General features: G+C 49.7%; 56 protein-coding genes and 3 tRNA genes (1 of these 59 only partly in view). 38 read left to right on the plus strand and 21 right to left on the minus strand.

The genetic code is table 11. The features are described 5' to 3' along the window. From NYE74_RS14565 to NYE74_RS14595, 7 genes are all read left to right on the plus strand, one after another. A protein-coding gene (locus tag NYE74_RS14565) for a cell division protein SepF (RefSeq protein ID WP_036621418.1) crosses the window boundary here: on the plus strand, window positions 1–87 show its 3' portion. It extends 360 nt beyond the left edge of the window; only the last 87 of its 447 coding nucleotides appear in the window; the start codon falls outside the window, past its left edge; its stop codon occupies window positions 85–87. Window positions 88–109: 22 nt separating this feature from the next. Next, window positions 110–364: a YggT family protein gene (locus NYE74_RS14570; protein ID WP_306308152.1), complete on the plus strand. Its 255-nt coding sequence runs from the start codon at window positions 110–112 to the stop codon at window positions 362–364. 7 nt (window positions 365–371) lie between these two features. Then, window positions 372–1,154: a YlmH family RNA-binding protein gene (locus tag NYE74_RS14575; protein ID WP_340928237.1), complete on the plus strand. Its 783-nt coding sequence runs from the start codon at window positions 372–374 to the stop codon at window positions 1,152–1,154. A 165-nt stretch (window positions 1,155–1,319) separates the two neighbouring features. After that, complete coding sequence (locus NYE74_RS14580) at window positions 1,320–1,826, plus strand: DivIVA domain-containing protein (protein ID WP_036621423.1); 507 nt, start codon at window positions 1,320–1,322, stop codon at window positions 1,824–1,826. A gap of 607 nt (window positions 1,827–2,433) precedes the next feature. Next, window positions 2,434–2,760: a hypothetical protein gene (locus NYE74_RS14585; protein ID WP_340928234.1), complete on the plus strand. Its 327-nt coding sequence runs from the start codon at window positions 2,434–2,436 to the stop codon at window positions 2,758–2,760. Window positions 2,761–2,777: 17 nt separating this feature from the next. Continuing rightward, window positions 2,778–5,873 (plus strand): isoleucine--tRNA ligase, encoded by a 3,096-nt coding sequence (ileS, locus tag NYE74_RS14590; protein ID WP_340928233.1) that lies wholly within the window; start codon window positions 2,778–2,780, stop codon window positions 5,871–5,873. A gap of 151 nt (window positions 5,874–6,024) precedes the next feature. After that, on the plus strand, window positions 6,025–6,375 hold the full coding sequence (locus NYE74_RS14595; RefSeq protein WP_213510294.1) for a DUF5665 domain-containing protein: 351 nt from the start codon (window positions 6,025–6,027) through the stop codon (window positions 6,373–6,375). On the opposite strand, the gene NYE74_RS14600 is transcribed toward NYE74_RS14595, so the two are convergent. Further along, a complete protein-coding gene (locus NYE74_RS14600; protein ID WP_328272702.1) occupies window positions 6,362–7,099 on the minus strand; it encodes a TraR/DksA C4-type zinc finger protein in 738 nt (245 codons plus the stop codon). The genes NYE74_RS14595 and NYE74_RS14600 overlap by 14 nt on opposite strands. 234 nt (window positions 7,100–7,333) lie before the next feature. Between NYE74_RS14600 and lspA the strand changes: the two genes are divergently transcribed. The 3 genes from lspA to NYE74_RS14615 all read left to right on the plus strand — a co-directional run bounded on the left by lspA (window position 7,334) and on the right by NYE74_RS14615 (window position 10,175). After that, the gene (gene lspA / locus NYE74_RS14605; RefSeq protein WP_340928229.1) at window positions 7,334–7,831 is read left to right on the plus strand and encodes a signal peptidase II; all 498 of its coding nucleotides are present in this window, start codon (window positions 7,334–7,336) and stop codon (window positions 7,829–7,831) included. Continuing rightward, complete coding sequence (locus NYE74_RS14610) at window positions 7,828–8,775, plus strand: RluA family pseudouridine synthase (RefSeq protein WP_340928227.1); 948 nt, start codon at window positions 7,828–7,830, stop codon at window positions 8,773–8,775. Before lspA ends, NYE74_RS14610 begins: the two co-directional genes overlap by 4 nt. A gap of 146 nt (window positions 8,776–8,921) precedes the next feature. Continuing rightward, complete coding sequence (locus tag NYE74_RS14615) at window positions 8,922–10,175, plus strand: LL-diaminopimelate aminotransferase (protein WP_340928226.1); 1,254 nt, start codon at window positions 8,922–8,924, stop codon at window positions 10,173–10,175. A gap of 442 nt (window positions 10,176–10,617) precedes the next feature. Here NYE74_RS14615 and NYE74_RS14620 read toward each other — a convergent pair whose 3' ends face one another. Then, window positions 10,618–11,532 (minus strand): transposase, encoded by a 915-nt coding sequence (locus NYE74_RS14620; protein WP_115311165.1) that lies wholly within the window; start codon window positions 11,530–11,532, stop codon window positions 10,618–10,620. A gap of 937 nt (window positions 11,533–12,469) precedes the next feature. On the opposite strand from NYE74_RS14620, the gene pyrR reads away from it, so the two are divergent. From pyrR to pyrE, 7 genes are all read left to right on the plus strand, one after another. After that, on the plus strand, window positions 12,470–13,015 hold the full coding sequence (pyrR, locus tag NYE74_RS14625) for a bifunctional pyr operon transcriptional regulator/uracil phosphoribosyltransferase PyrR (protein ID WP_036621436.1): 546 nt from the start codon (window positions 12,470–12,472) through the stop codon (window positions 13,013–13,015). A 1-nt stretch (window position 13,016) separates the two neighbouring features. Next, window positions 13,017–13,928, plus strand: coding sequence for an aspartate carbamoyltransferase catalytic subunit (locus tag NYE74_RS14630; protein ID WP_036621438.1), 912 nt, complete (start codon window positions 13,017–13,019; stop codon window positions 13,926–13,928). 78 nt (window positions 13,929–14,006) lie between these two features. After that, the gene (locus tag NYE74_RS14635) at window positions 14,007–15,299 is read left to right on the plus strand and encodes a dihydroorotase (protein ID WP_036621441.1); all 1,293 of its coding nucleotides are present in this window, start codon (window positions 14,007–14,009) and stop codon (window positions 15,297–15,299) included. 101 nt (window positions 15,300–15,400) lie between these two features. Continuing rightward, entirely contained in the window at window positions 15,401–16,537 is a 1,137-nt protein-coding gene (carA, locus tag NYE74_RS14640) for a glutamine-hydrolyzing carbamoyl-phosphate synthase small subunit (protein WP_036621443.1), read from the plus strand. A gap of 3 nt (window positions 16,538–16,540) precedes the next feature. Further along, on the plus strand, window positions 16,541–19,753 hold the full coding sequence (gene carB, locus NYE74_RS14645) for a carbamoyl-phosphate synthase large subunit (protein ID WP_340928223.1): 3,213 nt from the start codon (window positions 16,541–16,543) through the stop codon (window positions 19,751–19,753). Window positions 19,754–20,038: 285 nt separating this feature from the next. Beyond that, window positions 20,039–20,767, plus strand: coding sequence for an orotidine-5'-phosphate decarboxylase (gene pyrF, locus NYE74_RS14650; RefSeq protein WP_340928221.1), 729 nt, complete (start codon window positions 20,039–20,041; stop codon window positions 20,765–20,767). A gap of 2 nt (window positions 20,768–20,769) precedes the next feature. Beyond that, window positions 20,770–21,411, plus strand: a complete 642-nt coding sequence (gene pyrE / locus NYE74_RS14655) for an orotate phosphoribosyltransferase (protein WP_340928219.1) — start codon at window positions 20,770–20,772, stop codon at window positions 21,409–21,411. A 111-nt stretch (window positions 21,412–21,522) separates the two neighbouring features. Here pyrE and NYE74_RS14660 read toward each other — a convergent pair whose 3' ends face one another. Then, window positions 21,523–23,121 (minus strand): S-layer homology domain-containing protein, encoded by a 1,599-nt coding sequence (locus NYE74_RS14660; RefSeq protein WP_340928217.1) that lies wholly within the window; start codon window positions 23,119–23,121, stop codon window positions 21,523–21,525. 241 nt (window positions 23,122–23,362) lie between these two features. Here NYE74_RS14660 and NYE74_RS14665 point away from each other — a divergent pair, with 241 nt between their 5' ends. From NYE74_RS14665 to NYE74_RS14705, 9 genes are all read left to right on the plus strand, one after another. Beyond that, window positions 23,363–24,211 carry an ABC transporter ATP-binding protein gene (locus NYE74_RS14665; protein WP_340928213.1) on the plus strand — a complete coding sequence of 283 codons (849 nt, stop codon included), beginning with the start codon at window positions 23,363–23,365 and terminating at the stop codon, window positions 24,209–24,211. Continuing rightward, entirely contained in the window at window positions 24,174–25,262 is a 1,089-nt protein-coding gene (locus tag NYE74_RS14670; RefSeq protein WP_340928212.1) for an efflux RND transporter periplasmic adaptor subunit, read from the plus strand. The genes NYE74_RS14665 and NYE74_RS14670 overlap by 38 nt, the downstream gene beginning before the upstream one ends. Continuing rightward, window positions 25,262–28,159: an ABC transporter permease gene (locus tag NYE74_RS14675; protein WP_340928210.1), complete on the plus strand. Its 2,898-nt coding sequence runs from the start codon at window positions 25,262–25,264 to the stop codon at window positions 28,157–28,159. The genes NYE74_RS14670 and NYE74_RS14675 overlap by 1 nt, the downstream gene beginning before the upstream one ends. A gap of 3 nt (window positions 28,160–28,162) precedes the next feature. Beyond that, on the plus strand, window positions 28,163–29,053 hold the full coding sequence (locus NYE74_RS14680; protein WP_340928208.1) for an ABC transporter ATP-binding protein: 891 nt from the start codon (window positions 28,163–28,165) through the stop codon (window positions 29,051–29,053). Continuing rightward, window positions 29,050–30,564 (plus strand): ABC transporter substrate-binding protein, encoded by a 1,515-nt coding sequence (locus tag NYE74_RS14685; RefSeq protein WP_340928206.1) that lies wholly within the window; start codon window positions 29,050–29,052, stop codon window positions 30,562–30,564. Before NYE74_RS14680 ends, NYE74_RS14685 begins: the two co-directional genes overlap by 4 nt. Window positions 30,565–30,701: 137 nt before the next feature. Beyond that, on the plus strand, window positions 30,702–30,866 hold the full coding sequence (locus tag NYE74_RS14690; RefSeq protein WP_170180026.1) for a hypothetical protein: 165 nt from the start codon (window positions 30,702–30,704) through the stop codon (window positions 30,864–30,866). Window positions 30,867–30,962: 96 nt separating this feature from the next. Then, a complete protein-coding gene (locus NYE74_RS14695) occupies window positions 30,963–32,399 on the plus strand; it encodes an ABC transporter substrate-binding protein (protein WP_340928204.1) in 1,437 nt (478 codons plus the stop codon). Between the two features lie 99 nt (window positions 32,400–32,498). Then, window positions 32,499–32,572 (plus strand) — tRNA-Met (locus NYE74_RS14700). A gap of 12 nt (window positions 32,573–32,584) precedes the next feature. Beyond that, a tRNA-Ile gene (locus NYE74_RS14705) sits at window positions 32,585–32,658 on the plus strand. 48 nt (window positions 32,659–32,706) lie between these two features. On the opposite strand, the gene NYE74_RS14710 is transcribed toward NYE74_RS14705, so the two are convergent. Beyond that, window positions 32,707–33,090, minus strand: coding sequence for a DUF1259 domain-containing protein (locus tag NYE74_RS14710; RefSeq protein WP_328270185.1), 384 nt, complete (start codon window positions 33,088–33,090; stop codon window positions 32,707–32,709). Between the two features lie 196 nt (window positions 33,091–33,286). On the opposite strand from NYE74_RS14710, the gene NYE74_RS14715 reads away from it, so the two are divergent. Next, a complete protein-coding gene (locus NYE74_RS14715; protein WP_270618716.1) occupies window positions 33,287–33,742 on the plus strand; it encodes a GNAT family N-acetyltransferase in 456 nt (151 codons plus the stop codon). 120 nt (window positions 33,743–33,862) lie between these two features. On the opposite strand, the gene NYE74_RS14720 is transcribed toward NYE74_RS14715, so the two are convergent. Then, complete coding sequence (locus tag NYE74_RS14720) at window positions 33,863–34,021, minus strand: aspartyl-phosphate phosphatase Spo0E family protein (RefSeq protein ID WP_036621459.1); 159 nt, start codon at window positions 34,019–34,021, stop codon at window positions 33,863–33,865. A gap of 241 nt (window positions 34,022–34,262) precedes the next feature. Continuing rightward, on the minus strand, window positions 34,263–34,457 hold the full coding sequence (locus tag NYE74_RS14725; RefSeq protein ID WP_036621460.1) for a hypothetical protein: 195 nt from the start codon (window positions 34,455–34,457) through the stop codon (window positions 34,263–34,265). Between the two features lie 178 nt (window positions 34,458–34,635). Here NYE74_RS14725 and NYE74_RS14730 point away from each other — a divergent pair. The 5 genes from NYE74_RS14730 to NYE74_RS14750 all read left to right on the plus strand — a co-directional run bounded on the left by NYE74_RS14730 (window position 34,636) and on the right by NYE74_RS14750 (window position 39,215). Further along, window positions 34,636–34,721: transfer RNA gene (locus NYE74_RS14730), tRNA-Leu, on the plus strand. 309 nt (window positions 34,722–35,030) lie between these two features. Then, window positions 35,031–37,310, plus strand: coding sequence for an Ig-like domain-containing protein (locus NYE74_RS14735; RefSeq protein WP_340928203.1), 2,280 nt, complete (start codon window positions 35,031–35,033; stop codon window positions 37,308–37,310). A gap of 178 nt (window positions 37,311–37,488) precedes the next feature. Continuing rightward, window positions 37,489–38,448: a ComEC/Rec2 family competence protein gene (locus NYE74_RS14740; RefSeq protein WP_340928202.1), complete on the plus strand. Its 960-nt coding sequence runs from the start codon at window positions 37,489–37,491 to the stop codon at window positions 38,446–38,448. Between the two features lie 6 nt (window positions 38,449–38,454). Next, the gene (locus NYE74_RS14745; RefSeq protein WP_036621462.1) at window positions 38,455–38,667 is read left to right on the plus strand and encodes a DUF3006 domain-containing protein; all 213 of its coding nucleotides are present in this window, start codon (window positions 38,455–38,457) and stop codon (window positions 38,665–38,667) included. 29 nt (window positions 38,668–38,696) lie between these two features. Further along, window positions 38,697–39,215, plus strand: coding sequence for a DinB family protein (locus tag NYE74_RS14750; protein ID WP_340928201.1), 519 nt, complete (start codon window positions 38,697–38,699; stop codon window positions 39,213–39,215). 76 nt (window positions 39,216–39,291) lie between these two features. On the opposite strand, the gene manA is transcribed toward NYE74_RS14750, so the two are convergent. Beyond that, complete coding sequence (gene manA, locus NYE74_RS14755) at window positions 39,292–40,236, minus strand: mannose-6-phosphate isomerase, class I (RefSeq protein ID WP_340928199.1); 945 nt, start codon at window positions 40,234–40,236, stop codon at window positions 39,292–39,294. Window positions 40,237–40,351: 115 nt separating this feature from the next. Between manA and NYE74_RS14760 the strand changes: the two genes are divergently transcribed. Then, a complete protein-coding gene (locus NYE74_RS14760) occupies window positions 40,352–41,386 on the plus strand; it encodes a substrate-binding domain-containing protein (RefSeq protein WP_316561262.1) in 1,035 nt (344 codons plus the stop codon). A 63-nt stretch (window positions 41,387–41,449) separates the two neighbouring features. Here NYE74_RS14760 and NYE74_RS14765 read toward each other — a convergent pair whose 3' ends face one another. Then, window positions 41,450–42,067: a superoxide dismutase gene (locus tag NYE74_RS14765; RefSeq protein ID WP_036621469.1), complete on the minus strand. Its 618-nt coding sequence runs from the start codon at window positions 42,065–42,067 to the stop codon at window positions 41,450–41,452. Window positions 42,068–42,257: 190 nt separating this feature from the next. Here NYE74_RS14765 and NYE74_RS14770 point away from each other — a divergent pair, with 190 nt between their 5' ends. Further along, window positions 42,258–42,509, plus strand: coding sequence for a DUF1450 domain-containing protein (locus tag NYE74_RS14770; protein ID WP_036621471.1), 252 nt, complete (start codon window positions 42,258–42,260; stop codon window positions 42,507–42,509). Between the two features lie 186 nt (window positions 42,510–42,695). Here the strand turns inward: NYE74_RS14770 and NYE74_RS14775 are convergent, their stop codons facing one another. The 10 genes from NYE74_RS14775 to NYE74_RS14820 all read right to left on the minus strand — a co-directional run bounded on the left by NYE74_RS14775 (window position 42,696) and on the right by NYE74_RS14820 (window position 53,091). After that, window positions 42,696–43,346: a helix-turn-helix transcriptional regulator gene (locus NYE74_RS14775; RefSeq protein ID WP_316561263.1), complete on the minus strand. Its 651-nt coding sequence runs from the start codon at window positions 43,344–43,346 to the stop codon at window positions 42,696–42,698. Window positions 43,347–43,372: 26 nt separating this feature from the next. Continuing rightward, window positions 43,373–44,266, minus strand: a complete 894-nt coding sequence (gene trhO, locus NYE74_RS14780; RefSeq protein ID WP_316561264.1) for an oxygen-dependent tRNA uridine(34) hydroxylase TrhO — start codon at window positions 44,264–44,266, stop codon at window positions 43,373–43,375. A gap of 254 nt (window positions 44,267–44,520) precedes the next feature. After that, window positions 44,521–44,688, minus strand: coding sequence for a hypothetical protein (locus tag NYE74_RS14785; protein ID WP_316561265.1), 168 nt, complete (start codon window positions 44,686–44,688; stop codon window positions 44,521–44,523). Window positions 44,689–44,725: 37 nt separating this feature from the next. Then, window positions 44,726–45,490: a polysaccharide deacetylase family protein gene (locus tag NYE74_RS14790; RefSeq protein WP_316561267.1), complete on the minus strand. Its 765-nt coding sequence runs from the start codon at window positions 45,488–45,490 to the stop codon at window positions 44,726–44,728. A 307-nt stretch (window positions 45,491–45,797) separates the two neighbouring features. Continuing rightward, window positions 45,798–46,094: a hypothetical protein gene (locus NYE74_RS14795; protein WP_036621479.1), complete on the minus strand. Its 297-nt coding sequence runs from the start codon at window positions 46,092–46,094 to the stop codon at window positions 45,798–45,800. 484 nt (window positions 46,095–46,578) lie between these two features. Beyond that, the gene (locus tag NYE74_RS14800; protein ID WP_036621480.1) at window positions 46,579–47,610 is read right to left on the minus strand and encodes a hypothetical protein; all 1,032 of its coding nucleotides are present in this window, start codon (window positions 47,608–47,610) and stop codon (window positions 46,579–46,581) included. Continuing rightward, window positions 47,607–49,466 carry an AAA family ATPase gene (locus NYE74_RS14805; RefSeq protein WP_036621481.1) on the minus strand — a complete coding sequence of 620 codons (1,860 nt, stop codon included), beginning with the start codon at window positions 49,464–49,466 and terminating at the stop codon, window positions 47,607–47,609. Before NYE74_RS14805 ends, NYE74_RS14800 begins: the two co-directional genes overlap by 4 nt. 39 nt (window positions 49,467–49,505) lie before the next feature. Next, window positions 49,506–51,494, minus strand: coding sequence for a DUF3732 domain-containing protein (locus NYE74_RS14810; RefSeq protein ID WP_036621483.1), 1,989 nt, complete (start codon window positions 51,492–51,494; stop codon window positions 49,506–49,508). Window positions 51,495–51,496: 2 nt separating this feature from the next. Next, complete coding sequence (locus NYE74_RS14815) at window positions 51,497–51,979, minus strand: three component ABC system middle component (RefSeq protein ID WP_036621485.1); 483 nt, start codon at window positions 51,977–51,979, stop codon at window positions 51,497–51,499. 2 nt (window positions 51,980–51,981) lie between these two features. Continuing rightward, window positions 51,982–53,091: an ABC-three component system protein gene (locus tag NYE74_RS14820; RefSeq protein ID WP_036621488.1), complete on the minus strand. Its 1,110-nt coding sequence runs from the start codon at window positions 53,089–53,091 to the stop codon at window positions 51,982–51,984. A 311-nt stretch (window positions 53,092–53,402) separates the two neighbouring features. Between NYE74_RS14820 and radC the strand changes: the two genes are divergently transcribed. The 4 genes from radC (at window position 53,403) to NYE74_RS14840 (ending at window position 55,738) form a co-directional block, all read left to right on the plus strand. Next, complete coding sequence (radC, locus tag NYE74_RS14825) at window positions 53,403–54,011, plus strand: RadC family protein (RefSeq protein ID WP_036621491.1); 609 nt, start codon at window positions 53,403–53,405, stop codon at window positions 54,009–54,011. A gap of 160 nt (window positions 54,012–54,171) precedes the next feature. Next, window positions 54,172–54,531, plus strand: a complete 360-nt coding sequence (locus NYE74_RS14830) for a helix-turn-helix domain-containing protein (protein ID WP_051985372.1) — start codon at window positions 54,172–54,174, stop codon at window positions 54,529–54,531. Between the two features lie 208 nt (window positions 54,532–54,739). After that, the gene (locus tag NYE74_RS14835) at window positions 54,740–54,877 is read left to right on the plus strand and encodes a hypothetical protein (RefSeq protein ID WP_164815252.1); all 138 of its coding nucleotides are present in this window, start codon (window positions 54,740–54,742) and stop codon (window positions 54,875–54,877) included. 39 nt (window positions 54,878–54,916) lie between these two features. Then, entirely contained in the window at window positions 54,917–55,738 is an 822-nt protein-coding gene (locus NYE74_RS14840; protein ID WP_051985373.1) for a copper amine oxidase N-terminal domain-containing protein, read from the plus strand. 43 nt (window positions 55,739–55,781) lie between these two features. On the opposite strand, the gene NYE74_RS14845 is transcribed toward NYE74_RS14840, so the two are convergent. From NYE74_RS14845 to NYE74_RS14855, 3 genes are all read right to left on the minus strand, one after another. Then, window positions 55,782–56,447, minus strand: a complete 666-nt coding sequence (locus tag NYE74_RS14845; RefSeq protein WP_036621493.1) for a hypothetical protein — start codon at window positions 56,445–56,447, stop codon at window positions 55,782–55,784. 198 nt (window positions 56,448–56,645) lie between these two features. Then, window positions 56,646–56,912 (minus strand): hypothetical protein, encoded by a 267-nt coding sequence (locus NYE74_RS14850; protein WP_036621494.1) that lies wholly within the window; start codon window positions 56,910–56,912, stop codon window positions 56,646–56,648. A 162-nt stretch (window positions 56,913–57,074) separates the two neighbouring features. Then, window positions 57,075–57,479, minus strand: a complete 405-nt coding sequence (locus tag NYE74_RS14855; RefSeq protein WP_127463441.1) for a hypothetical protein — start codon at window positions 57,477–57,479, stop codon at window positions 57,075–57,077. Window positions 57,480–57,671: the final 192 nt, after the last annotated feature.

The raw sequence follows: 57,671 nt of genomic DNA on the forward strand, positions 1-57,671 counted from the left end.
TTCCTGTGCACGCCGGATACGGTCGAGATTCAAGGATCCATTACGGAAATGCTGGCCGAGGATTCCGATTACAACAGAATGAGGTGATGACAGCTTGGTAGGAACTTTGTTGGACGTAGTTGACATAATATATAGAATTTATTATTGGATGATAATAATCTATATATTTATGTCGTGGGTTCCGAATGTGCGTGAAAGCTTTATTGGCGAGTTTCTCGGGAAAATGGTCGAGCCTTATTTGGCCCCGTTTCGCCGGATCGTACCGCCTCTCGGGATGATTGATTTTTCCCCGATTGTTGCCTTATTGGCACTTTGGCTAGCTTCTTTCGGATTAAAAAGTCTTTTGATTTTTGTCTTCGGGTAATTTAGATATGCAGGCGGACATATACGAACATTTCAGGCCGGAGGAGCGCCCTTTTGCGGACCGGGCCTCAGAATGGGTAACGAATGCCGGGGAATACCACGAGGTCAAGCGAAGCGACTTCCTGGATCCGCGGCAGTGTTATATTTTGGAAACCTTGGCGAACCGCCACCCTGATGTGCAAATCCGCTTTGACGGCGGGTACGAAGATGCGGAGCGCCGGCGGGCGCTCATTGCACCGGATTACCGGGATCTGGGCCAGGAGCCGATGGGACTGAAAGTGCTCAGCATTGCCTCGGGGGACCAAAAATTCATTTCGCTCCAGCATGGGGACTATTTAGGCGCTATCTTGGGACTTGGACTCAAGCGGGATAAAATCGGCGACATTCATGTGCGTGAAGACGGCTGCCATGTCGTTGTCGCCGAAGAGATCGCCCCATTCCTCAATTTAAATCTTCATCAGGTGCATCGGGTTGGCGTGATCACGGATATTTTGGAGCCAAGCGAGTTGAAAACGGCGGAAAAAGAGCTCGCACCGATGGATTTGACGGTGGCTTCGTTAAGGCTGGACGGAATTGTGAGCGATGTATTCCATTTAAGCCGCAGCAAAGTGCTGATTCCGATCAAGGCGGGCCGCTGCCGGGTCAACTGGCGGACGGAGGAGGACCCTTCCAAGCCGCTGAAGGCAGGCGACATTGTGGCGCTGCAGGGGTTCGGCCGTTTTAAAGTGCTTGAAACGGAAGGGCTTACGAAAAAAGGCCGGCATCGTGTCAAAATCGGCAAATTTGTGTGAAGCTTTTGCAGGAGATGGCGGATTCTTGTCGAATTAGTAGTCTCGTACTGTTCCGTAAAGTGTGAGTTCAAGAGGTCGGATTTTTTTGCACAACCTCTAAATATCGTGAATATCTAACGCCTTCCCGTCCGTCGGGAAGTTTTGAAATTTGAGGAGGTGGGGATCATGCCATTAACGCCGCTGGATATACATAACAAGGAGTTCTCCAGACGTATTCGCGGTTATGACGAGGATGAAGTCAACGAATTTCTTGACCAGGTGATCAAGGATTACGAAATCGTGATCCGGGAGAATAAGGAGCTTCACAACCAGTTGTTGGCTATGCAGGAGAAGTTGGATCACTTTGCCACGATTGAAGAAACGCTGAGCAAAACGATCATCGTCGCCCAGGAGGCGGCGGATGAAGTAAAGAACAACGCGAAAAAAGAAGCGCAGCTGATCGTGAAGGAAGCGGAGAAAAACGCCGACCGGATCGTCAACGAGTCGCTGGCCAAATCGCGTAAAATCGCCATGGAGGTCGAGGAGCTGAAAAAGCAGGCTTCCATCTACCGGGCCAGATTCCGTACGCTTGTGGAGGCGCAGCTTGATCTGCTGAGCAGCGACAGCTGGGATGCGCTGGAAACGCGCGAGCGCCCCGCGGATAAAGCGCAGGAAGTTCAGGAATTGTATTAATGCATGTCGCAACGTCTATAGAATATTGACATGCGGCTGGCGAATGCGTTATAACTATGACATATTGAATTTGCAAATGAATCGATTGGATTCGATGAAGGGAACCAGTACGCTGCGAGTTTGTTCCCCAGAGAGTTGGCGGCCTGCTGAAAGCCAACGTTCAAAGCGCAGTCGGAATATCCTCCCGGAGAAGCAAAGCTGAATTTCCAAATAAGGAAAGAGCTAAAGCCGATATTTTGACTTTTTTGTAAGATGGGTGTTCAAAATCGCGGCTTTTCAGGACCGAGAAGGTTGGATGAAGCTGAGGACCGAGGAGCGGAGCGTACGTTTTGGGTACGTGAGCACCGGAAGGCCCGGCTGAGTTCAAGATTCGACGTCGAATCGGCGTCTCGATCAGCTTCGTGATCAAAAGCCGATATTTTGACTTCCTTAGCAATGGAAAGAGTAAGTTTTGCCGGTTGTCGGCCGTTATACCGGCCCCATATGAAGCATATGGGATCAAGGTGTCATGCTTTTTTCGGGCGGCGTAACGTCCGGCGGAAAATGCATGAAACAAGGGTGGTAACGCGAGCCAGGTCTCGTCCCTTAGGGACGGGGCTTTTTTTGTTTGGCTTTAGGCAAAAATCGGCTTGACGAAAAGGTGCCGCAAGGTGAGTTGATCCGGCGGCAGTTTAATGGGTGCCATGGAGCTTATTTGGCTGAAAAGACGGGGCTCCGGTTTTTAACGGTTGTCAGCGCGCTTATTTGTGCGAAAGCGTCTATTTTCCCAAGAAAAAACGGGAATAAGCTCTCTGGCAACCGTTACAGCCGACGACTCTCCGTTTTTGCGGAAATAGCGGCCCTCGCAACCGTTAAAATTCCGCCCCTCCTTGCCGCCACCATTCAAGCTCCGGCTTTGGCTTTGAGCTTTGAGCCTGTTGGTTTCCATGAATGAATGAAAGGAAGAGAAGTATGAAAAAAGTGGATGTCAAGGAAAACGCCCGTGCGCGCGATCTGCGCATTCTGGACAAATGGAAACGGGAGAATACGTTCAAGCGCAGCATCGAAAACCGCGCGGGACGCCCCAACTATGTATTTTTTGAAGGACCGCCGACCGCCAACGGCATGCCCCATATCGGGCACGTACTCGGGCGCGTAATCAAGGATTTCGTCGGCCGCTACCAGACGATGAAAGGCTACCGCGTCGTCCGCAAGGCGGGCTGGGATACGCACGGCCTGCCGGTCGAACTCGGCGTGGAGAAGGAGCTGGGCATTTCCGGCAAACAGGAAATCGAAAAATACGGTATCGAAGCATTCATCAAAAAATGTAAGGACAGCGTATTCGGCTATGAAAAGCAGTGGCGCGAGTTTACCGAAGCGATCGCCTACTGGGTCGACCTCGACGATCCGTACGTCACCCTGAACAACAGCTACATCGAAAGCGTCTGGAACATCCTCGCGACGATCCACGACAAAGGGCTGCTGTACAAGGGGCACCGCGTCAGCCCGTATTGCCCTTGCTGCCAGACGTCGCTGAGTTCGCACGAAGTGGCCCAAGGCTACGAGGACGTCAAGGACCTGAGCGCCACGGCTAAATTCAAGCTGGACGACACCGGCGAATATGTGCTGGCCTGGACGACTACGCCTTGGACGCTGCCGGCCCACGTCGCCCTGTCGATGAACCCGGATATGGAATACGCCCGGGTGCAGCAGGAAGACGGCGTTTATATCGTGGCCAAAAACCTCGTGGAAAAAGTAATGAAAGGCGACTTCACCGTACTGTCGACGCACAAAGGCGCGGAATTCATCGGCAAAACGTACACGCCGCCGTTCAGCTACATCAAAGCCGATAAAATCAACGTGATCGTCGGCGCTTCGTTCGTAACCGATGCCAGCGGTACGGGGATCGTGCACATGGCTCCGGCGCACGGCGAAGACGACTACCGCACATGCCGCGAGAACGGCATCAGCTTCGTCAGCGTCGTTAACGGTCAAGGCCGCTACACGGACGCCGTCAGCGATTTTGCCGGCCGTTTCGTAAAGGATTGCGACCTTGATATCGTCAAAACGCTGTCGGAAAAAGGGCTCCTGTACAGCAAAGAAAAATACGAGCACAGCTATCCGTTCTGCTGGCGCTGCAAATCGCCGCTGCTCTATTACGCGATGGAGAGCTGGTTTATCGAAACGACGGCCGTGAAAGACCAGCTGATCGCCAACAACAATTCGGTCGAGTGGTTTCCGGGCCATGTACGCGAAGGCCGGTTCGGGAAATTTCTCGAGGACCTCGTCGATTGGAACATCAGCCGCAACCGGTATTGGGGCACTCCGCTTAACGTTTGGGTTTGCCCGGACTGCGGCGGGCAGTTTGCGCCGCACAGCCTGGCCGAGCTGCGCGAACATGCAGTGGGACACGTCAGCGAAGACCTGGAGCTGCACAAGCCGTACGTGGACGAAGTCAAGGTACGCTGCCCGCACTGCGAGGGCGGAGTCATGGAGCGGACGAGCGAAGTGATCGACGTCTGGTTCGACAGCGGCTCGATGCCGTTTGCCCAGCACCATTACCCGTTCGAAAACGAACAAACCTTTGCCGAGCAGTTCCCGGCGGACATGATTTGCGAAGGGATCGACCAGACGCGCGGCTGGTTTTACAGCCTGCTGGCCGTGTCTACGCTGTTTACGGGCAAAGCGCCGTATAAAGCGGTGATCGCCACCGGCCACGTGCTGGACGAAAACGGGCAAAAGATGTCCAAGTCGAAAGGCAATGTCATCGACCCGTGGGACATCATTAATGAATTCGGCACCGACGCGTTCCGCTGGGCGCTGCTGTCCGACAGCGCGCCTTGGAACAGCAAACGCTTCTCCAAAGGCATCGTCGCCGAAGCGAAATCGAAGGTGGTCGATACGCTCGTCAACACCCATGCCTTCCTGACGCTATACGCGGGCATCGACGGCTACAAGCCGGAGGAGCATCCGCTGCGGCCATCGACGAACAAGCTGGACCGCTGGATTTTATCGCGGCTGAACAGTCTGATCCTCGTCGTCGACAAAGCCCTTCCGGTGAACGATTTCGTGAACGCCGCGCAGGCGATTGAAGGGTTTATCGACGAGCTGAGCAACTGGTATATCCGCCGTTCGCGCGACCGTTTCTGGGGTAGCGGCCTCAGCGAAGACAAACTGTCGGCTTACCAAACGCTTACCGGTGTGCTCCTGACGTTGTCTAAGCTGATCGCGCCGTTTGCCCCGATGCTGGCCGAAGACATTTTCACGAACCTCGGGGGCGGGGACAGCGTTCATCTGGCCGACTTCCCAGAGGCGGATGAAAACCTGATCAACCTCGCGCTGGAGAAGGACATGGAAAGCGCGCGGCAAATCGTCGAACTGGCCCGCAACGTGCGCAACGAGACGGGCATCAAAACGCGCCAGCCGTTGTCCGGTCTGATTGTGTCCATGGACCGCGACTTTGCCGTGGCGGACTACGAAGAAATCATCAAGGACGAGATCAACGTCAAGGCGATCGAAATCGAAACGAGCGACAGCGGGTTCGTCGATTTCACGCTGAAGCTGAACCTGAAGGTAGCCGGCAAGAAGTACGGCAAAAACGTTGGCTTCCTCCAGGGCTGCCTGAAAGGATTGTCTGCGGACGAGACGCGGGCGATCGTGGACAGCGGCCGGTTTACCGTGACTTCGCCGGAGGGCGAGGAATTGACCGTTACCGCGGACGAACTGCTGATCGAAAAGCAGGCCAAGCCGGGTTTTGCGTCCGCTTCCGGTTACGGGATCACCGTGGCGCTGAATACGGACATCACGCCGGAGCTTGAGCAGGAAGGCTGGGTTCGCGAGGTGGTGCGCGCGGTTCAGGATACGCGCAAGAAGCTGGATCTTCCGATCGAAAAAAGAGTGCATCTTTCGCTTGACGTCGATGACGAACTGAAAGCGGCGATTACGGCGTTTGAGAACGTGCTGCGCGAAAACGTGCTGATCACGGACGTCGCCTTCGCCAAGCTGGACGAATCGGCGGAGAAGGCCGACCTCGGAACCAAGACGATTCTAATCTCCATTCAAGCGTAATCTACGAAAACGAAAACTGCATGGACCGCGCCAAGGACGGTCATAATAGAAGCAACCTAAAACAAACGAGCCCAGATAGTCTTTCCTTTTGCAGCGAAAGGGAGACGGGCTCGTTTGTAATTTAAATGCGAGTTCAAAGGATGGGGTAACGATGATGCGTCGCAAAACGGCAGCCGAGCCGCCGGCCGAAGAGTTTCCCAAGACCCCGGAAGAGCGGATAAATGCTGTATACCGCCTGACCCAGAACTGGACCAGAGAGCTGGAAAAATCGCGGATCACCGAATATACCCAGCTTTTAAACCGTCCCTGGCGCCTGATTTGGCTGAATCTGTTGTCCGGTACGGCGAGGGGCGTCGGCATTGCGATCGGTTTTACTTTCTTCGCCGCAACGATTATTTACGTGCTTCAAGTTCTGGGCAAGCTGAATCTGCCGATCATCGGCGATTATATCGCGGACATTGTGCGGATCGTGCAAAGGCAGCTTGAGCTTAATACGTATTAGGTCCGGTTCCCAGCGAATCTTCGCTTTCCAGATGTTTGGTGGCACTCATATGTTTACGGTATACGCCGTTGCGGTAAAAACAAACGTTTTTTCCGTAAATGTCGGTGGCGACAAAAGATTCGTAAGGCTCCACGAACCCGTCAAGCTCGTTCGAGGCTTCAATTTCCATGTCATTGTAATCGTCGACTTCCGATTCATCGGCGAACGCTGGGGTGTTGGAGGTGCCGAAGCTCTCCACGATCTGCCAGGCGTCTTCTCCGTCAAAACCGTTTTGATCGTCCCGTTCATCCAGACTGGTTCGTCCGAAAGGCGGAGACAAGAAAATCTCTTCAATCGGGCGCTTGGCCGAAACGAAGGTTTGCGGGCTATGCTCCTTGCAGTACGCCGTTTCCGGAATCGCGCTGAGACGATCGTAGCCGATCGGCTTCCCGCAGGTGGCGCAATAGCCGTAGCTTTCGTCTTCGATGCGCCGAAGCGCATCTTCGACCCGGGCGAGCTGCAGTTCATGGTGTTCGGCCAGGGCGAGGTCCTTGCCCCGTTCGAACACTTCAGAGCCCAGGTCTCCGGGATGGTTGTCGATCGGGCTAAGTTCATTGGTATTGTACCGCATTGATTCATTCATTCCGTAATGGTCGTTTTCTTGAAGCCTTTCGCTGAGCGAGGCTTGCGCTTCTTTCAGTTTGGCGGAAAGTTCGGACAGTTGGGTTTTCGTTAGATACGACATGGGCGTTGCTCCTTTCTTTCCTGATCCTGGAACCGTTTTTTGAACGGTCTCATTTAGTGCGAGAACAACCTCTTATAGCGGTATTTTGCGCAGAAGTAAGGCGAATTACCTAAGGAAAATCCTTTCGCGCATGGACGGGCCAATTCCGGCTGTGCTACAATATACAAGGCTTACATGTGGATAATCCTGCCGGTGTAGAACCGCTGGAAATGAAAAAACGAGGTGACTTACCGCGTGGTATACTTTCTGATTGCATTGATTGTTTTTCTGATTGACCAGGGCACCAAATATTTGATTGCAACCGGTCTAACGATAGGAGAGCAAATCCCCGTCATCGGCAACTTTTTTCTGATTACCTCACACCGCAACCGCGGCGCGGCTTTTAGCATATTGCAGGATCAGCGCTGGTTTTTTGTCACGGTGACGGCCGTCGTCGTGGTCGGGATCATTTGGTATTTATTGAAAATAAAAAAACAGCGGAACAAGCTGTTGCCCACGGCGCTGTCTCTGGTGCTTGGCGGAGCGGTCGGGAACTTTCTGGACCGGGTTGTCAGCGGCGAGGTCGTCGACTTTTTGCAGTTTAATTTCGGCTCCTACACGTTTCCGATCTTTAATGTTGCGGATTCCTGTATCGTGATCGGCGTTGCGCTGATCATTTTGGATTCGCTGCTGGAGATGCGCCGGGAAAAACAGACGTCCAGGGCCAACCATGAGCAAGAGGAGAAGGTATGAGTTTAGACAAGCTTTATGAAGAATCCGAGGACGGCACGCTCGAGTGGACGATCGATTCCGCGGCCGCCAAGGAACGGATTGACAAATACGTTAAAGGACAGCTCGACGAGGAGGTTTCGCGAAGTCAAATTCAGCTGTGGATCGAAGCGGGGAATCTGGTCGTCAACGGAACCCCGGTCAAAACGAACCATAAGCTGGCGGAGGGCGACCGCGTCGTGCTGACGATCCCCGAGCCGGAAGCGGTGGAAATCGCTCCCGAGGACATTCCGCTCGATATTTACTACGAAGACAGCGATGTGATCGTCGTCAACAAAGCGCGCGGCATGGTCGTGCATCCGGCGCCGGGTCATGCTTCCGGGACGCTCGTCAATGCGCTGCTTTTTCACTGCAAGGATTTGTCCGGCATCAACGGGGAACTGCGTCCCGGGATCGTGCACCGCATTGACAAAGACACATCGGGGCTCATGATGGCGGCAAAAAACGATAAAGCCCACGCCTCTTTGGCGGCGCAGCTCAAAGCCCACTCGGTCACCCGTAAGTATTACGCCCTCGTACACGGCAATGTCAGCCATGACCAGGGGACGGTGGACGCGCCGATCGGCCGCGACCCGCACGACCGCAAAATGTATACGGTGATCGACCGGAACAGCAAATCGGCAGTCACGCATTTTCAGGTGGTGGAGCGTTTTGGCGATTACACTCTGCTGGAACTTAAGCTGGAAACCGGACGCACCCATCAAATCCGCGTGCACATGAAGTTCATCGGGCATCCGCTAGTGGGAGACCCGCTGTACGGACGCAGCAAAGGCGTCAAAATGAACGGACAAGCGCTGCATGCAGCCGTTTTGGGCTTTGACCACCCGGCCGACGGCCGGTATTTGGAGTTCAGCGCGCCGATTCCGGCCGACATGGAGGATGTGCTTTTGTCGCTGCGAAACCGTTGATTAATTCCCGGGAAATGTTCGTCTCCAGGAGACAGCTTGATCAAAAAGTACAAACGATCGGGTAATTAATCCATTCTCTATTCCGCCGTCTTCCCTCATATTTAAAAGGTAGATTTTTTAACGAATATGAAGGGGATGGACGGTAAATGAGTACGGCGAATGGACAAGAAACCTACATTCAGCAGATATTTGCGGACCGGATCGGCGGAGCGAATTACGGTAAAGATACCGCTATTTATAAATTCGAGAAAATTAAACGCGCCAAAGCGGCGGCCAAAAAAGATTTTCCCGACATTGAGCTAATCGACATGGGCGTCGGCGAACCCGACGATATGGCCGATCCCGGCATCGTGGCCAAGCTTGCGGAAGAAGCGGCCAAACGGGAAAACCGCGGCTATGCGGACAACGGGATTGCGGAATTCAAGGAAGCTGCGGCGAAATATTTAGGCGATGTGTTCGGCGTGGAAAGCATCGATCCAGTTACGGAGGTTGTGCATTCGATCGGCTCCAAGCCGGCGATCGCGATGCTGCCTTCCTGCTTTATCAACCCGGGGGATATTACGATTATGACGGTCCCGGGCTATCCGATCATCGGTACGCATACCAAATATTTGGGCGGCGAAGTGTATACGGTGCCTTTGACCGAAGAAAACCACTTCCTGCCGGACCTGGATGCGATTCCGGAAGGGGTCGCCCGCAAGGCGAAGCTGTTGTATTTGAACTACCCGAACAACCCGACCGGAGCGAGCGCAACGCCGGAATTTTTCGCCAAAGTGGTGGAATGGGCGAAGAAATATCATGTGGTCGTCGTGCATGACGCTCCGTACGCAGCCTTGACTTATGACGGACTTAAGCCGCTCAGCTTCCTGTCCGTGCCTGGCGCTAAGGACGTAGGTGTGGAACTGCACTCCTTGTCCAAGTCGTACAACATGACGGGTTGGAGAATCGGGTTTGTCGCCGGCAATCCGCTGGTCGTCAAAGCGTTCAGCGACGTGAAGGACAACAACGATTCCGGGCAGTTTATCGCCATTCAAAAAGCGGCAGCCTACGGTTTGGCGCATCCGGAAATCACCGAGAAAATCGCCGCGAAGTATTCGCGCCGCCACGAGCTGTTGGTGAACGCGCTGAATGAGCTGGGCTTCAATGCGAAGAAGCCGCAGGGATCCTTTTTCCTATACGTACAGGCGCCGAAGGGTGTGGAAGGCGGTCCGACGTTTGCGACGGCGGAAGACTTCTCGCAATTTTTGATCCGCGAGAAATTGATTTCGACCGTGCCTTGGGACGACGCCGGTCACTACATCCGTTTCTCCGTGACGTTTATTGCCGACGGCGAGGAGGAAGAGCGGCGTGTGATTTCGGAAATCAAACGCCGCTTGGGCGATTTGAAGTTTATTTTTTAATTGCATGTGTTGCATGGGCTGGCCAAGAAATGTTCTTGGCCGGCCTTTTTTAATATCTAGAATTTGTAAAGTTTCAAACGCTTATTTGCCAATTTCATGCTGGGAAAGTTGAGTTATAACTCAACTTTCGCGGGAACAGTCAAGTCGAAGACCGATCGTAAGCAAGGGACACGGAAGGGGGTGAAAGCTTGAGGATAGGGAAGTAGGGGAGAGGGGCGGCAGATCAACACTTGCTACCGGAGACTTTGCACGATTATCCCGCTTGATCAGGTAGCAAAGAGAAAGACAAGCTCGGGATAAAAAAATATTTGGTGGTGCAGCAGATAGGTTCGAAATAATTTAGACGCGCTTAGGAGACGGACAAGAGATCAAGACAGGAGATCAAGGACCCATTAAGTTGATCTGCATCAAACTCCCTCCTCCACCGTTCCCAGCGTCACAATCAGGCCGCAGCCGCAAGGGGCTGATTCGGTTGGCGCGCGATTAGCCGGCGGTAAGGGATCGCCGGAATCGCCACACACATCTGCAGCAACTTCTGCCGCATCGTTTCTTCCGCTCCGGGCAGTCCTCCGGACAGGTGCAGCCGGCGGCGTCCGGTGTACTCGTTCAGGTACGCCTGCAGATGTTTCAGTCCCAAGGCTCCATACGTACTCTTCAGCGATTCCCACGCCTCTCTCACCACTCTCCGCAAGGGCGCATATAGCCGAAAGGCCTGAGGGAACAATTGTACCGCCGATGTATGGACATCCACATGCCCATTGATGAACGCGGTTAGATCGTGACGGTCTGCCCTTTTTTCGCCTCCCCGCTTATCCGGCACCAGGCGGATTTTGACCTGTTCCGGCTCGCCCGACTCCGTGACCGCGCATCCCGCTACGACCGCCGAGGCGTACGGATGCGAAAGCTGACACCGGGACGGATTACGCCCGTACTGATCGCTGTTCACCTTCACGTCTCCGGAAAGCAGCTCCCGGGCATCAAACTCCCCCACGGCATGGCGTATTTTGTGCAGCATCGACCAGGCGGTCTTGTAGGCGACCCGGATCACCTGGCGCAGCCGCAGCGCCGAGATGCCGCCCTCAAGCAGGAACATATCCAGCGCCTTGAACCATTTGAGCAGGGGGAGATGCGTTCCTTCAAAAATCGTGCCGACCAAAGGCGATGTTTGATGCTTGCACTTTCCGCACTCGAACAAGGGGATATGCCGGGAGGTCAGACGGCTGCACCGGGTGTGAGCGCAGCGCGGGCAGACGAAGCCGTTTGGCCACTTCATCGCGATCAGCGCTTCCATGCAGTCCTGCTCGCTGTTAAAACGGCTGCTGAATGATTGAAGTTCCGTTCCCGCATTGATCTCCATGTTTACTCGCCCCCAAATTAACAATATATGAACTTTAGTTCCATTTATTTCATTATACCAAACACACGTTCTCTAATCAAGCCGAAAATCTCACCTGAACAGCCTCATTTTTTCCTCGTCTTTTTTGTTTTTTCTCTCTTTTTTGGAACCCTCGTTCTAGCCCCCCTGCTCCCTGCTCCTGAACAATGGGGATAATCGTGCAAAGGCAGGCAGCAGGCAGGGACACCAAGACACGACGCTTTAGATGGTCCCTTTAGAAAGCCCCTCACCTGGCATCGATTTGTGACACGGCTCGAAACGGCTATAGTACAAAAGGTAGGTACACCGACCCTGCCGGATCGTGACGTCTCTATATCGTTAAGGCTTCCTCAACGAAGCAGCCAAAATACCGGGAAGATATTGTCCGCCTCTGATTCAGCGCCAACTTCGGCAATGGATTGCTGTTTTGCCCAGCTTCATCAAAGCTTGTCTGCCGATATTTTGCTGCGAAAGTTGAGTTATAAGGTCTCAGCCAAGCTGCCAGCGAAATGCCGCTCCAAAAATTCGGTTGAATAAATATAAATATAAATGTATAATTATTAACAATGATATGCAGCCGCGCTTCCGCTAAACGGAGGATTCGGGTGGTTCCGTCGTGAGCAAGGTGTGAACGGTTTTAAGGCAGAGCGTCTTGACAGGCTGGCATCGTTCTGTCATAATGCATGTAAACCAATAGCACCTTTAATTCAGTCCCGTGAGGCTGGCAAGGTAACGTGAATGGGGAAGCAGGCCGAACTGCGCTTAATTTTCATGAGCTCTGGCATGCCCAATCCCCCGTGACAGTCATAGTTTAACTGTGGCTGGAGACTCCTTGCCTGGATCAGGCAAGGAGTTTTTTTATGCGCTGATCACGGAACGAACACGGGTGACCATCAATTGTCCCAAGGAGGTCAAGGCTGTGAGCATCGAAAGTCATATCATTATGGATGAGCAGGCGATTCGGAGGGCGCTTACCAGAATTGCGCATGAGATTTTGGAGCGAAACAAAGGGATCGAAGGTTTGGTGCTGGCCGGCATCAAAACGCGCGGAGTGTATCTCGCCAAACGGCTGGCCGAGCGGCTGGAAAGCATCGAAGGATCGGCGATTCCGTGGGGAGAGCTTGACGTAACGTCCTACCGGGACGACAACACCGAAACGGTGCGAGGAGCCAAGCAAGCCACGTTCCCAGTATCGATTCAAGGCAAAAAAGTCATTTTGTTCGACGATGTTCTGTATACGGGCCGCACGATCCGGGCCGCGATGGACGCGATCATGGACTGCGGACGGCCGGAATCGATCCAACTGGCGGTTCTCGCCGATCGGGGCCATCGGGAACTGCCGATTCGGGCCGATTATATCGGGAAAAACGTGCCGACCTCGCGCACGGAAGAAATCGAAGTGCTGCTTCAAGAACATGACGGAAGCGATCTTGTCCGTATCCTCCACAACCGGGAGGGGAACTGACATGGCGCTGACGATGGCGGCAGTGAAGGAACGCAGCTTGCTGGGACTCAAAAACCTGAGCGCGTCGGAGATTTCCTCCATTTTGGACCGGGCGGCCCACTGGGACGCTAAAGCAGATAAAGTGATCCCGGTCCTGCAGGACCGTTTCGTAGCCAATATGTTTTTTGAAAACAGCACGCGGACCCGCTTTTCCTTCGAAATGGCGGAGAAAAGGCTGGGCGCGCAGGTGCTTAACTTCGCGGCGGCGGTCTCGAGCGTAGAAAAAGGCGAGTCGATTTACGACACCGTCCGCACGCTGGAATCGATGGGCATCGACGCCGGCGTCATCCGGCTTAAGCCGATCGGCATGCTTGAAGGAATTGCGGAAAAAATCGGCGTTCCGCTCGTCAATGCCGGCGACGGCAACAACGAGCACCCGACGCAAGCGCTGCTCGATCTTTATACGATGAAGGCCCATTTCGGGGAATTGAAGGGGCTCAAGGTGTCGATCATCGGCGACATCAAACATAGCCGGGTTGCCCGCTCCAACCTGTGGGCCCTGCAAAAATTCGGCGCGGAAGTGAAGCTGTGCGCGCCGGAAAACATGCAGGCCCGGGAGCTTGAAGCTTACGCTTCTTACGTATCGATGGAAGAAGCGCTTGGCGCCGACGTCGTGATGATGCTCCGGGTTCAGCTGGAGCGCCATACGGACGGCATCTTGAAATCGGCGGCCGAGTATCGTCTCCATTATGGTTTAACGGAAGAGAGAGCGGCCAAACTGCCGCCGCACGCGCTGATCATGCACCCGGCTCCGGTAAACCGGGGCGTGGAAATCGACGACGCGCTTGTGGAGCACCCGCAGTCGCGCATCTTTAAGCAGATGCAAAACGGCGTGCCGATCCGCATGGCCGTCCTGGAACGGGCCCTACGCTAGGGCCGTGCAGGGAAATAAAGCGCCGTAACCCGCCGTCCTATTCCAAAATCGTACGAAAGAGCGGAGGATGAACATTCCATGCGACTTATTATTATAAATGCCAATATCCTAAATAGCGACGGGGAACTGCAATTATCTCGAATCACCGTCCATAACGGAATCGTCGAAAGTATTTCGGTTAACGGGGCCGGGGAGGCCGCAGCGGCCGATCCGGATACGCGGATAATCGACGCCGGCGGCAAGCTGGTAACCCCGGGTTTTATCGACATGCACGTGCATTTGCGCGAACCGGGCTTTGAGCATAAAGAAACGATCGAAACGGGCTCGCGCTCGGCGGCCAAAGGCGGCTTCACCACGATCGCCTGCATGCCGAACACGAGACCGGTGACCGATAATCCCGACACGGTAAAATACGTAAAACAAAAAGCGGACGAAGCGGGGCTCGTCAATGTGCTGCCGTACGCGGCGATCACGAAAGGCGAGCTTGGCCGCGAGTTGACCGACTTTGCCGCGCTGAAGGAAGCCGGCGCAATCGGCTTCACCGACGACGGCGTAGGCGTGCAGAGCGCGCAGATGATGAAGGACGCGATGAAACTGGCGGCGTCGCTGGCTATGCCGGTCATCGCCCACTGCGAGGACAACTCGCTGGTGGAAGGAGCGCCGGTCGCCGAGGGGGAATTCGCCAGACGGCACGGCTTGAAAGGCATCCCGAACGAGTCGGAGGCGATCCATGTCGGGCGCGATATTTTGCTTGCGGAAGCGACGGGCGTTCACTACCACGTCTGCCACGTCAGCACGGAGCAGTCGATCCGCTTGATCCGGCAGGCCAAAGAGATCGGCATCAACGTGACCGCCGAGGTATGCCCGCACCATCTGATCCTGGCGGACGAAGATATCCCTGGGCTGGACGCCAACTGGAAAATGAATCCGCCGCTGCGCTCCCGCCGGGACGTGGAGGCTTGTATCGCGGCATTGGAGGACGGAACGATCGACATCATCGTCACCGATCACGCGCCGCACAGCGAGGAAGAAAAGGCCAAGGGCATGCAGCTTGCGCCGTTTGGCATCGTCGGTTTCGAAACGGCGTTCCCGCTGCTGTACACCAAATTTGTGGCCGAAGGCCGCTGGACTTTGGGGATGCTGGTGCAGCGCATGACTGCAGATCCGGCGAAAGTGTTCGGGCTAAAGGCCGGACGCCTCGCTCCCGGCGCTCCCGCCGATCTGACGATCGTCGATTTGCAGGAGGAGCGGCCCGTCGATCCGGCGGCCTTTGCCTCGAAAGGGCGCAACACGCCGTTTGCCGGGTGGAAGCTGAAGGGCTGGCCGGTGGCGACGATCGTGGGCGGAAACCTGGTTTGGTCTGAGGCATAGGCTTGAGGCATAGGGCCAAGGCAGGTCCGAGGTATAGGTCTGAGGCATAAGCCCAATCATGGGCTTTGATGAATATAGAACTTCTAAAGGAGTGCTGCAGGATGCAAGCAAGATTGTTGTTGGAAGACGGCACGTTGTTTACCGGAACCTCATTCGGGGCGGAAGGCGAAAAAACGGGCGAGGTCGTTTTTAATACGGGAATAACGGGATATCAGGAGGTTTTGTCCGACCCGTCCTACTGCGGACAAATCGTCACCATGACCTATCCGCTGATCGGAAACTACGGCATCTCGCGGGATGATTTCGAATCGATCGTACCGTCGATCCACGGGTTCGTGGTGCGCCGGTACGAGCCGACGCCCAGCAACTGGCGGGCGCAGTACAACCTGGGCGATTTGCTTAAGGAATACGGGATTCCCGGCATTGCCGATATCGATACCCGCATGCTGACGCGCATCATCCGCCATCAGGGGACGATGCGGGGGATCCTGACCACCTCCTCGAAATCGGTTGAAGAGCTGAAGGAAATGATGCTCGCCACCAGCATCGAGGAACTGCGCAATCAGGTGGCCCAAACCTCGACGAAGCACGTTTACAGCAGCCCGGGCTCGAAGGAGCGCATCGTGCTTGTGGACTTCGGCGCCAAAAGCGGTATTTTACGCGAACTCAACAGACGGGATTGCGATGTGGTCATCGTGCCGCATAACACGACCGCGGAGGAAATCCGCCGCCTGCATCCCGACGGGATTCAGCTGTCCAACGGCCCCGGGGACCCGAAAGACGTGCCTTACGCGGCGGAAATGATCTCCGAACTGCTCGGCGAATATCCGATTTTCGGCATCTGCTTGGGCCACCAACTGTTCGCTTTGGCATGCGGAGCCGATACGGAGAAACTGAAATTCGGCCACCGCGGCGGCAACCATCCGGTCAAAGAGCTGGAATCGGGACGCTGCTACATTACGTCCCAGAACCACGGGTACACGGTAACGGAATCGTCCCTGAACGGAACGGACCTGGAAGTAACGCATATCAACAATAACGACAAAACGATCGAAGGCTTGAAGCATAAAAAATATCCGGCTTTTTCGGTGCAGTACCATCCGGAGGCCGCTCCCGGACCTTACGACAACAGCTACCTGTTCGACCGCTTCATCGAAATGATCCGGGAGCATAAGCGCCTGCATCCGCAAAAGCCCCGTCAGGCCGAACTCATGGCCGCTGCGAAAGGAGAACTGTAATTCATGCCGATCAACAAAGACCTCAAGAAGATACTCGTCATCGGTTCCGGCCCGATCGTCATCGGCCAGGCTGCGGAGTTTGACTATGCCGGAACGCAGGCCTGCCAGGCGCTGAAGGAAGAAGGCGTCGAGGTGGTGCTGATCAACAGCAACCCGGCGACGATCATGACGGACACCAACATGGCCGACAAAGTATACATCGAACCGATCACGCTTGAGTTCGTGACGCAAATCATCCGCCAGGAGCGCCCGGACGGCCTGCTGCCGACGCTGGGCGGCCAAACCGGCCTGAACATGGCCGTCGAATTGGCCCGCGCCGGCGTGCTGGAGCGCGAAAACGTCAAGCTGCTCGGCACGCAGCTGACCTCGATCGAAAAGGCGGAGGACCGCGACCTGTTCCGCGAGCTGATGCGCGAGCTGGAGCAGCCGGTGCCGGAAAGCACGATCATCACCTCGGTCGATGAGGCGCTGTCCTTTGCCGCGGAGATCGGCTATCCGGTCATCGTGCGTCCGGCCTATACGCTGGGCGGCACCGGCGGCGGCATCTGCGCCACGGAGGAGGAGCTTAAGGAAACGGTCGCTTCGGGGATCCGCTACAGCCCGATCGGCCAATGCCTGATCGAAAAATCGATCGCCGGCATGAAGGAAATCGAATACGAAGTCATGCGGGACGCAAATGACAACTGCATCGTCGTCTGCAACATGGAGAACTTTGACCCGGTGGGCGTACATACCGGGGACAGCATCGTCGTAGCTCCGAGCCAGACGCTTTCCGACCGCGAGTATCAAATGCTGCGTTCGGCGTCGCTGAAAATCATCCGCGCGTTGAACATCGAAGGCGGCTGCAACGTCCAGTTCGCGCTCGATCCGCAAAGCTTCCAGTACTACGTTATCGAAGTAAACCCGCGGGTGAGCCGTTCTTCGGCGCTCGCCTCCAAAGCGACGGGCTACCCGATCGCCAAAATGGCGGCGAAAATCGCCCTCGGCTATACGCTCGACGAAATCGTCAACCCGGTTACGGGCCAGACGTACGCTTGTTTTGAACCGACGCTCGACTACATCGTCAGCAAAATCCCGCGCTGGCCGTTCGACAAATTCGTCAGCGCCAACCGCAAGCTGGGCACGCAGATGAAAGCGACCGGCGAAGTGATGGCGATCGGACGGACGTTTGAAGAGTCGATTCACAAAGCGGTCCGCTCGCTGGAGATCGGCACACACCGCCTGTACTTGAAAGGGGCGGAAAAGATCGACAACGGGACATTGGACGCCCGCTTGATCAAAGCCGACGACGAGCGCCTGTTCCTGATCGCCGAAGCGTTCCGCCGCGGCTACAAGCTCCAGCAGATCCACGACCTGACGGGCATCGACTGGTGGTTCCTGGACAAAATCGAACGTTTGGTCGAGTTCGAGAAGCGGATCGCCGGCGAAGAAATTTTGTCCTATGAAACCTTGTACGAAGCCAAGCGGCTCGGCTTTACCGACCGGGCGATCGCCGAGCTGCGCGCGGCGGGGCAGCCGCTGGGCACGCATTTGACCGAAGCCGAGGTCAGAAGCTTCCGCAAGGAGCGTGGCCTGCGGCCGGTATATAAAATGGTCGATACGTGCGCGGCGGAGTTTGAAGCTTCCACGCCATACTATTACTCGACCTATGAAACGGAAAATGAAGTCGTCCAATCCGGGAAGGAAAAAATCGTCGTGCTCGGCTCCGGCCCGATCCGGATCGGTCAGGGCATCGAGTTCGACTACTCCACGGTGCACGCGGTTTGGGCGATTCAAAGGGCCGGTTATGAAGCGGTCATCATCAACAACAATCCGGAGACGGTGTCCACCGATTTCAACACCTCGGACCGGCTTTATTTCGAGCCCCTGTTCTTCGAGGACGTGATGAACGTCATCGAGCAGGAAAATCCGGTTGGCGTCATCGTCCAGTTCGGCGGCCAAACGGCGATCAACCTGGCGGCGCCGCTGGAGGCGGCCGGCGTGCGCATCCTCGGCACCTCCCTGGCATCGATCGACGGGGCGGAGGATCGCAAAAAGTTCGAAGCGCTGCTCTCCAGGCTGCATATCGCCCAACCTAAAGGCAGCACGGTCACCTCGGTCGAGGAGGCGGTGGGAACCGCGCAAGCGCTCGGTTATCCGGTGCTGGTGCGTCCGTCGTACGTCCTGGGCGGCCGGGCGATGGAAATCGTCTACTCCGATAGCGAGCTGCTGAGATACATGGAGGAAGCGGTCAACATCAACCCGCAGCATCCGGTGCTGATCGACCGCTACATGCTGGGCAAAGAGGTGGAGGTCGACGCGATCTGCGACGGGGAAACCGTGCTGATTCCGGGGATCATGGAGCATATCGAACGCGCCGGCGTGCACTCCGGAGACTCGATTGCGGTGTACCCGCCGCAGCATTTGTCCGCCGAACTGAAGGAGAAAATCGTCGAAATCACGATCAAAATCGCCAGAGAGCTGAAAACCATCGGTCTCGTCAACATCCAATTCGTTATCTACAAGGATGAAGTGTACGTCATCGAGGTTAACCCGCGCTCTTCGCGGACGGTGCCGTTCCTGAGCAAGGTGACGAACATCCCGATGGCGGGCGTGGCGACGCAGTGCATTCTCGGCACGAAGCTGAGCGATCTTGGCTATAAGGACGGCCTGTGGCCGGAAAGCGAGCAGGTTGCCGTCAAAGTGCCGGTGTTCTCCTTTGCCAAGCTGCGCCGGGTCGAGCCGACGCTCGGTCCGGAAATGAAATCGACCGGAGAAGTCATGGGCCGCGATCCGCAGTATGCCAAGGCGCTGTATAAAGGCCTTATCGGGGCCGGAATGAAAATTCCTGCGACCGGCGCGATCATCGCGACCGTGGCGGATAAAGATAAGCAGGAAGCGGTCGAGCTGCTGCGCGGCTTCTATCGCCTGGGCTACAAAATCATCGCCACGGACGGGACGGCTTCCGCGTTGATCGACGCGGGCATCCATGTGACAACCGTCTACAAGCTGTCGGAAGGCGTGCCGAACATCCTGGATTTGATCCGGAACGGGGAAGCGCACTTCGTCATCAACACGCTGACAAAAGGCAAGGAACCGGAACGCGACGGGTTCCGCATCCGCCGGGAAGCGGTGGAGAACGGCGTCGTCTGCATGACCTCGCTCGATACGGTGCGCGCGCTGCTCGAGATGCTGGAGGCGATCAACTTCTCCTCCCAAGCGATGCCTTCTTTATAAGAGGTAAGTTCAAAAAGTCCGCTTTTGATCACGAAGTGAATCAAGAAGTAACCAAGGCATCGAATCTTGAATTCAGCCGGGCCTTCCGTTGCTCACGTACCCAAAACGTACGCTCCGCCACTCAGTCCCTGGCTTCATCCAACCTTCTCGGTGCTGAAAACCGACCTTTTTGAACACTAACTATTAAGAGGGGTCATTTGGACGGATAATTCGATTACAAAAAAATGCTGCGGCTCGGAAGCAACTTGCTTCGGAGCCGCAGGCATGACAGGAGGGTAAGCGGTAATGCGTTCATTTGAACAGGCGGCGGGCCGGCTGATTGTCGCCCTCGATTTTCCCGATGCGGAGCGGGCGAGAAAGCTGCTGAAGACGTTGGAAGGCATTCCTTGCTACATGAAGGTAGGGCTGCAGCTTTTTTATGCGGCCGGTCCGGATTTTATCCGGGAATTGAAGCAAGCGGGCTATTTGGTGTTTCTGGATGTAAAAATGCACGATATCCCGAACACCGTTAAAGGCGGTGCAAACAGCGTCACCAAGCTCGGTGTGGATATGTTTAACGTTCATGCCGCTGGCGGCGTAAATATGATGAAAGCGGCCAAGGAAGGAGCGCTTGCCGCTTTGGAAAGCGGCATAACTCTGTCCATGCCGCAAATCATTGCGGTGACGCAGCTGACGAGCACAAACCGGAATATGCTCAACCGTGAAATCGGCATTCCCGGAAGTGTGGAAGCGTCCGTGGTGAATTATGCGGCGCTGGCCCGGGAAGCCGGCCTGGACGGCGTCGTCGCTTCGCCGCTGGAAGTGCCGGCGGTGAAAGAGCGGTGCGGACAAGCGTTTCTGACCGTAACGCCGGGCATCCGGCCGGCCGGCAGCCAGGCGGACGATCAATCCCGCACCCTAACGCCGGGCGAAGCGATGTCCCAAGGGACGGATTACATCGTCGTCGGGCGTCCGATCAGCGCGGCAGCCAGTCCCCGCGAAGCGGCGGAGAAAATTATCGAGGAGATGATGTAATCATGGCAAACTCAACTGACACAGCGGCCCAAATCGCCGAAAATTTGCTGGAAATCGGAGCGGTGGCGCTTCGGCCGCACCAGCCGTTTACGTGGACCTCGGGCATCAAATCGCCGATATACTGCGACAACCGCTTGACGATGTCTTATCCGGCGATCCGCGACCTGATCGCGGAGTCGTTTGCGGCTTTGATCCGCGAAGCTTATCCCGAAGCCGAGGTCATTGCCGGAACGGCGACGGCGGGCATTCCCCACGCCGCGTTTGCGGCGCAGAAGCTGGGCCTGCCGATGGCCTATATCCGCGACAAAGCCAAGGGCCACGGCAAAGAAAATCAAATCGAAGGTTTGATCAAACCCGGTCAAAAGGTCGTCGTCATCGAAGATTTGATTTCTACCGGGGGCAGTTCGCTTAAGGCAGCCTTGGCCGTCCGGGAGGCGGGGGCCGAACCGCTCGCCGTGCTGGCGATTTTCAGCTACCAGCTGGACAAAGCGGTCAGCGCGTTTGCCGAGGCGGGCATCCCGCTTCAGACGTTATCCAACTATTCGGCGCTGATCGACGTTGCCGTGAAGCGCGGCGACATCAAAGCCGAAGACTTGGAGCTGCTGCAGTCGTGGCGTAAGGATCCGGCTTCCTTCGGGGCTTAGAAGGATGCAAAAAGCGAAACTTTTGCATTTTGGCAAAAGTTTCGCTTTTTTAAAGGCTCAAACCAGATACTCGTATTAAAGCCTATTATTGAAGGGAATAGGCCGAACGGCTTATTCGAACCTATACCCTTCGTACTTCTCCGTATTTTTCAAGCTCGTCCAAACTTCCGGAGATTCGCCGCCGATATGCCAGTAGGCGAAGCCGGCGATCCCCGTACTTAAGCCCATCCGGAATTTTTCCGCCAGCGAGCGGGAATCTTCCAGCCAGATTCGGTGCAGCAGACCGGATTTCCGGTATTCGGCCGTATACTGGCCGGCCGTTGCATTCCATTGGATTTTTGCCCCGTATTGCTTAATCCGGCTGTTTTGCTCAGGAATGCTCAAATCCTCCGACGATACGGTTGCCCCGTTGCCATTGACGGTCCAATCCCGGGTATAGAGCGGCATCCCCAAAATTATTTGGTCTGCCGGCACTTTGGCCAGCAGTTCGCCGACCCGTTTTTGCACCCAATTCAAAGAAGCGACCGAACCGGCCGTATAGCCGCTCCAATGTTCGTCATAAGCCATCAGCACAATGTAATCCGCGCTTTTGGCGAGCTTTGCGTAATCGTAAGCGTCCGACCAATCGTTGCCCAAATCGGGCGGCAAATCCACGGACAAAACGGCGGAGACGCTGTCCAGCTCCTTGGCCAGTTTGGCGACGAACTCGGTAAAAAGCGCCTTATCGGCCGCCTGCACGTTTTCAAAGTCAAGATTGATGCCTTGCAGCCCGTATTTGCTTACATACGATTTCAAGTCCTGGATCGCGGCAGAAGACAAGGAAGATGAGGAGAGCAGCTTATGCGTCGTTTCCTGATCAAAACGGTTGCCCACCATGGCCCAAACCTGTTTTCCGCTTTTTTTGGCCCATGTCACAAGGGCAGGGTCCGTGGAATCGGATATTTTTCCGGTGTTCTCCAAAAAGTACCATCTCGGCGCAAGCACGTTGACGCTGGACTGTTGTACGGACCTCCGGTAGTCTTCGGTTGATTGGCCGAATTGCCAGCCGATTTGTATCGCCTGCTCTCCGGTTGCGGCTATCGCTTTTGGAAACATGTCGCCCTGCAGCAATCGATCAAGAATGACGGCGGTTTCCTGGCGGGTCATCGCCCGGTTCGGATAAAACTTCCCGTCGCTGCCTTCCATCAGACCAAGTAGAGAAACGGAGCTTATGTAAGGGCGGGCCCAAAGTGCGATGCTAGCGCCATCCTTATAGCCGGAAACCGGCGCCGCCCCCGTCTTTTGCTTCAGCGCTCTGACGAGCCAGGCCGCGGCTTCCTGCCGGGTAATTGGTTGGTTTGGCTTGAAGATGCCGCCCCCCAGCCCTTCCGTAAGCCCGAGTTCGGTCGCGGCCTGAATCGTTCCGTAGTACCATGCAGAAGCAGCAACGTCGGTATAAGCCGGGAGGGCCGAGGACACGGGTTCCAGATGCAGGATGCGGGTCAGCGTGGTCATAAATTCGGCGCGGGTAATCGCCCGTGCAGGAGAAAATTCGGTTGGGGATGTACCTTTCATGGTATTATTTTCATATAATCGCACGATCGCCTCTTTGGCGTAGCTGCCGTTTATATCGTCATAGGGCAGTTTCTCGGCGGACACCGGCAGCTGATCGACGCCGGGAGCGGTCAACATCAGGGATGCCAACAGGAGCATGGATAATACTTTTTTCATGAAGTAGGACTCCTTGCCTAAATTAGTAGAAATCCCCTTTATTTTAACAGACTAATAGAATATGATCAGTGTAAAAAATATGGAAATCAAAGCCTCTAAAAAATATCAAATCGTAAAAAAAGTTGTAACTTTTTGGCATAATATTTCGTTTATAATGCTAGACGTAAAGCATTCTTAGACAAAGATATTTCGCGAGTCAGAGGGGGAGCAGCAAATTGAAAAAACGGGAGAACGATACAAGATGAAGCTTTGGCTTCGCAAGAGAGGAAAAATAGGAGTTAAGCCGGAAGCGGAGACGCCTATTCCGGAGGTTAACTGGGACTTGCCGGAGCTTCCCGAGGGGACGTCCGAACCGGAGAAGCTTGAGGCTGCGGCCGTTTCAGGGATAAACGATGCACCTACGCAAGAAATGGAGAAGGGGCCGCTGCTGATGGTTAAAGACGTCCGCAGGTCTTTTCCGGTCGGCGGTGGAGAAATTCAGGTATTGAAAGGGATCAACATGGAGGTCCATCCCGGCCAGCTTGTCATGCTCAAAGGGAGGTCCGGCTCGGGGAAAACGACGCTGCTCAACATGTTGGGCGGGCTTGATCAGCCGACGTCGGGGGAGATTTTTTTCCGCGATCAGCCTCTACACCGGTTAAGTGACGACAAACGTACGGTGCTGCGGCGAGATCAAATCGGCTTTATCTTTCAGGCTTATGCGCTGCTGCCGCTGCTTTCCGCGTGGGAGAACGTGGAGCTGTCTTTGCGCATGGCCGGGGTGCCGACGCAGGAATGGAAACCGCGCGTTACACACTGCCTGGAACTGGTCGGACTCGGCAAACGGATGTTTCACCGGCCGTTCGAAATGTCGGGCGGGGAGCAGCAGCGGGTGGCCATCGCCAAAGCGATCGCCCATAGGCCCAAGTTGCTGCTGGCGGACGAGCCGACGGCGAATTTGGATTCGCAAATGGGCGCGCAAGTCATGACCGTTTTCAAAAACATCATACATACGGAACGAGTGACGATTTGCATGACGACACACGATCCTACAATCTTGGAGGTAGCCGACCATGTTTACGAAATGGTGGATGGAAGATTTATCAACTAAAGGAAGAAAGCTTTCGCGGACGCTGGGCTTGCTGGCGATTTGCGCATCGCTCGTTGCCGCATCCGGCTGCGCCTTGCTTCCGAACGAAGACGAGGAAGAGGATATTCCCGTCATTACGCCGCCGACCATTTCGAAAAAACCGGAGTACGAAGTGAGGAAGGGACCGATCGTGATTGACGTGAGCGCGGTCGGGAAAATCATGAGCCAGCGAGAAGAGCCGCTGTTCTTTACGAAGGGCGATCTGCATATCAAAAATGTGCTGGTCAAAGCCGGGGATAAGGTGAAGCAGGGAGATCCGCTGATCGAGCTGGACGTGGAGGAACTGCAGAAGGACCTGCGCAAGAAGAAACTGGAATTCCGCAAGCAGGAAATACAAATGAAGGAACTTCTCCGCACGAAAGACGAGAAGGATCCGGTTGAATTCGAGGAGGCTTCGATTGTTTTTGAAGAAGCGCGGCAGGACCTTGCGGATTTGGAGAAGACGATCGCGGACGGGACGCTCCGAGCGCCGTTTTCCGGCACGATCGTGTCCGTCTCGGCCGAAAAAGGCAAGACCATTGAAGCTTACAAAACATTGGCGGTGATTTCGGATACTTCATCACTGGTCGTGGCCGCTTCTTTTGCCAAGGAGGATCTGGAAAAAATCGCGGTCGGTATGGACGCCAAAGTCGATATTAACGCTGCCGGTGTATACAACGGCAAGGTCAAGGTGATGCCGGTCAACGCCAATTCTTCGGATAGCGATAACAACAATGGCAACCAGCCGGAAAAAGACTCGATCGACAAATACGTGATCGTACAGCTGGACAAATGGCCTAAAGGCATCGAGCGGGGCAGACCGCTCAGCGTTTCCATCGTCACCGAGCGCAAGGAAAACGCCGTGCTTATTCCGATTTCCGCCCTGCGCACGATTGGTTCGCGTACCTATGTGCAGGTCGTCGAAAAGGACGGCAGCAAACGCGAAGCCGACGTTGAAGTTGGCCTGCAGACTTCGACCGATATTGAAATCGTTAAAGGTCTTACGCCGGGGCAGAAAGTAGTGGGTCGTTAATGGGTGTACCTTTATTGCGCTTACTGTTCCGCAAAATGTGGAACACGAAATGGCTGACGTTCAGTACGCTGCTTGGTCTTATCGTTGCTGTTTCGTTTACCGTCAGCATACCGATGTATTCGGACGGTTCGCTGAAGCGGGTCGTTTCGAGTACGTTAAAAAGCGAAAGCGAAGGACTTCCCGCAGGTTCCCTGATCATGGGCTACCAGGCGCCGGGGGGAACGAAGACGGACATCGGCGGCTTAAAGGCCGTGGATGAATATATTGTCAACGAGGTGCCGAAGGAAATCGGTTTTCCTCATGAAACCTATGTCAATACACGTTCGATCCGGAGCACGGAGGTATACCCGGTCGACCCGACCAAGGTCGATGCGAGCCGGACGCGAACGATGACGCTCTCCTCGATGAGCGGACTCCAGGATCATATCGAGCTGTCCGGAGGCAAAATGTTTTCAGAAAAGGCCAGCGGAGATACGATCGAGGCGCTGATGCTGGAGGAGGCGATGTACCGCCAGGACCTGCACGTCGGCGACGTGATGGAGTATCCTGTAAGCGGCGGTTCGGGCATTACGCTTAAAGTAAAAATCGTCGGCGCGTTTCAGCCCAAAAACGAGAGCGATCCGTATTGGTACCAGGGTTTTGAGGGGATGATGAACAGCTTCTACCTCCCTGACAAAGTGTTTAATGAAGATCTGCTTCAGCGCATGTCGATACCGCTTCACAATTCGAGCTGGTATTATGCCTTTGATCTTCGGGAGATTAAAACGAGCCAGCTATCGCCGCTGGCAGGTACGCTGGATCGTTTGAACATCGAACTGTACCAGAAGCTAAAGGATGCAAAAGTCGATGTCTCTTTTGGAAGCCTGCTGAACGATTTCCGCAAGCAGAGCCTGCAGATGCAGACGCTGCTGTTTACGCTGGCGGCGCCGATGATCGCCATGGTGTTCTACTATATCGTGATGAATGCCCGCCAAGCTCTCGACAAGCAGCAAAGCGACATCGCCGTTCTGCGCAGCCGGGGAGCGTCGACTAACCAAATCGTTTTCATTTATTTGCTGGAGAGCTTGATTCTAGGTGTCGTGGCGCTGATCCTGGGACCGCTGCTCGGCTGGTTCATGTCCAAATCGATAGGAGCGGCCGACGGGTTTTTGACGTTCGTCAACCGCAAATCGATTCCGGTCGGCTTTAATTTTGATGCGCTTGTGTTGGGGGCTTTGGCGGTTGTCATCGCGATTCTGGCGACCCTGCTGCCAGCGGTATCCTATGCCCGCGCCTCGATCGTCAAAGCGAAGCAAAAGCAGGCGCGCTCCGACCGGGCGCCCTTCTGGCAGCGTTGGTTCCTGGACATCGTGCTGATGGGGATTTCCGCCTACGGCTACTATATGTTCCAGGAACGCCAAATGCTGACGTTCCAAACCGGGTTGACCACGGATGAGCTGCAGGTTCAGCCGTTCCTGTTTTTCGTCCCGGCGCTGGCCATCTTTTCGATCGGTTTGTTCTTCTTGCGCGTGTTTCCGTGGCTGCTCAAGCTGATCGGCTGGCTCGGCAAAAAATGGCTGCCCGTGCCTTATTATTTAAGTTTGACCCAACTGTCGCGGTCATCATTGTCCTATTATCCGCTGATGATTTTGCTGGTATTGACGCTCGGGCTCGGCGTTTACAATGCATCCGCCGCCCGGACGATCGATTTGAACTCGACGGAGCGGACGCTCTACAAATACGGGGCGGATGTAATCATGAAGACGGTATGGGATGGAACGCCGGAAATTAAGCGTCCATCGCAGGGATCGGGCCAAGGCGGCCAAGGGCAGGGCGGCGGTTCCGGCCAACCGGGGAATCCGGGAGCGCCGGGCGGAGGCGGCCCGGGCGGCGGACAAAACCAGAGACCGACCAAGGTGATCTATGCGTCGGAGCCGCCGTTTGAAATTTTCCGCCAGCTGGATGGCGTGGAAAATGCGGCGCGTGTCCTGCAAACGAAAGGCAATATTATCATTTCCGGCCGCTCGGCCGGGCAGGGCAACGTGATGGGGATCGACAATGTCGATTTTGCCAAGGTTGCCTGGTTCCGGGACGATTTGTTCCCGACGCATCCGTACAATTATTTGAATTTTCTGGGCATGAACGAAAGCGCGGCTTTGGTTCCGTCCAATCTGGCCGAGAAATACAAGCTGAAGCTGGGGGATGTATTCACGGTTTCGCTTAATGATCAGCCGGTGGAATTCGCCGTGTACGGCATCATTCCGTATTGGCCCAGCCAATATCCGGACCAGACACCATTTGTTATCGCCAACCTCGATTATATCTATGATCAGGTTCCGCTTATTCCTTACGAGGTTTGGCTGAAGATGAAGCCGGGCGCCAAGGTGGCGCCGCTCATTCCAAAGCTGGCCGAAAAGAACATCGAATTGTATGAGGTGAGCGATGTGCGCAGCGAATTGGCGGCGCAGAGCAAGCACCCGACCCGCGGCGGGGTGTTCGGCATTTTGAGCCTTGGTTTCCTCGTTTCGGTCATCGTGTCGCTGATCGGATACGTGCTTTACTGGTTCTTTAATTTATCCGGGCGGGTCGTTCAGTTCGGGATTTTGCGGGCGATGGGCTTGTCGCGCAAGCAGCTGACCTTTATGCTGCTGACCGAGCAAATATTGACGGCGGGCTTATCGATCGTGCTCGGCATCGTCATCGGCAAAATCGCCGGCAGGCTGTACCTGCCGTTCCTGCAAACCGCCGATAACGTGACCACGCAGGTTCCGCCGTTTCGGATCGTGTTCGACTCGCAGGATACGCTGCAGCTCTACGTGGTCGTGTTGGTGATGCTGCTGCTCGGAGCCGGCCTGCTGCTGTGGCAAATCCGGCGGCTGCGCGTGCATCAAGCCGTGAAAATGGGAGAGGAGCGGTAGCCGATGATACACTGCGAAGGATTGGTCAAAATTTTCAAGTCCGAGGACATCGAAGTCGTAGCGCTTCAGGGTCTTAATCTAACCGTGGAGCAAGGCGAAATGATGGCCATAATCGGGAACAGCGGCAGCGGCAAATCAACCCTGCTGAACATTCTGGGCGGCCTTGACCGGCCTTCGGCCGGTCAGGTGTCCGTCGGCGGCTGGGATCTGCTGAAGATTCGCGACGATCAACTGGTGGAATATAAGCGCAGCACGGTAGGTTTCGTATGGCAAAACAACGCGCGCAACCTATTGCCTTATTTAACGGCGCTGGAGAACGTCGAGATGCCGATGCTGCTGACCGGCAAGCTGGACAGCAATTATGCCAAGGAACTGCTGGAGCGGGTTGGACTCAAGCACCGGATGCACAACAAGCTCCACCAGCTATCCGGCGGGGAGCAGCAGCGGGTGGCGATCGCCATCTCGCTTTCGAACCGTCCGAAACTGCTGCTTGCCGACGAACCGACCGGATCGGTCGATACGGCGACATCCGATCAAATCATGCAGATTTTTCGCCAGGTCAACCGGGATATCGGCATCACGGTCGTCATCGTTACGCATGATTTGACGCTGGCGGGCAAAGTGGACCGCGTCGTGGCGATCCGCGACGGTTTAACGAGCACCGAGTTTGTGAAGCGGAATCCTAACCTTGATCTGGCCGCAGCGGAGGGCTTGGGCGGAGGACTGCAGGAGGTGCACGAAGCGTTTGTGGTGGTCGACCGCGTCGGTCGTCTTCAGGTGCCGAAAGAATATCTGGAAGCCGTCGGTATCGGCGGACGGGCCAGCATGGAGTTTGACGGAGAAAAAATCATTATTACGGCGCCAAAAGCCTTAGAGGGGGATGGGGTAAAATGAGCATGAGGAGAGGGAGTTTTCGTAAAATTACGACGGCGCTGCTGACCGCAACGCTTGCGCTGGGATTGCTTGCGGGCTGCAGCGGAGGCAAAGCCGTCGACAAAGAGCAGGAGAAGGTACTGCGGATCGGTGTGCTGTACGGGGGGTACGATGATTCGTATTTCCGCCAGCAATATACCGATGTCTATGAATTTACGCATCAGAAAGTCCGGATCGAGATCGTTCCGGCCGTCGATCAAAGCCAATACCGCTATTCCGACGGCACGGAAGAGTATCAACCGCCGGATTACCTGGACAGCATAAAAAAGATTATGACCGGCGGCAATCCGGTCGACATCGTTGTTACGGATACGAGCGTGCTGAACCAATTGATCCAGGAGAACATGGTCAAGCAACTGGACCCGATGATTCAGGAAGATAAATTCGACACTGCGGATTACGTGCCTGCGGTGATTGAAGGCATCAAGGATTTAGGGGACGGGAAACTGTACGCTTTAACTCCATCCTTCACTTCATCGGCGCTTTTTTATAACAAAAAGATATTTGCCGACGCCGGCGTCGAACCTCCGACGGACAAGATGACGTGGGATGACGTTTTTAATTTGGCTCGCCGCGTTGCCAAAGGGGAAGGAAAAGACCGGGTCTACGGATTTGCTTTCAGCCGCTACCAAGGCAGCGATCCGTTTTTCGATATGCAGAGCAACTACCTAAACGCCCTGCAGCTCAAAACGTATGACGATAAAGCGGAAATGATGACGGTTAATTCGCCCCAATGGATCAAAGTCTGGGAAACGATGTCGAAACTGGTCAAGGATAAAATCATTCCGGACTCATCGGCGGGCATGTCGGATGGAGCCATGGACCAATGGACGCCGATCAGCGGCGATTTGTTCCTGTCCGGCAAAGTCGCGATGACGATCGGGGATAACTATTATATCAGCGAGATTGCCGATGCGAACAACAATGCCGGCAAAATCAAAAACTTCAAAGCGGTCGATTGGGATATCGTCACGGTGCCGGTGCATTCCGAAAAACCGGATGTCGGGGGAAATATTTGGCTAGGCAGCACGTTTGCCATCAACAGTGCGGCGCCGAATCCGGAGACCGCCTGGGATTTTATCAAATTCATCAACAGTCCGGATTGGGCGAAACTAAAATCCCGCAGCAATTCTTACGAGATGGTGGCGCGCAAGTCGTTTATTGAGCCGAAACAAGGATTGGATTACAATATTCAGGCGTTTTATTTGCTCAAGCCTACGCCGCCGACGGACCCGAAAGACGACAAAATGTCCGCCGAAAAACCGGGCCTGTACAGCGTAACCAACATCGGGCGCAATTACTATCAGGAAGTGCTGGAGAACAAAAAAACGCCGGAGGAAGCGCTCAAGGAATGGGAAGAAAAGGGCAACAAGATGTTGCTGGAAATCAAAAACAACCCGAAAACCCAATTCCAGGAAGACGGGACTCCGTTCGTCCCGAACGAAAGCGGAACTTCCGGAGTCAAATATTAAGCAGGCGTGTAAACAAAATTTACTAAACCCAAAAGCAGCTGCCGGGAACGATCCCGGCGGCTTTTTTTGGCCGCTCCTGGGCAATCTAAAGGCAGGGAGAAGTTTTATGAAATAACGAAAGGATGAACTGACAAGCCATGCGTTGGGTATACTTCAATAAGTTGTACAGAACGAAGTTTCAAGCCGGTTGCCTGGCCCGCAGGCTCGAGCAGGACGGCTGGATTTACGGCTTCGACGACATGCGCGAAATTGAAATTTTCCGCTCTCGGAAAGGAAAATACGGCGTCCGTTTTATCCCCTGATTACACCTGTCACAAAAGTGGCCCTAGCGCGCGTTATAGTGAATAGGAGCGGATTTTTGCCAGACAAAGCTGATGATAAGGGAGAGGAATTTGCAATTGAATAGCAGTTTTTGGGGAAAAAGGTTATGGGCTGTTATAGCCATGTTAAGTCTGATCGCATCTCTTTCCGTGGGCTGCACTTCGGCCAGGCCCGCCTACGATGAAGAGAGGGTGTTGCGAATCGGGATGGTGTACGGAAGCGGGAATGAAGCAAATTTCCGGCAAGCATATGTGGATGCCTTTGAGGTGACCCATCCCAGCCTTACCATAGAACTTGTTCCGGCCATTTATGGAGGTTCCTATGGAAGAAATGCGAAGCAGGAAGAAGACCAAGATATTATGAAAAATCTGAAAAAAATCATGACCGGCGACAACCCGGTCGATGTGGTCATCGTAAGCGACGAGGTTCTGACGAGATTGGTGCGGGAAAACCTGGTTAAACCGCTGGATCCGCTCATTCAAAAGGATAAATTCGATACCTCCGGCATCGTTCCCGCTGTGTTGGAAGGAGCCAAGGCTATTGGAGACCAGCACATTTACGGATTAAGTCCGACGTTTACGGCTTCGGCGCTGTTTTATAATAAGAAAATTTTTCAGGAAGCCGGGGTGGAACCGCCGACCGACAATATGACTTGGGATGAGGTGTTTAACCTTGCCCGCCGCGCGGCTAGAGGTGAGGGGCAGGATCGGATTTACGGCTTATCCTTTACGCAATGGCGCGACGGCCTAGGGCCGTTTAATTATATGGTTTCGGATTACGTCGCCCCGCTTCAACTCAAGCTCGTTGATGAGCAGACAGGGAAGATGGCCGTTAATTCGCCGCAATGGGAAAAGGTCTTGACCACCATCAGTGGGCTGGTGGCCGATAAGGTGTTATTTGGAGGTTACAAAGGTCAGTATATTGAACAGACGCCTACATATGATACAGACCTCTTTATCTCGGGCGATACGGCCATGCTGGTGGCCGATTACAGTTATGTGGGCCAATTGAACGACGCGATTGAATATGCCAAGAAGAATAACGGTTCTTCTATAGACTGGGACGTAGCGGCCTTTCCAATGCATCCGGAGGCGCCGGAAACCGGCGGCATCAAGTTAAACAATCTTACGGCGATTAACAACGCCGCTCCAAATGTAGAGGACGCCTGGGAATTTGTCAAATTTCTAAACGGCGATGATTACGCCAAGATCAGATCGCATAGCGGCTCCGAACTCGTCGCCCGGAAGAAATATATCCGTCCCCAAGGCGGACTGGACTATCATATTGAGGCCTTTTCCGCTCGGAAGCCGGTTCCCCCGTCCGTTTCGGATGAGCCCCTGCTGTCTAGCCTCGAGCTTTCGAAGCTGTTTTGGGAAGTGGAGATGTCGGGCGAGACTTTTTTCGAGAAAGTCGCGGACAGCCAAACGACGCCAAAAGAAGCGCTGGCGGAATGGGAACAGGCGGGAAATGAAATACTGGCCAAATTTAAGAAAGAGCCCCAGGGCGGAGATTGAATGTGGAAATAAGGGGATGATGGGCGGTTTTTTCCTCCCATCCCCCCTTGACATTCGCATGACTTATATTGTATATTAATTAAGTCGCTATTTTAATGACGCGGGGTGGAGCAGCCCGGTAGCTCGTCGGGCTCATAACCCGAAGGCCGCAGGTTCAAATCCTGCCCCCGCAATTGATGTGGTTCGGGCCCTTAGCTCAGTTGGTTAGAGCGGTCGGCTCATAACCGATTGGTCACAGGTTCGAGTCCTGTAGGGCCCATAAATGTGAAACCCCTTGCCAGGCAAGGGGTTTTTGCTTTTTTTAGCCTTATTTTTTCAGAACGTTCAGGGCGGATCTTAATTTTTTGGCGAAAACGATAGGATTTTCGATGGTTTCAAGGTGAAGATAGATCAATCTTGGCTTTTCAAACAACCAGTGGTTGTGTATGGCGGTGACTTTAAAATTGCGTTTACGGGCCGCATTGACGAATCGTTGGACTTCGGACTGCAAAAGGGTGATTTCCCCCGTGTTCAAAGTCGTTCCATTTTTAAGCGATTGAATGGTGATTTCATGTTCGGTTTCGTAGTTTCTTCCGAGGATTTTGGCATGAAGGTTTCTTTGGACCATAATGGAGCAGCTTTTACCGTCGGACATCCCGGTTCCGCCCAGGATTTTCGCGAGACGATCGCACAATGCTTTGGAAATTTTCAAATGATACCATCCCCTTTCGTGATACCTTAAAAATATGAATCTTCGCGAAGGGGAGAAACAGGTAGCCATCCAATTTTGAAAAGGCGAGAAAAGAGCACAGGTCTAAAACTCGGCAATTGACTTGAATGGGCGCTCTAATGCTAGTATATATCCTATAAAACTAATCTATCGTAAATGGGTGGGAGAGATGAAATCATTGGAGATTCAATTGGACGATTTAAACGGTCCGGAAATTAGGGCGTTGATCGGGGAGCACCTGGTGAACATGGCGGAAACCTCGCCTCCGGAAAGCATTCACGCTCTTGATCTGGAGGGCCTGAAAAAGCCGGAAATTACGTTCTGGAGCGCATGGGAGCAAGGGATATTAGCGGGCTGTGGCGCGTTGAAGGAGCTTGACCGGGAGCATGGCGAAATAAAATCGATGCGGACGGCCTCATCCCATCGGCGCAAAGGCGTGGCCAGGGCCTTGCTGGCCCATATCGTGGAAGAGGCCAGACGGAGAGGGTACCGGCGGTTAAGCCTGGAGACGGGCTCGATGGACGCTTTTAAGCCGGCCAGAAACTTGTATGAAAGCTTCGGGTTTGAATACTGCAGTCCGTTTGCGGATTACAAAGAGGATCCGAACAGCGTTTTTATGACCAAAGAACTGTAATGTACCATTGATACGAGACTAACAACATCGCTTCGGCCGTCTGTAGGCTAGGCGGTGTTTTTTTGCGTTTTTATGAAAAAAAGAAAAATAAAGGGAGCCGCCAAAGCGACTCCCCCTGAATCATTTGCTTTGCTGTTCTAAGATCAAACGATGATATTCGTTCAACAGCTCGTCCAGTCGTTGACTTACCAAAACGAGCTCCCGGTCGGCCAGACGTTTGCACGCAGCAAGCTTGTTTAATTCCAACCGGAGTTCTTCAATTTTTAGAATCAGCTCCAAAGCGAACAACTCCTAGTATTTAAATATCTATGTAATACGTCCGCTGTGCACTGGCGACCGTCATGCGGAATCCCACTTTATATCTGTTCCGCACCAGGCTAAAGTGGTAGTAATACATTCTATGTCTGAATTTGTAAATCCTCCCTTGAAGAAGAGAAACATTTGCAAAAAAATGTCGAAAGCCAATAAAATATTAGTTAAAAAATATATTGCAGGGTGGGCTGGAGTTGACGAAACGAGATTATCTTTCAAACGGAATAATCCGGGTAACGTGCGAAATTTCGTTCAGCTTGACCCAGACGGCCCCTTCGATGGTGCGGAGTTGAACCCTGTCGGGAGCCGATCCCCATTTCGGCAAACCGGTCATTATTTGTCCGCTTTCTAGTTTTACGACGACCTGGTGACCCAGCGTGACGGCGATTTTCAGTTCATGCATACATACACCTTCCTCTTGTGATGATGGCTGGAAATCTATCAAATTTAACTTGCCATAAATCTTCTTATAATTGTTTTATCGGCCGAAAGGCGCAACATGTTGAATTTATTCCGAAATCTGTTTATAATTTGACATGCGGGTTTTTCAGGATGACGTGAGCTGACACGTCGACATATTCGCCGGGGTGGCGGAATAGGCAGACGCACAGGACTTAAAATCCTGGGGGTGGTGACACCCGTACGGGTTCGATTCCCGTCCTCGGCATGGTTGCATAAAGAAACGCAGGACTTTCGCAGGCAGTGCGGATACCGTGCGTTTTTTTGTTGGCTTGGCGCGTAAAAAGCAGTTCATTTTTCGTGGAGGAGGGGCTGTTTTTTCATATGAGAAGGCCGTTCTTATTCGTATGATCGTCGAATTTTGTCGTATTGGGTAAAACACTCATTTTTTTAATAGGTCAAAGGGCTTATTTTTGCTGAAAAACGTTACGAAATATCTACCAAATGTCGATATAAATACATAGGCCTGGAAAATGGTTCCTTTATCCGCAGAACAAGACTAAAAGGAGAGAAATGCATGGTTGTTAAAAGGAAGATGACGAAGTGGTTCCTCGTTTTGGCGCTGCTCCTTGCCGTGGTGTTTCCGACCGGAGTTTTTGCAGCCACCGGCGATGTCAGCGCAATCTCCATTGACGGGGAGAATACGACGATCGAGCTCAAAGTTGGAAGTTCCAAGCAGCTGAAGGTATGGGCTTCGATCGAGGGCTCGACGACCAAAAAAGATGTAACCGGAGTGGTCACCTGGACATCTTCGGAAAATATCCTGAGCTTGAACAATGGGATGGTAACTCCGTTCAAGAGCGGGACATCGATCATTCAAGCCAGCTATCAGGGCTCCGTTTCGATGATTACGATTAAAGCGGTAGATACATATTCGAAATTATCGCTGGAATATAAACAGGGTGGGAAATACAGCCTGGACAGCGACGGGGACGATCTCAAGGTTAAAGCGCTGGCGCTTAACGGCAACAGTGCCGTCGATCCGAAGGATGTGACCGAAGATGCGGATTGGAGTTCCTCCAATTCGAGCGTGCTAACCATCGAGAAAGGCGTTATTAAGATCGTTGGCGAAGGGAAAGCGACGATCAAGGCGCAGTATTCCGGCATGACCGCTTCCTTCGAAGCGACGGTAAGTTCCCCTTATGCCGGCCTGAAGCTGTATCGGGCTGCGGGTGGAACCGAAATCGGGGAAAACGAAGATCTGGAATTGATTCTTGCCGACAGCAAAATCGAGTTGTTGGCGAAAACGGTGCCGGCCAGCGATAAGTCTGCTACTGATGTATCGAAGAAAGCGACCTGGACCTCCTCGGACACGAGCGTGGCCACCGTTGACGATGGCACCGTCGAGATCATTTCTATGGGCAAAACGACAATTACGGCAAGCTACATGGGAAAAACGGTCAGCGTAGACATTTATGTGCGGGCGCCGTATGAAGCGATCTTGCTCACCCCTTCGTCCGATCCGCTGCTGTTTGTCGGCGAAACGCTGCAGATAAGCGCTGGAGTAAGGGTAGCGGCCAACGAAACGACGGACGTCGGCAGTTCAGCTGAGTGGAGATCATCCAATAAATTGATCGCCACCGTGGACGACAATGGTCGGGTTACGGCCAAGTCGGCCGGTACGGCCACGATTAAAGCAAAATATCAAGGCATCAGCAAAAGCTTGACGGTAACGGTTCATCCGACCATCACCAAGTTGGAAGCCGAGAAGACCGAAATGGAGCTGCTGCGGGGAGAATCCGCGAGCTTGCCAGACGTGAAGGCGACGAAGGTCGATGGTGACAAAGTGAATTTCAACAATAAAATCGTCTGGTCTTCCGACAATGAAGAAGTCGTAACCATTGAAGACGGTAAGATCGTCGCCAAAGACAGCAATGATTTGAAGCTGTCCACAACGGCTACGATTACGGGCAAACTCGAGGATATCGGATCGGGCTTAACTCCGAACGCGGCATTCCCAATCCGGGGAACGCAGGATAGCGTAGTCGCCGTCAAGGTTACAGTGAAGGAAAAAGTGCTCACGCTGATTTCGGAAGAAGAGAAGATGAGCATTGTGATGGGCGAGGAATCAAGCCTGCCGAAGATAACGGCCGTTTTTGAGAACGGGGAAGAAGTGGTCGATCCGTCCGAAATCGACTGGAGCGTGACGGGGACAAACGCGGTGCTCAAAACGGCGGGCAGCGGAAAGAAAATCAAAGGCTTGACGAAAGGAACGGCTACGTTAAAAGGAACTTATTCCAACAAAACGATCAGTATTCCGGTAACGATCGAGAAGAAGATTTCCAAAATCGTGGTTGAGCCGCAATCGATCGAATTGAACTTGAAAAAATCGAAATCGATTAAAGTAACGGGCTATTATACGGACGGCAAGAAGATCAACCTGACGAGCAAAATGGACTGGAAATCTTCGGACGAAAAAGTGGCCACGATCCCCAGCAGTTCGGTAAAAGCGGCCGCTGTCGGTACGGCAACGTTGACCGCCTCTTACCAAGGTAATGATGTCAGCGTTAAAGTTAACGTCGTACCGAAGCTGAAGAAGCTTTACGTGGACGAGAAGCGGCTGGCATTGTCCCCGGGAGCGGTGAAATCGGTTGTTGTCACCGCGGAATACGATACGGGTGAAACGGTTGTAGTCACCTCAAGCGCAACCTGGACCAGCTCCAAGCCTTCCGTCGCCAAAGTGACGGCCGGGAAGATCGAAGCCGTGGCCAAAGGCAGCTCTTCGATCAAAGCAAAGTATGGCGGCAAAACGGCAACGGTTTCCGTATCCGTTAAAGTCGAGAAAGCCAAGAAATAATTTGGATTAGTGCAATAGCGAGAGACCGCCTTGCATGGCTGATGCAGGGCGGTCTCTTTTTTATTAAAATTATTCATTTTTAGATTGATTTCGGGTTGCGCAATAACGTATAATTGGAACAAATGTTCTGATGAACTTTACATACTGCTTCTAGGCTGAAGAGAAAAGGACGACATCGATGATCAGACTTAAAAGATTATTAACGCAACGTAAGAAAAGCTTCTTTGGCGGCGAAATGGTCAGGGCATTTAGCGCTTTGATATGCCTCGGCGTGATTTGCGCTTTGCTTTCCGGCTGTGCGTTAAACGGATTTGAGCTGGCCGGAACGGCGGGACAGCCGAACAAGAAGGCGCTTCATTCTACCGCTGACGGTGATTCCGGCCATTCGCTGCGGGTTATTTTTCTGGATGTGGGGCAAGGGGCTTCGCAGCTGCTGATTAGCCCGTCCGGCGAAACGATGTTGATCGATGCCGGAAATAACAGCGAGGAGCAGCACATGCTCGATTATTTGCGGGAATACGGCGTCACCCGGCTGGATATCGTCATCGGCACCCATCCGGACGCGGATCATATCGGCGGTTTGGACCGCGTTATCGAGAATGTTGACGTCGGCCAGATCTATATGCCGAAAATTTCCTCCAACACGAAAACCTTTGAATCTTTGCTGCGGGCGATCCGCGGGAAAGGGCTTAAAGTGAAAACCGCCAAGGCCGGGCTTTCGCTGGATTGGGATGAACAAGTCAGCGTAGACATGATCGCACCCGTTGCGACGACGGATGACAAAAACAATATGAGCGCGGTTGTAAAGGTGACCTACGGCGATACTTCTTTTTTGCTGACGGGAGATGCGGAGCGGGAAAGCGAGGAAGCGATGATCGAGTCGGGGGCCGACCTTCGCGCCGATGTTTTGCTGGTGGGGCACCATGGCTCCAAATCGTCCACCTCGCCGCGTTTTCTCGATCAGGTTCGGCCGGAATACGCGGTGATTCAGGTGGGAGACAATTCATACGGGCACCCGACCAAAACGGTGCTTGACCGGCTGGCCAAACAGCGGATTCAAGTGTACCGCAACGATCTTCAGGGGACCGTGGAGATCGATTCCGACGGGCGGGAGCTACAAATCCTCACGGAAAGGTGAGCAAGCATGCTGCATGTTGTGGACCGTTTTGAAGGAGAATTTTGTATTATTGAAAGTGACGGAGTGACCCGGGACGTTCCGCGCAAGCTTGTCGATCCCGGCGTCAAACCGGGGGATGTCGTGGAATGGAGCGGCGGGAAATGGGTGGCGAACCGGGAGCAAACCGCCTCCCGCAGCAAAGAAATCAAGTCGCTGATGGATGAGCTGTGGGAAGATTAAATGAAACGAAAAAGCGAGGAGGAATGATGATGTTAACGAGACCGCAAGCGGGGGAATACGCGGAGCATTTTGCCGTATATATCGGTAAGGTGCCGGAAGGCGATCTGCTGGAGCTGCTTCAGACGCAGCCCGCGCTCGCTAAGGAAGAATGGGGTTCCTTAACCGAAGAACAGGGGAATTACCGTTACGCGGAAGGCAAATGGAGCCTGAAGGAAGTGCTGGGCCATATCAGCGATACGGAACGGGTGATGAGCTACCGGCTGCTTAGGATATCGCGCGGTGATACGACGCCGCTTCCGGGATTTGACGAGGAACTGTTCGTTAGCCATTCGACTTTTGGCCGGCAGACCGTTTCCGCGTTGCTGCATGATTTTTCCGTCGTACGCGAATCCACGCTGTCGCTAATCCGCCAACTGGATGACGAAGCTTGGCTGCGCCAAGGCAACGCCAGCGGGGTAACGATATCGGCGAGGGCGCTGGCGTACGTGATTGCCGGCCATGCCCAACATCATCTAAACATGATCCGGGAACGTTATTTGCAAAAGTAACGGTTTCAGCGAAAATCAAAAAGGGACGGAGCCTTCCTATCTGGAATAAGCACTGTCCCTTTTGTGTATGTGCGGATTATTCGTGTGACATGATGAGTTGCAGTTCTCCGCCTAAACGGTACGGACCAAATCCGGCCGGAAGGATAAAATGCTCTCCTTTCGCCAAGCGATAGGTTTGATCGCCTGCCGTGAGCGAGCCGCTGCCTTCAAGCACGCTGAAGATCGTATATTTCTCGTTCCCTGAGAGGGAAGCGTCGCCGGCCACCTCCCATTTTTGCACCGTGAAAAACGCGTTGGAAACGAAGGAGGTTACCGTAAGTCCTTCCTGTTTAGTGGTGTCGTATGTGGTCGGCTGATAAGCTTGGGGCACGGTCGTCACGTCGACGGCTTTTTCCAGGTGAAGTTCCCGGGTGTTGCCGTTTTTGTCCTTGCGATCGTAATCGTATACGCGATAAGTCGTGTCCGAGCTTTGCTGCGTCTCCAGCACGACGATGCCTTTGCCCAGGGCGTGGATCGTACCGCTTGGCACGTAAAAGAAGTCGCCCGCTTTGACCGGCACCTTCGTCAGCAGCCTGTCCCAATCGCCGCTGTCGATCATCTCCGCAAGCTGTTCCTTCGTTTTGGCTTCATGGCCGTAAATAATCGCCGCGCCCGGCTCGGCGTCGACAATGTACCAGCACTCCGTTTTGCCGAGCTCGCCGTTTTCGTGTTTGCCGGCATATTCGTCATCCGGATGAACCTGCACCGACAGGTCGTCGGAGGCGTCGAGAATCTTCGTCAGCAGCGGGAACACGGCGGATTCCGAGCGGAACAGCTCGGGATGGGCCGACCATAAATCCCCCAGCTTCATTCCCTGATAAGGACCGTTTTTGACCGTGCTTTGTCCGTTCGGATGCGCCGAAACCGCCCAGCATTCACCGGTGAGATCGTTCGGAATCTCATAGCCGAACAATTCCCGGAGCTTCGTTCCGCCCCAAATGCGTTCTTGAAAAATCGGCTGCAAAAAGATCGGTTCACTCATCTTATCTTTCTCCTTTTGTGTAATTCACTTATTAGGCTTGACAAACTTGACAAAATTATATTTTGTAAAGTAATATGCGAGTCAAGTGTATCATGTTTCGAAAGGAATGAAAAGAATGGGCCGCAAAAAGAAAGTGTCGATGCAGGATATCGCCGACAAGCTGGGAATCTCGAAAAATGCGGTATCGCTCGCCCTAATGAACAAAAAGGGCGTCAGTGAGGATATGCGGAGCCGGGTGCTGCAGGCGGCCAGGGAGATGGCATACGGCCCATTTGCAGCGAAGGAAGCGGGAAACGCCAACATTTTGGTCGTTGTTCCGGAGCGGATCATGAGTTATCAGGATAACGACCATTTTCAATTTTTTCACGATATGATTTGGGGCCTGGAGAAAAGCGCGCGCAAAAAAGGCCTTAATGCCATCATAACCCCCATAGACGGGGAGATGGAATCGCGGCGGGCGCTGCCGGGGCAATTTGCGGACATTCCGCACTGCGGCGTCATTTTGTTCGGGATCATCGGCCGGGAATACGCCCGGTTGATTTGGGAGATGGACATTCCTCTGGTGCTGATGGATTCGTATTACCGCGATTTACCGTGTCCCGCCGTGACGTCGGCGAATGTGGAAGGGGCGTACGCGGCGGTTTCCCATTTGATCGCCTCCGGCCATCGGGAGATCGGGCTGATCGCGCCGATGAACCTCTCTTCCAGCCATGAGGAACGGGGATACGGTTATTGGAAGGCGATGCAGGATCACGGTTTGACCGTTCGCCCCGAGCATACGTTAACCGGATCTGCGGGTTATGACTCCACGGACCGGGAGATCTCCGCGTTTTTGGACGATATGGCATCATGGCCGTCGGCTTTTTTTTGCGGCAACGACCGGATTGCCTATCTTCTTGCCGGGGAACTTCAGAAGCGGCGGATCAAGCTGCCGGATCAGGTGTCCATCGCCGGCTTTGACGACTTGAATTACGCCGGCCCGGTTAGTTTAAGGATGACGACGATGCGGGTGGAGAAGGAAAAAATGTGCGATGCGGCGGTTTCGCTGCTGCTCTCGGAGTTCGGAACAAGCAGGGAGGCGGTTCGCTGGCAGGTGAAGCCGGCGCTGGTCGTCCGCGATTCGGTTAAAGCAAGAAGGGGTGTCCCGTAAGCCAAAGGCTCTTAGGACACCCCTTCCGATTTGCCGCAGAGATTTCAATACCCCGCGCGGTTCTTATTTGCCGACAGCAGCTTCGTAACGTTTCTCAACGGCAGACCAGTTGATGACGTTAAAGAAAGCGGCGATGTAGTCAGGACGTTTGTTTTGATATTTCAGGTAGTAAGCATGCTCCCATACGTCAAGGCCGAGGATCGGCGTTTTGCCTTCCATCAGCGGGGAGTCTTGGTTCGGCAGGCTGTAAACGGACAATTTGCCGCTGCCGTCTACCGCGAGGAATGCCCAGCCGCTGCCGAAACGCGTCGTAGCCGCTTTGGTGAAATCCTCTTTGAATTTGTCGAACCCGCCAAGCTCGTTGTTGATCGCTTCAGCCAGTTTGCCGGACGGTTGGCCGCCGCCGTTCGGGCCGATCGTTTCCCAGAATAAAGAGTGGTTGGCATGACCGCCGCCGTTGTTGCGAACTGCGGTGCGGATGCTTTCGGGAACGCTGTCCAAAGCGGAAATCAGCTCTTCCACGGATTTGGATTGCAGTTCCGGAGCGGACTCCAGAGCGGCGTTCAGGTTCGTAACGTACGTATTATGGTGACGATCGTGGTGAATCATCATCGTTGTTTCATCGATATGAGGTTCCAGTGCGTTGTTGGGGTAAGGCAAAGCAGGTAATTGATGTGCCATGCTAAATCCTTCCTTTCTCCTTATAATATGTAGTTTCATTCCGACAAACCTTATTATAAATCTCTATTTCGACTTAGTCAACATAAATGTATGTTAAGTATGTTAAATCTATTGCTGACATTGACAAACCCAGCCGCTTTGATCATAATGAATGATCGGGCAATATTTGCAAAGTTTGGGGTGATCCTGTATGGGACTTGGCATCGTCATCGTCGAAGTTTGCGACAGCAACCTAATGAGCGCGCTCGATCTGGAAAATCTGGAGCAGGAGTATCCCGAGATTGCCGTTATGCGGGCGGAATGTCTCAGCTTGTGCGGATTATGCCGGCTCAGACCTTATGCCCTGGTCAACGGAAAAAGGGTGATCGGCAAAACGACGGAAGAGTGCGTCCAATCGGTCAAGCAGGCGATCGAAGATGAATTAAAAGCTTATGATATATAGAAAAGGCAGCCGGACGGCTGCCTTTTTCTTCACGCGCGGGTTTACCCGCCCTGAAAAAGATTGGGGGATTTTGAATATGATTGAACAACAGTTTAATCAGGTTTACGCCATCATGACAGCCTCATTCCCCGAGAGTGAACGGAGGACTTATGCCGGGCAGAAGGAGCTGCTGAGCAATCCGTAAGGTTATTCCCCGGATGTACCCTTCTTCCGCTCACGAATGACATAAACGCATTTTTTGCCGTTTTGGGCCAGGCATTCCGTACGCTTGACTTCGGCGTCCAGCAGCGATTCAAACAGATTCAGTTCGCAATCGCAGGCATGGTTGTACCGGGAAGCGATTTGCGTAATCGGGCAATTATGCTCCATCAGCACGAATTCGCCGCTTTCGTTGCGTTCGAGCTCCGTCATGTAGCCGTTGTCGTTTTGAATTTCCGACAGCTTTTGCACCTTTTCCGGAAGCGTTTTACCGTCCATCTCGGCCAGGTACTTCCGGTTTAATTTGTCCCGGCGGCGCTCGAACAGCCGGTCTACCATGCGCCCGCCGCTTTCCTCCTCAAGTTCTTCCAGCAAGTCGAGCGTGAGCGTATGATATTTTTTCGGGAAAAGCCCCTCGGCCATTTCGGTCAAGCCGTAAACCGCCGTCGGGCGGCCCAGCGTTTGCCGGATCATTTTGGATTCGATCAATCCGTCCCGCTCCATCGTCCCGAGATGGCGGCGTACCGCCATTTCGGTTATTTTCAGCTCGCTTGTGATTTCTTTGGCGCTGAGCGGTCCGGACGTTTTCATCATGTGGAGAATCCGTTCGCGGGTGGTAAGCTCCTTGATCTGGTTCACAAAGACACTCCCTTTCGGGTAAATGGTCAGCCGTGTTTCACGGTCACGGACGATTCCTTGCAGGCGTCGGAACAGAAGCCGTGGTGCTCCGCCTCGCATTCCTCGCAGCAAATGTGCTGCAGGTTGCAGACCGGGCAATTGATGTAACGGTCGTGCGAGGTTCCGCAATGATAGCAATGGCCGATGACGACTTCCTCCTCGGTCCGGTTGATCGGTACGGAGATCCGCTCGTCGAACACGTAACATTTGCCGTCGAACAGGCGGCCTTGCACCTGAGGATCTTTTCCGTAGGTGACGATGCCGCCTTCGAGCTGGGCCACGTCGCTGAAGCCCTCGCTCAGCAGGAAGCCGGTCAGCTTCTCGCAGCGGATGCCTCCCGTGCAGTACGTCAGTACCTTTTTGTCCTTATAGCCGCTCAGGTTGTTCCGAATCCATTCCGGAAATTCGCGGAAAGATTCGACCTCCGGGCGGATCGCTCCGCGGAAATGGCCGATGTCGTATTCATAGTCGTTGCGTCCGTCGAGGACGATGACATCCTCGTTTTGCAGCTGCTCGTAAAATTCGGCGGGCGAGAGCCGTTTGCCGCTTATCCGGTTCGGATCCAGTTCCTTCCCGTAACGGAACGTGACCAGTTCTTTTTTGTGGCGGACGAACATTTTTTTGAACGTATGGCCGTCCGCTTCATCGATTTTGAACACGATATCCGAAAATAACGGATTGGCCCGCAAATCCCGCATGTAGCGTTCGGTTTGTTCTATCGTCCCGGACAAGGTACCGTTAATGCCTTCCGAGGCGATCAGGATACGCCCTTTAACTCCGAGATCCTTGCAATACTGCAAATGCTCGGCGGTAAATTGCTCGGGATTATCGATACGCACGAATTTATAAAACAATAAAACACGGTAAACGTGTTGTTCCATAAGTAATCACCTATCTATGTTGGATTCTACTGCATTGTAGTTGAATTTTATAAGCTTAGTCAATATTAAAGTATAGTAAGTATATTAATACAGGTCCAGTGGATATTGTATCCTTGTCCGTTAATTCGTGTATTCTGGCCTTGCCTGTTGTTCTCGAAATCGCATCGCTGCGGCGTAAACAAGCAAAAAAGGAGGTTCTCCCCGAAGAGAACCTCCTTTTTTGGTAATCTTTTGCCGTATGTCCTTGCGTTAACCTATTTGCGCTTTTCTTTTTGCCGGCCGTCTTCCCCGGCTGATGCTTCCGTCCCTTCGTTCATAATCGCGCCGACGAGGTCCTCGAGTTTCTCGGTTGCGGCGGCGGGGTGGCGGTTCGGCACCGGTATCGGATCGACGCCGGGGCCTTGTCCCGTTTTAGTATCCATGGTCGAACTCCTTTCCTTGAGGGATTCTTTTGAACCCTCAGTGGTTGGCCTTAATGTGGTGATCGGGGGTCACTTTATGGCTAAGCAGTTCGGAAACCGTCACAAAAGAATAGCCCCGGCTTTTAAGCTCGGGCAAAATGATTTTGAGCGCTTGGGCCGTTTGCTTGCTGTTGTGAACATAATCATGCATCAGAATGATATCTCCATTGCGGGCATTGTTAACGACTTTGCGTACGATTTTGTAAACGCCTGGCGAGGTCCAGTCCAACGTATCTTGGTGCCATGACCAGAGAATCATTTGCAGCCCGTTATTTTTCGTAGCTTCTACGATTTTTTCATTATAATGCCCTCCCGGAGGACGAAACAGCACAGGTCTTTGTCCGGTTGCTTCAAAAACCGCCTGCTGGGTCTGGCTTAGTTCGGACATAATGGAGCTTGTCGTTATGTTGTGAAAGGATGGGTGATGAAAAGAATGGTTCCCGATTTCATGTCCTTTCGCCAGCTCCAATTGCACGATTTCAGGAAAACGTTTCACCCTTTCCCCTACCACGAAAAAGGTTGCCTTTGCCTGATTTTGATCCAAAATATCCAAAATTTCCAGAGTTTGCCGATCGTCCGGTCCGTCGTCAAAAGTAAAGGCGATAAATTTTTCGTGTGTCGGAACCTCCCAAACGATATCCCCGCGCTCTTCATAATAGCTTCTTCCTTTGACTAGAGCATGGGGGGAAGCCTCTGTATAGGGGCATAAAAGAGAGGTCGTTAAGGCTAAAGCCAAGACAGCGCCCAGTTTGTTTTTTAGCATCAGCACTTTGTTCCTCCATTGTTGTCACTTGTTATGCACGGCGAGTTACACTGTTGCATCGGTGCGTTATTCGCTTAGTTTGGCTAAAAACAGCCGTTTTATCCTTTAAATGCTCCATTTCGCAATTTGCCCCGGCACTTGGCGGAATTATGCGCAACAAGGAGGATCAGACGTCTGGTTAAACCCGGCATGAGGCCGCCTTCCGGGCAACAGTTGTCCATTTTATGGAGGGGAAATTTTGGGGACTTGCTCGATTACGGATATCTGCAAAAAAAATCCGAATGCATGGGGGCACCGGATTTATATTCTACTTGATTCTTTTCAGTTCGGCTTCTTGCTGGATGGAGCGGGCGGAAAGCAACTCGATGATTTTGTGCTGATTCTCGAGAATGGTTTCCACATTTTTCAGACGATCATTGGTTTCAAGTACAGCGCGTTTGATAAGTTCTTGATCTTGTTTCATAATTTTTTGCTCTTGTCTTATGAGTTCTTGCTCTTGTTTCATTTGTTGCTGTTCGGATGTTAATTCGACAAGCTGCCTATTAATCGGCTCTAATTCCTCTTTGATAACGGACCGCAACAGTTCAGAAAATTGATTATCCAATCGATTCCGCTCCTTCAAACTAACTTTATGATGATATTTTATCAAAAGCTATTTATTTATGCCATCGAGATTTTGTGAATGTTTAGGGAAAGAAAATATAGGGCGTGGAAGACAATATAATTGCTCGAAAGTAGCGGGAACATTTGTAAAATTATAGAAAGGGCTTTTTTCACCATTGCTAAAAACGTTTTTGGCCCCCATTCAACCCCCAGGAGCAATTTTAATACAACTTTCATCCGTAACCAAAAACAAAAGAAGCCTTGTATATCAAGGCTTCCCGGAGATGATCTGCAGTGGGCTCGAACCACTGACCCCCACCCTGTCAAGATGAAAAGGTAGTTTAAAACATAAAGTAAATATATAAGGGAGTCAAGCAGGGTAAAGATATTTGACCCAAAATCGTGCTTCTGCGGTGAAAATCAAGCAATAGAAAAGTGAGATAAATTGACCAAAATATTGACCAAACCTTAACGCTTTTTAGTAACTATATAGGAATCCACATATTATTATGTACCACTACAGCAGCTAGTTCGGGGCCATTGCTTGTTTTCCAATAATGTAAATGGTATTCATAATCGATATCTCTTCTCCAGGCTTTATCTCTATTTCTCATAAGTTGAGGGCTATTTCCACTTTCGTCAATTCTTAATGTATGAGTGGACGATAGATTTTGATCCAGTATAGTATCTGCACAGGCTTTTAGTAATGCCTTTATTTTTCCCTCTTCATGAGTGAACCCTAAACTTCTACAGGTTTCAAAAAAGCTATGACCATATTTCCAAGTAGGGATATCAGTATCAAGAGGATTTTCTCCAATTATTGAAAGTCTTTGAAGTAAGTAAAGATTTATTAGGTTAAAATAGTCTTCATCAGTTTCAGCAATTTTCCAACTACTAACAACATTGAAATTGGTTATTAATTGTAACCAATTAGTTTGAGAATGGACTTTTCCGTTTATAAGGATGGGATATTTAAAATTATCAGAGTCCTTCTTTATAAAATCGCAAGCATATACTTCTCCCTTTATTTCAATCTCACTTACTGAATCTCTTGTTATAAAATATCTTTCTTCGCCTTCTCGAATAAGATCGTGGATCAAATAAAATAATGCCACCTTTTTGTATTCGTCAATATACATAGTTGGACGTCTCTCTAGGTGTTCGTCAGGATAAACTATTACATCGTCGAAAAGTATATCTACTAATCCTAATGATTCTTCTATGGTTGGCTGTTGTAAAAAACCATCAATTACCTCAATAATATCTTTTGGTTGATAAAATCCTATTAATCCTTTTTTTAATAATGCTTCCCTTAAACTGTCCCAATACGGGTAGTTGTTTTGCTCCATTAATATGCGACTAGTTTGTTTACTTACCATAACTTCTGTTAAAGGAATATCTTTCAGTTGTCTCCAAAGCAGTATATTCTCTAAATAATTTTCAAATTCATATGGCTCAAGCTCTTCATGATTATTTGGATAAGCTAGTGTATATGGGTCAAGATAAATTGAGTTCATTCTTTAGCTTGCATCTCCTTTTTCCTTTTTGCAAGTGCAGCCTTTAATATTGAAGCTGAGCTTTCTTCATTTTCGTCAAAAAATCCCTTTGGCCAGTCTTCAATAACTCCAAATTTGTTTATTCTAATCGGTTTATATTGTGAACTAACTTCTTCTTTTTCGACAAAATAGAGAATGATAGAATTAGAAAAATTCTCATCGCTAGATACAACAGTTCGGTACCTTAAACGGTTAATAAGATATTCACTATGCGTTTCAACTATACATTGCTTATTTAAGAATGACATAGATACGAAAAAATCAGCCAATCTTGTTTGTACCTTAGGATGAAGATGTAATTCAGGCTGTTCAAAAATTAGAGTTGCTCCTTTATTGGCAAGTAAGGAGAGAACTAATATTGGTAAAACTTGACTAACTCCAACTCCAACATGTGTTAAATCGTGCCATTTGTCCTTCTCACTAACACCGACCTTAAGCTCATGGCCTAATTTCCCTCTATCGTGAGTCTCTACTTTATTTACAACTCCCATATATTGTAACCAATCAAGTACTGCGGTGAGTAAATAATCGTTACTAATTTTTTTATTATTTGATTCTATATCTTCTGGCTTGATGTAGTCTATTTTTGTTAGTTTATGAATTTCTAATACTGCTGCAGTATACTCACCTTTATACCCCACATCATGTGAGTCGGTTGCCCCTGAATGAGGATAAATAGCCTTTGGCTCATCTCTTAACGGACCTAGATATTTTACATTATTAGTAAAGTAATTTATGATGGATTCTGACGAATAACCAATAAGTTCATTAAGTTCAGTATTAGTTAATGCATATTCAGCTTCTCCATTCAAGTTTAAAGATTCTTTTAATTTTGTATTCATATCTAAAATTGCATTGCTGTATTGTCTTTGATCATCAACTAATAGTGTTTCAAAGCATCTTTTTAGTTTATCGAATGAGAATGGAGATTCTACAAATTTTTTGAGAGCTTTTTGATGAGTAGTAGCTCGTTTTTCTGCATAATTCGTTTTGCTTTTTTCATAAATTTCTTTAAAACATTGAATAATGAGTTTATGAAATTTACTAGATACATATTGAGTAAAATCAATTGGTCGATAAAAACTATAACTATCTGGATAAGTGCACATTTTCAACAAATTTGTTATATCTTCTTCAATTATATTGTAGACAAGAGTGATTTTATTTGGCATGAAATGTTCTAATGTAGCACCAATCGGTTTTCCGTTAGTTGGTTGATTTTTATAAAACCTTCTACTTCCAGTACTTTGTGTTTGCTTTACAACTTCATAGTTTAAGGCTTCGTCAAATGATTCTAAATATTCACTTGAAAGAGCATATTCTTCCAACACACTGTAATCATTTCTATGCTTTATTAATAGTTCTTCGTTTTGATTTCCCTCTTTGACTCTTATATCACATTGCTTTAATAGGGGGTATAGATTAGTTATTTCAATATCACCTTCACAAGTAAAAGAATAGTTGAAATTTATTACTGTATCTTTATGCCGTCTTCTGGGTCTACCTCCCCAAAAAACAATTCGTGATGCTCTGTCAGTCGGCTCATCAAGGTGTAGCTCGAATCCAATTGTTATATCTTTAGTAGCAGTGGCTGAGACTATATCTTCAAACGATCCTAGACGTACTATATGCCCATTCAGGATTATCGGTTTATTTTTAACAGGATTCTGTAGCGTTTGAGCGGTTAATAAAATACTTTGAATAATGGTGCTTTTACCAGAATTATTAGCCCCAGAAAATACTGTAAGAGGAGCTAGTTCCAAAGTAGTTTTATCAGAAACAGATTTAAAATGCTGAAGTGTCCAATTTTTTAACATACGAATAATCCTCTCATAAAAAAATTTAAATCTTAAGTTCTATAACCAATCTTTTGGAATCAATGCGTCGTTTTTACCTCTCCATCTTTCAACTACATGAACGTCTTGTTCAGTACCACTCCAAGTAATTTCATCAGCATGTTCGATAATAATTAGTTGTACAGAATGTTTTGTAATTCTCAAATTGTTTGAGAGGGCTGTGAAAATTTTTTGAACTCTAACGATATCTTCTTGCTTATAGTTAGGTGTTAAATCAGCTTCTTGTTCGCTTTGGTTTTGAATAATTTTTTCTGGGAAGTATACTTGGCTAGGCTGGTCGATTATTAGAAATTGCGGCACAGGGTTCCACTTCAAATCTACAAAATATTCATGCAAAGCCAGAAGAGTTGCAATATGATAGCCCATCCAGTTTGCTCCGCTACCAATTTCCCACAGGTAATCTTCTCTTTTTTCGGATATTTTTTTTAAGGTTAAATTTGTAATATCAAGTTCGATTGGCTGATCGGCATCCTCAACGCCCAAGAAATTTGCATATCTATTAATCGTTTTAGAAATTGTCTTTAAAGCTTGTTTTAATTTAGCTTCAATACTTTTTGGATCAATTTTACGTCTTAAGCTCAGAATTTGACCTTCTAACTCTTTTACTTTATTTTCTAAGTCACGATTCTCGTGTGTTAATTTATAGTCGTCTAGGGACTTTTCCAATCTCCCTATGAATCGAAATATTTCTTGCTCCGTCTGCCTAGATTTTCTCAATTCCTCTGATTCGATCTCTAATTCTAGTTTTTGTTTTCTTACATAATTTAGTGAACTTTCTAGTTCTTTGAGGCGGCTTCTAAGCTTAGTGATTTCTCTGTCTAACATTGCTGAGGACTTTTCAATGTTATTCGAAATTGAACTAATTTTTGATTGATGATTATAAAGTTGATGAATTTCATCATAAGCTTTACTATTTTCAGAACCACAAAATGGGCAAATTGTCTTAGGTTCTATCAAATTTATCAACCAATTAGAAGCCTGTAATCTTGCATGCTGATATTCAAGAGATTCTTGGTACAGCTTTTCAGATTCAAAAAGCCTTGTCATTTTATATAATCTTTGTCTTACTGTACCTATCTCACGAGATAAATTTAATTCTTGATTGAGTAAATTATTCAATTCTGCAATAGCAGCAGAAGTATCAATCTCACCATAAGAAAAATTCTTCAATTTTGTTAGATCTGGAATCTTTGCTAAGTGATCTATATAGGTTTGTGTTGACCAACCTAATTCTTCTGAATTTGAGTTCGTTATCAAACCGTATTCTTTAGCTTGGGTATAATAGCTTTTTACATTATAAAACCAATGTTGCGTAATTCTACGTAATTCATTTAGTTCATTACTATATTTATTATATTCTTTCTCTAGCTCTTTTAATTGCTGCCTTAAATACAGTATTTCTCTATCAATTGCTCCAACTACAAGGGGGAAGATGTTTTTTAATCTTTCTCTATTTTGATATGTATCAGCTTTATAGAAAAGAGTATATGGATTTGCAACGATATGTTGAGGCTGAAATTGAAAAGCTGAAAAGTCTCTAAAGCTAGCTCTTTTATTAGAAGAATCGCTGTCGTTATCATCAGAAAGTGTTAAATAGGGAAGAGAAGCTATTTCATTTAGCATATTTTTCAGAAATTCAACATTCCTCTCCGGTACTGGTAGAGGAATGTTCTTTATATCCGCATTTTCTTGAATGAAAATCTCACCACTTTGGATATTTACCCCGGGTTCCTTACGAGCGATTAATATCTTTTTCGAGTCAACAGCTACAACAATACCAAACCACTCTGTCTTTTCTCTTATAATTCCAACTGGAATGGCACATTTCGAACTGCCCAAACAGTAGTCAATAATAGGTATGATAGAAGACTTTCCTTTTTGACTATCACCGGTAATTACATTTATTTTTTCCAAATTGAATGTCAAGACTCTTTCCTTTTTACTTTTATCTTTAGGCCACAAAACAATGTGATTGATTTTAAAGTTCACATTTAAAACCTCACTTTTAGGAGTGTGCAGATTTCTTGAAAATCGATTGTTGCAAACCAGTAACCTAATCGTTCAGAAGCAGCGAAGATTTTTTTTATATCTTCACTTTCGTTAAATTTTGGGATTATAGTTCTTATTGGAACAAAGGAATAAGTTTCTGTATCGTACATAAGTAACTTACTTGAAATGCATGCATTAATTGATCTAAGAGTAAGTTTTGACATGTTTTCCATCCGTTCTTGTAATCCAATATAGGTGCTTTTATTATCATTCAGGACGGCAAAAAAACCTTTTTTGAAATTTCTTCTATAGGCAGAATTTACAAAAGATTCGTTAAATAGCAGAGGTAGTATAAGCATTAGAACTTGTAAGTCTATTCCTCTTTTCTCCTCATTAGTGGTGTAGTACTTTGCTGAAAATGACCAGATTACTAAAGAAGCTAATGCGACATTTTGAATTATGTCATATTCATCTAAATGATCCAATTTCATTCTCCTTGCATTAACAGAGTTTTATATTCAGGATGCCAGCCTAAAATCAACTTTTTACTGTTAGCAAGTCGATGGTAACTACCACGTGTCAAATAATATTGCTCAGTAGGCTGATTAGCTAAAGGCTCCCTGTGATTAAGCGTTTCTGAAAGGATATCAAATCCTATATCCTCGCCTAATTCTGTAATGTCACTACATGTTTTTAAAGATCTTTTGTATTTACGCTCAAATTGAGAAAAAATAATTTTCCATCTGTCAATTAAATTCTGGTCAAATCTCTCCAATTCTTCTTTGGTGATATCTCCCTCGATGCTAAATCGAGTTCTTTCATAACTGCAACGCAAGTAATCTTCTATCGAGGATATAAGGATGTCGTCATTTTTTTCTAAAGCCAATAAATAGAGTTGTCTGACGAATAGTTCATTGTACTGTGCTTCTTTATCCACCAAGGAGAGAGGTATAAGTGATTGGTCTGTTTCGTCAAAACGCTTAAGACTATATCTACTAAGTAATTTTTGATAATAATCTGTAAATTTGTCTCTTGATAACCATGCAGGCATACTATTTCGCCAACAATTCATAGCGGTGTTATGAACCCAACCTAATAAAGAATTATAAATTTCTTCAAAAGGTAAAATATCCGAGACATGTAACAAAGATTTGATTTCTTCCTTTAATTTGTTTCCATAACTATTATTGTTTGCGTCAGATAAAACAACCCTTTTTACAAATTTTTTAAGAGTTTCATTATCATATTGGCAAACTTCTTCAGCATATTTTCTAACTCCCTGAGGAACATTTTTTGCGAGAGCCTTTAATGCATTTACACAACTTTCACAATCTTTATCTGATTTTGCCTCAGCAATTGATATTACAATGCCATCCATTATTACTTTATTTGTAACTAAATGAAATTCTACATTATCTAAATCAAATTCAGGTTTGGCCGCCGCTCTTAGCCAAATACATAGAGTGTTCCATAAGTCTTTGCTATGATCACCGAAGGGGATATTATCAGAGATTGAATGTTTATCTTGTTCATAAACATTTGCCTCTCCTTCTTTAGCTATTCTGGCTACATCATCATCTGTTTCGATTCCAATCAATGCTCCAATTCTACTCTTCGCAAGCCAGTATAAAGCTCTTTCAGGTTGAAACAGATATCCAGATATGCTACCAGGAACTACATGTTTGTTAACGTGACTAGAAATAGCAAATCTCCCCTGTTCAAATAAAAATATTTAACGTTATGAGTAACACAAACATGAAAGGACTTTAAGAGACTAAATCAAATTACATAATTCGCCAAAAAGTTACCACTCCCTTCCAAACGTGTGTTCTATTTACGTGTAAATTCAAAGAAATGAAATCTATATTATATAATTGTCAAATAATTAAAATTGGAGGGGAAAGTCGAATGGAAATTGATAAAGTACAAGATTTGAAAAAAGTAGTGTCAGAATCATTAAGGGAAACAACTGATAGCTACTTGATTCAAGAGCTATTTCATCGGTTTCCTACAACTACAGAGTTAATGAATGCTTCAGAAGAAGAATTAATTTCGATAAAGGGGATTGGAAAAGGAAAAGCGGGGCAAATACTGGCTATGCTAAAACTTTCAAAAGTCTTAGCATATCCTGAACAGAAGCAGATTGTTATTCGCAGTCCTCAAAATGTATTTGCCCTCCTTGAGCCAGAACTCCGTTTCGAGCAAAAAGAACTCTTCATATGTCTCTTCCTTAACAGCAAAAATCACCTTATTTTTAAAGAAATCATCTCCATTGGCTCACTGAACGCATCTATTGTCCATCCAAGAGAAGTATTCCATGCAGCAATCAGACGTTGCAGTGCTTCGCTTATATGTGCTCATAACCATCCTAGCGGCGACCCGGAACCATCCCATGAAGATATTGCTGTAACAAAGAGGCTGAAGGCAGCGGGAGAGATCATCGGTATTGATGTTCTGGATCACGTCTTCATTGGTAACAATCAGTTCTACAGTCTAAAGGAACACGGCCATTTCTAAATAGCCTCTCGTACTTCAGCCTTCAAATTCCACCATACTTTTATCCACACTTTAACCACGCTCTGTATCAATTCCTTACTATATCCATGTAAATCAATACTATATCCTGTTGAGCCTCTTTCCTAAAAATTCTATCGTTTTGAATAGGGGTGAGGGGACAATGAGCAACATTGAATCTATTGGGGAAAATATCAGACTCGTACGAATTAAAAGGGGTCTAAGTCAGGAACAATTGGCTTTAAATGCTGGGGTAAATACATCATATATAGGACAAATCGAGAGGGGAGAAAAGAACCCGACGATTAAGACACTAGAAAAAATTGCTTCGGCATTAAGCATCGAAATAATCGACTTATTGTATCCTTCTTATCCTCCAAAACAGGGCGTGGAACCATTCTGTAAATACATTATGACTGAACTGACCCTCGAAAAGATTAAGCAATGCTTTTTGGAAGTATTAGTTGATACAAAAATAATATCGGAGCAATCCAATTTATTGAAGTTTGAAGATGGGAGGTGACAACATGTCTCAAAAGCTGATGGAGTCCACTTGCAGGGCTTCAATAGCTGGAAGTGGAGCGCTCACAGGAGCAGCACTTGGCGCTGGTTTAGGGACGATAGCTTGCCCGGGTATTGGGACGAGTATAGGTTATTTGATAGGAGTTGGGGTGGGGGGGGCTTGGAAGTATAAAGCTCACCCAAAAATGGTTTAGAAAGGGGAGATGCTCATGAATGAAAAATGGGAGCAAGTATTATCGTCAGCTAAAGAAGCAGTAAAACTTACTTTAGAAAATGGTTTTGATGTTTTTAAAACAGCCAAGGAATTAAATGATTCCTATGAGAAATCGGATTCAAAGAACAAGTAATTTTTCTAATAAATTGATAAAGGAGAGCGAAAATATTACATGTTGAAGAAACTTATTATCCTTAGTGCATCTATACTTATATCATCCAGCTTGATCGGGCAGAATTTTATATCTGCTGCTGAAGCTCCAAATAAAAGAATCATTCTTAAAGTTAACGATACCGGTATGTTTATCGATGATGCTCAATTTACGACATTTATTGATCCGGTAACTTATGCTGCGCCAATAGTTGTTAACAACAGAGTTTTGTTACCTATAAGTAACATCATTAAAGAGTTTGGTGGAACATCGGATTGGGAACCTACTCAAAAAAAGATAACCATTAATCTAAACATGAATAAAGTTATTCTTACTCTCGACAGCAGGAAGGCGTATGTCAATGGAAAACAAATTGATCTAGATGTTGCCCCAACCACAATATCCGGCAGAACAATGGTCCCATTAAGATTCGTTAGCGACCACTTAGGTTTGCAGCTTGTCTGGGATCAAAAAAATCAAATTATTGCACTTTATCAAGGTGATTTTGACAATATACTTACAGACTATAGCGGTTATTTCCTTCCGATCGCCTCAGAGGATACAAGTAGTGACTCTTCTCATGATAACAGCAACCAAAATACCACCAGCGATAAACCTATTTCAAAAGAAGGCGTAGCCATCAAGGTGGGAGATCGCGTCCAATTTAGCTTCTTTTATGGCGAAGTAACTAAGATTAACGGTGGTAGAGTTCTTGTCTATTGGGACAGTAAGGATAACCTTTGGCTCAAAGATGAAGATGCCGATTACATGGCTATGTTAGCAGGTATCAAGTACAAATCAAGCAGTTGGATTGATGCAAGTGATTTGACAGTTCAACAATAATTTAAGACTAGTCCTAGCCCCCATTTATTGCGGGGGCTAGGAACTAAATAACATCGGCTTCATGTGAACCTTTAGTGATGGATTGTCGTAAACTAATGTCTATTTCATGTATAAGGTTGGGGAGTCGATCAATCTTCCACCATGCCGGAATTGTGACAGGGTTTATGCCCATTTTTTTTATTTGTTTAACTGCTTCATTAAATTTCTTGATTTCTCCATCGTATTCTTCCCTTGCTTTCCAAATTGATCTCTTCTGATTGATCAGTTCTATTACCTCAATCATATTCTCACGATATTTTCGCTTATAGTCAGAGTTACTTATCAATTCTCTAGCTTCTTTTAAGGTAAAGTAATCCTCGTATCCAACCGTTTTCCTGTAATACGACAATAATACCTTCTCGGATAAATCTTGGTCCGAAAAATCTTCCAAAGTCTTTCCAGAAATCTGATAGTATTGTTTTAGGTTGTTCATTTTCCTCTTTTTACATTGCACTTCTAATCGAATGATATCTTTAGCATCCTGTCCTTTTGGAAATTCATCACCGAATACCTTGTTCATCTGAAACTGCTTGTTATAAAAATGAACAACTACCGATTTACTTTGTATACGGAATGCATTCTTATAAGGCTCTTTGCGTTTTGTACGCAGGTTTGCCTCAAGACACACTTCAAATTTTTTTGGCTTGTCGGCACGGCGAATTAGCTCCATATATACGGCGTCCGAATATTAATGCAGTAGTCGATACGATCAACTTTATACTTTGAAATATCATTAAATATAAATGAACTATAGTAGCTAATTAACTGCTGTTTATATGCAAGTCGAACTGGCTCAAATAGTTTACGAAATGCGGCTGAAATCAAATTGTAATCACTGTGTTTGCTGACCTCCAAATATTGATCATTGTCAATCAGTTCTAGGATTCAACCTAATTTCAAGTGCTTTGTAAATATATTTTTGATTATTGCTTTGGTATTGCCTATCTATCAAGTAGATTAAAAGTCCATTATCTTTGAAAAGCTCGAAAGTTGTCCATGATATATGGTTCCATTTTTGTGGGTAATACTTGGCCTTCAATCTTTCTGAACATTGCTGTAGAGCCTTAAATAAAGCTTCTTCAGTATAGAAATTAATCGGAATTGACAACATTACAGTATGATACCCTATTTTCACGCAAACACATCCTTTTCTGAATGTGTTTGCGCACTTTTAATTTGTTACAAATAGAGTCAACACTACAAAATTACTGACGATAGACGTAACAGACATATATAAAATCTTTGAGATAATATATATATAAATATATATATATATATATAACGGTTAAGCTTTATTTCACTTTTGGGCTAAAAACTCATCAAACCTTGCTTTGTTTATCATAAATACCCGCTTTCTTAATGGTGGTGTCCTTCGATCAGCTCGCATTAAGCGAGATTTTGGTCTTTTTTCATTGCTTTCAAAGATCCCTGCTTCAACCATGTAATGATCCAAATCTTTTTCTGCGGTTAACAACTTAATCCCATTACGAATAAAATAAGCACGAATCCACTTCCACGTATTAGAGTAAGGAAGATAGTAGTAACTATCATCTTCCCAACCGAAATTGTCAGTTTCGTCTGAAGGACTTTCTGTTAATGGAAACAGCTTTATCTCAGAAATGTACAGCTTTTGAGCTTTTAAAAATTCCTGAGCATCGAAGTCCTTCTGGACATTAGGTTCTTGTTCAGTCACCTTGTTCAAGAGGGAGTTCATTTCTCGACTATTTTTAGTACTAGATATATACTCTAATGCATCTTCATCTTCAAGCCACTCATCATTGAAAAAAAACTTCTTAGCTTTTGTTCTTATAATGCGCGATGATAACTTTATTGCAATTCTAAGATATCTATATTGATCCTACTTATACACTAAAAAATCACGATCAATAAATGT

The organism is Paenibacillus sp. FSL P4-0127 (genome assembly GCF_038007325.1).
Classification (GTDB): Bacteria; Bacillota; Bacilli; order Paenibacillales; family Paenibacillaceae; genus Fontibacillus; species Fontibacillus macerans.

Coding starts and splice junctions, on each gene's coding strand:
- NYE74_RS14735 (WP_340928203.1), top strand. CDS start 35,031: ATGGTTGTTAAAAGGAAGATGACGAAGTGGTTCCTCGTTTTGGCGCTG.
- NYE74_RS14580 (WP_036621423.1), top strand. CDS start 1,320: ATGCCATTAACGCCGCTGGATATACATAACAAGGAGTTCTCCAGACGT.
- NYE74_RS14785 (WP_316561265.1), bottom strand. CDS start 44,688: ATGGATACTAAAACGGGACAAGGCCCCGGCGTCGATCCGATACCGGTG.
- NYE74_RS14800 (WP_036621480.1), bottom strand. CDS start 47,610: ATGAACTCAATTTATCTTGACCCATATACACTAGCTTATCCAAATAAT.
- NYE74_RS14665 (WP_340928213.1), top strand. CDS start 23,363: ATGAAGCTTTGGCTTCGCAAGAGAGGAAAAATAGGAGTTAAGCCGGAA.
- NYE74_RS14690 (WP_170180026.1), top strand. CDS start 30,702: ATGCGTTGGGTATACTTCAATAAGTTGTACAGAACGAAGTTTCAAGCC.
- NYE74_RS14830 (WP_051985372.1), top strand. CDS start 54,172: ATGAGCAACATTGAATCTATTGGGGAAAATATCAGACTCGTACGAATT.
- NYE74_RS14790 (WP_316561267.1), bottom strand. CDS start 45,490: ATGCTAAAAAACAAACTGGGCGCTGTCTTGGCTTTAGCCTTAACGACC.
- NYE74_RS14750 (WP_340928201.1), top strand. CDS start 38,697: ATGTTAACGAGACCGCAAGCGGGGGAATACGCGGAGCATTTTGCCGTA.
- NYE74_RS14610 (WP_340928227.1), top strand. CDS start 7,828: ATGAGTTTAGACAAGCTTTATGAAGAATCCGAGGACGGCACGCTCGAG.
- pyrF (WP_340928221.1), top strand. CDS start 20,039: ATGCGTTCATTTGAACAGGCGGCGGGCCGGCTGATTGTCGCCCTCGAT.
- carB (WP_340928223.1), top strand. CDS start 16,541: ATGCCGATCAACAAAGACCTCAAGAAGATACTCGTCATCGGTTCCGGC.
- NYE74_RS14680 (WP_340928208.1), top strand. CDS start 28,163: ATGATACACTGCGAAGGATTGGTCAAAATTTTCAAGTCCGAGGACATC.
- NYE74_RS14595 (WP_213510294.1), top strand. CDS start 6,025: ATGATGCGTCGCAAAACGGCAGCCGAGCCGCCGGCCGAAGAGTTTCCC.
- NYE74_RS14660 (WP_340928217.1), bottom strand. CDS start 23,121: ATGAAAAAAGTATTATCCATGCTCCTGTTGGCATCCCTGATGTTGACC.
- NYE74_RS14740 (WP_340928202.1), top strand. CDS start 37,489: ATGATCAGACTTAAAAGATTATTAACGCAACGTAAGAAAAGCTTCTTT.
- manA (WP_340928199.1), bottom strand. CDS start 40,236: ATGAGTGAACCGATCTTTTTGCAGCCGATTTTTCAAGAACGCATTTGG.
- NYE74_RS14630 (WP_036621438.1), top strand. CDS start 13,017: ATGGCGCTGACGATGGCGGCAGTGAAGGAACGCAGCTTGCTGGGACTC.
- NYE74_RS14745 (WP_036621462.1), top strand. CDS start 38,455: ATGCTGCATGTTGTGGACCGTTTTGAAGGAGAATTTTGTATTATTGAA.
- NYE74_RS14670 (WP_340928212.1), top strand. CDS start 24,174: ATGTTTACGAAATGGTGGATGGAAGATTTATCAACTAAAGGAAGAAAG.
- NYE74_RS14685 (WP_340928206.1), top strand. CDS start 29,050: ATGAGCATGAGGAGAGGGAGTTTTCGTAAAATTACGACGGCGCTGCTG.
- pyrE (WP_340928219.1), top strand. CDS start 20,770: ATGGCAAACTCAACTGACACAGCGGCCCAAATCGCCGAAAATTTGCTG.
- trhO (WP_316561264.1), bottom strand. CDS start 44,266: ATGGAACAACACGTTTACCGTGTTTTATTGTTTTATAAATTCGTGCGT.
- NYE74_RS14575 (WP_340928237.1), top strand. CDS start 372: ATGCAGGCGGACATATACGAACATTTCAGGCCGGAGGAGCGCCCTTTT.
- NYE74_RS14760 (WP_316561262.1), top strand. CDS start 40,352: ATGGGCCGCAAAAAGAAAGTGTCGATGCAGGATATCGCCGACAAGCTG.
- NYE74_RS14845 (WP_036621493.1), bottom strand. CDS start 56,447: ATGGAGCTAATTCGCCGTGCCGACAAGCCAAAAAAATTTGAAGTGTGT.
- carA (WP_036621443.1), top strand. CDS start 15,401: ATGCAAGCAAGATTGTTGTTGGAAGACGGCACGTTGTTTACCGGAACC.
- ileS (WP_340928233.1), top strand. CDS start 2,778: ATGAAAAAAGTGGATGTCAAGGAAAACGCCCGTGCGCGCGATCTGCGC.
- NYE74_RS14620 (WP_115311165.1), bottom strand. CDS start 11,532: ATGGAGATCAATGCGGGAACGGAACTTCAATCATTCAGCAGCCGTTTT.
- NYE74_RS14840 (WP_051985373.1), top strand. CDS start 54,917: ATGTTGAAGAAACTTATTATCCTTAGTGCATCTATACTTATATCATCC.
- NYE74_RS14615 (WP_340928226.1), top strand. CDS start 8,922: ATGAGTACGGCGAATGGACAAGAAACCTACATTCAGCAGATATTTGCG.
- NYE74_RS14835 (WP_164815252.1), top strand. CDS start 54,740: ATGAATGAAAAATGGGAGCAAGTATTATCGTCAGCTAAAGAAGCAGTA.
- NYE74_RS14600 (WP_328272702.1), bottom strand. CDS start 7,099: ATGTCGTATCTAACGAAAACCCAACTGTCCGAACTTTCCGCCAAACTG.
- radC (WP_036621491.1), top strand. CDS start 53,403: ATGGAAATTGATAAAGTACAAGATTTGAAAAAAGTAGTGTCAGAATCA.
- NYE74_RS14765 (WP_036621469.1), bottom strand. CDS start 42,067: ATGGCACATCAATTACCTGCTTTGCCTTACCCCAACAACGCACTGGAA.
- NYE74_RS14675 (WP_340928210.1), top strand. CDS start 25,262: ATGGGTGTACCTTTATTGCGCTTACTGTTCCGCAAAATGTGGAACACG.
- NYE74_RS14635 (WP_036621441.1), top strand. CDS start 14,007: ATGCGACTTATTATTATAAATGCCAATATCCTAAATAGCGACGGGGAA.
- NYE74_RS14770 (WP_036621471.1), top strand. CDS start 42,258: ATGGGACTTGGCATCGTCATCGTCGAAGTTTGCGACAGCAACCTAATG.
- NYE74_RS14725 (WP_036621460.1), bottom strand. CDS start 34,457: ATGCATGAACTGAAAATCGCCGTCACGCTGGGTCACCAGGTCGTCGTA.
- NYE74_RS14805 (WP_036621481.1), bottom strand. CDS start 49,466: ATGTTAAAAAATTGGACACTTCAGCATTTTAAATCTGTTTCTGATAAA.